The sequence below is a fragment of the Massilia arenae genome (genome assembly GCF_008014745.1).
Classification (GTDB): domain Bacteria; phylum Pseudomonadota; class Gammaproteobacteria; order Burkholderiales; family Burkholderiaceae_D; genus Telluria; species Telluria arenae.
On record NZ_VPFD01000010.1, the window covers coordinates 57042 to 113574 of the forward strand.

At 65.7% G+C, this 56533-nt stretch carries 52 protein-coding genes, 6 tRNA genes and 1 pseudogene (2 of these 59 only partly in view); 41 read left to right on the forward strand and 18 right to left on the reverse strand.

Annotated elements, in window-relative coordinates; all coding sequences use genetic code 11:
* Window positions 1-983: the 3' portion of an aminotransferase-like domain-containing protein gene (locus tag FVD38_RS10790; RefSeq protein ID WP_147934829.1), read on the forward strand. The gene continues 427 nt to the left of window position 1, outside the view; the window shows 983 of its 1410 coding nt (coding positions 428-1410); its start codon lies beyond the left edge, outside the window; it ends in the stop codon at window positions 981-983.
* Window positions 984-996: 13 nt separating this feature from the next.
* Here the strand turns inward: FVD38_RS10790 and FVD38_RS10795 are convergent, their stop codons facing one another.
* Window positions 997-1494, reverse strand: coding sequence for a VOC family protein (locus tag FVD38_RS10795; protein WP_147934830.1), 498 nt, complete (start codon window positions 1492-1494; stop codon window positions 997-999).
* 204 nt (window positions 1495-1698) lie between these two features.
* Here FVD38_RS10795 and htpG point away from each other — a divergent pair, with 204 nt between their 5' ends.
* A complete protein-coding gene (gene htpG, locus FVD38_RS10800; RefSeq protein WP_147934831.1) occupies window positions 1699-3618 on the forward strand; it encodes a molecular chaperone HtpG in 1920 nt (639 codons plus the stop codon).
* Window positions 3619-3750: 132 nt separating this feature from the next.
* On the opposite strand, the gene FVD38_RS10805 is transcribed toward htpG, so the two are convergent.
* From FVD38_RS10805 to kynU, 8 genes and pseudogenes are all read right to left on the reverse strand, one after another.
* Window positions 3751-4125, reverse strand: coding sequence for a DUF3325 family protein (locus FVD38_RS10805; RefSeq protein WP_147934832.1), 375 nt, complete (start codon window positions 4123-4125; stop codon window positions 3751-3753).
* Window positions 4126-4233: 108 nt separating this feature from the next.
* Window positions 4234-5130: an aromatic amino acid DMT transporter YddG gene (gene yddG / locus FVD38_RS10810; protein WP_147934833.1), complete on the reverse strand. Its 897-nt coding sequence runs from the start codon at window positions 5128-5130 to the stop codon at window positions 4234-4236.
* Between the two features lie 67 nt (window positions 5131-5197).
* A pseudogene (locus FVD38_RS27195) lies at window positions 5198-5296 on the reverse strand (GFA family protein); the annotation flags it as partial.
* Window positions 5293-5820 (reverse strand): GNAT family N-acetyltransferase, encoded by a 528-nt coding sequence (locus FVD38_RS10815; RefSeq protein ID WP_147934834.1) that lies wholly within the window; start codon window positions 5818-5820, stop codon window positions 5293-5295. The gene FVD38_RS10815 and the pseudogene FVD38_RS27195, both read right to left, overlap by 4 nt.
* Window positions 5817-6365, reverse strand: a complete 549-nt coding sequence (locus FVD38_RS10820; RefSeq protein WP_147934835.1) for an RBBP9/YdeN family alpha/beta hydrolase — start codon at window positions 6363-6365, stop codon at window positions 5817-5819. Before FVD38_RS10820 ends, FVD38_RS10815 begins: the two co-directional genes overlap by 4 nt.
* Window positions 6355-7515 carry an acyltransferase family protein gene (locus FVD38_RS10825; RefSeq protein ID WP_147934836.1) on the reverse strand — a complete coding sequence of 387 codons (1161 nt, stop codon included), beginning with the start codon at window positions 7513-7515 and terminating at the stop codon, window positions 6355-6357. Before FVD38_RS10825 ends, FVD38_RS10820 begins: the two co-directional genes overlap by 11 nt.
* A gap of 69 nt (window positions 7516-7584) precedes the next feature.
* On the reverse strand, window positions 7585-8433 hold the full coding sequence (kynA, locus tag FVD38_RS10830; RefSeq protein WP_147934837.1) for a tryptophan 2,3-dioxygenase: 849 nt from the start codon (window positions 8431-8433) through the stop codon (window positions 7585-7587).
* Window positions 8434-8445: 12 nt separating this feature from the next.
* Window positions 8446-9705: a kynureninase gene (kynU, locus tag FVD38_RS10835; RefSeq protein WP_147934838.1), complete on the reverse strand. Its 1260-nt coding sequence runs from the start codon at window positions 9703-9705 to the stop codon at window positions 8446-8448.
* 596 nt (window positions 9706-10301) lie between these two features.
* Between kynU and flhD the strand changes: the two genes are divergently transcribed.
* The 26 genes from flhD (at window position 10302) to FVD38_RS10965 (ending at window position 32834) form a co-directional block, all read left to right on the forward strand.
* The gene (gene flhD / locus FVD38_RS10840) at window positions 10302-10619 is read left to right on the forward strand and encodes a flagellar transcriptional regulator FlhD (protein WP_005666655.1); all 318 of its coding nucleotides are present in this window, start codon (window positions 10302-10304) and stop codon (window positions 10617-10619) included.
* A gap of 52 nt (window positions 10620-10671) precedes the next feature.
* Window positions 10672-11268 (forward strand): flagellar transcriptional regulator FlhC, encoded by a 597-nt coding sequence (gene flhC, locus FVD38_RS10845; RefSeq protein WP_123068180.1) that lies wholly within the window; start codon window positions 10672-10674, stop codon window positions 11266-11268.
* Complete coding sequence (locus FVD38_RS10850) at window positions 11228-12031, forward strand: class I SAM-dependent methyltransferase (RefSeq protein WP_147934890.1); 804 nt, start codon at window positions 11228-11230, stop codon at window positions 12029-12031. Before flhC ends, FVD38_RS10850 begins: the two co-directional genes overlap by 41 nt.
* 146 nt (window positions 12032-12177) lie before the next feature.
* A complete protein-coding gene (motA, locus tag FVD38_RS10855; RefSeq protein ID WP_123068178.1) occupies window positions 12178-13032 on the forward strand; it encodes a flagellar motor stator protein MotA in 855 nt (284 codons plus the stop codon).
* 52 nt (window positions 13033-13084) lie between these two features.
* Window positions 13085-14017 carry a flagellar motor protein MotB gene (gene motB / locus FVD38_RS10860; RefSeq protein WP_147934839.1) on the forward strand — a complete coding sequence of 311 codons (933 nt, stop codon included), beginning with the start codon at window positions 13085-13087 and terminating at the stop codon, window positions 14015-14017.
* 38 nt (window positions 14018-14055) lie between these two features.
* The gene (locus FVD38_RS10865; RefSeq protein WP_123068176.1) at window positions 14056-14604 is read left to right on the forward strand and encodes a chemotaxis protein; all 549 of its coding nucleotides are present in this window, start codon (window positions 14056-14058) and stop codon (window positions 14602-14604) included.
* A 74-nt stretch (window positions 14605-14678) separates the two neighbouring features.
* Complete coding sequence (locus tag FVD38_RS10870) at window positions 14679-15044, forward strand: response regulator (RefSeq protein WP_005666664.1); 366 nt, start codon at window positions 14679-14681, stop codon at window positions 15042-15044.
* Window positions 15045-15092: 48 nt separating this feature from the next.
* Window positions 15093-17270 carry a chemotaxis protein CheA gene (cheA, locus tag FVD38_RS10875; protein ID WP_147934840.1) on the forward strand — a complete coding sequence of 726 codons (2178 nt, stop codon included), beginning with the start codon at window positions 15093-15095 and terminating at the stop codon, window positions 17268-17270.
* Between the two features lie 12 nt (window positions 17271-17282).
* Window positions 17283-17786: a chemotaxis protein CheW gene (locus FVD38_RS10880; RefSeq protein ID WP_071362121.1), complete on the forward strand. Its 504-nt coding sequence runs from the start codon at window positions 17283-17285 to the stop codon at window positions 17784-17786.
* Between the two features lie 78 nt (window positions 17787-17864).
* Window positions 17865-18719, forward strand: a complete 855-nt coding sequence (locus tag FVD38_RS10885) for a CheR family methyltransferase (protein WP_147934841.1) — start codon at window positions 17865-17867, stop codon at window positions 18717-18719.
* 15 nt (window positions 18720-18734) lie between these two features.
* Window positions 18735-19334 (forward strand): chemoreceptor glutamine deamidase CheD, encoded by a 600-nt coding sequence (gene cheD / locus FVD38_RS10890; protein WP_147934842.1) that lies wholly within the window; start codon window positions 18735-18737, stop codon window positions 19332-19334.
* Between the two features lie 26 nt (window positions 19335-19360).
* Complete coding sequence (locus tag FVD38_RS10895; protein WP_123068172.1) at window positions 19361-20425, forward strand: protein-glutamate methylesterase/protein-glutamine glutaminase; 1065 nt, start codon at window positions 19361-19363, stop codon at window positions 20423-20425.
* Between the two features lie 141 nt (window positions 20426-20566).
* Window positions 20567-20965 (forward strand): chemotaxis response regulator CheY, encoded by a 399-nt coding sequence (gene cheY, locus FVD38_RS10900; protein ID WP_005666673.1) that lies wholly within the window; start codon window positions 20567-20569, stop codon window positions 20963-20965.
* A 1-nt stretch (window position 20966) separates the two neighbouring features.
* A complete protein-coding gene (cheZ, locus tag FVD38_RS10905) occupies window positions 20967-21611 on the forward strand; it encodes a protein phosphatase CheZ (RefSeq protein ID WP_123068171.1) in 645 nt (214 codons plus the stop codon).
* A gap of 32 nt (window positions 21612-21643) precedes the next feature.
* Entirely contained in the window at window positions 21644-22858 is a 1215-nt protein-coding gene (locus FVD38_RS10910) for an EAL and HDOD domain-containing protein (protein ID WP_147934843.1), read from the forward strand.
* A gap of 120 nt (window positions 22859-22978) precedes the next feature.
* On the forward strand, window positions 22979-25348 hold the full coding sequence (locus tag FVD38_RS10915; protein ID WP_147934844.1) for a DUF3141 domain-containing protein: 2370 nt from the start codon (window positions 22979-22981) through the stop codon (window positions 25346-25348).
* Between the two features lie 11 nt (window positions 25349-25359).
* Complete coding sequence (locus FVD38_RS10920) at window positions 25360-26298, forward strand: phosphate acetyltransferase (protein WP_147934845.1); 939 nt, start codon at window positions 25360-25362, stop codon at window positions 26296-26298.
* A gap of 4 nt (window positions 26299-26302) precedes the next feature.
* Window positions 26303-27490 (forward strand): acetate/propionate family kinase, encoded by a 1188-nt coding sequence (locus FVD38_RS10925; protein WP_147934846.1) that lies wholly within the window; start codon window positions 26303-26305, stop codon window positions 27488-27490.
* Window positions 27487-28134 carry a CoA transferase subunit A gene (locus tag FVD38_RS10930; RefSeq protein WP_147934847.1) on the forward strand — a complete coding sequence of 216 codons (648 nt, stop codon included), beginning with the start codon at window positions 27487-27489 and terminating at the stop codon, window positions 28132-28134. The genes FVD38_RS10925 and FVD38_RS10930 overlap by 4 nt, the downstream gene beginning before the upstream one ends.
* Before the next feature lie 20 nt (window positions 28135-28154).
* Window positions 28155-28838 (forward strand): 3-oxoacid CoA-transferase subunit B, encoded by a 684-nt coding sequence (locus FVD38_RS10935; RefSeq protein WP_147934848.1) that lies wholly within the window; start codon window positions 28155-28157, stop codon window positions 28836-28838.
* Window positions 28835-29617, forward strand: coding sequence for an enoyl-ACP reductase FabI (fabI, locus tag FVD38_RS10940; protein WP_147934849.1), 783 nt, complete (start codon window positions 28835-28837; stop codon window positions 29615-29617). Before FVD38_RS10935 ends, fabI begins: the two co-directional genes overlap by 4 nt.
* A 12-nt stretch (window positions 29618-29629) precedes the next feature.
* The gene (locus tag FVD38_RS10945; protein WP_147934850.1) at window positions 29630-29884 is read left to right on the forward strand and encodes an RNA-binding protein; all 255 of its coding nucleotides are present in this window, start codon (window positions 29630-29632) and stop codon (window positions 29882-29884) included.
* A gap of 15 nt (window positions 29885-29899) precedes the next feature.
* Window positions 29900-30943 (forward strand): hypothetical protein, encoded by a 1044-nt coding sequence (locus tag FVD38_RS10950; RefSeq protein WP_229493587.1) that lies wholly within the window; start codon window positions 29900-29902, stop codon window positions 30941-30943.
* A 28-nt stretch (window positions 30944-30971) separates the two neighbouring features.
* Window positions 30972-31841 carry a F0F1 ATP synthase subunit gamma gene (gene atpG, locus FVD38_RS10955; protein ID WP_147934851.1) on the forward strand — a complete coding sequence of 290 codons (870 nt, stop codon included), beginning with the start codon at window positions 30972-30974 and terminating at the stop codon, window positions 31839-31841.
* Between the two features lie 11 nt (window positions 31842-31852).
* On the forward strand, window positions 31853-32278 hold the full coding sequence (locus tag FVD38_RS10960; protein ID WP_147934852.1) for a F0F1 ATP synthase subunit epsilon: 426 nt from the start codon (window positions 31853-31855) through the stop codon (window positions 32276-32278).
* Between the two features lies 1 nt (window position 32279).
* Window positions 32280-32834, forward strand: a complete 555-nt coding sequence (locus FVD38_RS10965; protein ID WP_147934853.1) for a GNAT family N-acetyltransferase — start codon at window positions 32280-32282, stop codon at window positions 32832-32834.
* On the opposite strand, the gene FVD38_RS10970 is transcribed toward FVD38_RS10965, so the two are convergent.
* The 6 genes from FVD38_RS10970 to metG form a co-directional block, all read right to left on the reverse strand.
* Window positions 32831-33604 carry a flagellar brake protein gene (locus tag FVD38_RS10970; protein ID WP_147934854.1) on the reverse strand — a complete coding sequence of 258 codons (774 nt, stop codon included), beginning with the start codon at window positions 33602-33604 and terminating at the stop codon, window positions 32831-32833. The genes FVD38_RS10965 and FVD38_RS10970 overlap by 4 nt on opposite strands.
* A 103-nt stretch (window positions 33605-33707) precedes the next feature.
* Entirely contained in the window at window positions 33708-34547 is an 840-nt protein-coding gene (gene panC, locus FVD38_RS10975; RefSeq protein ID WP_147934855.1) for a pantoate--beta-alanine ligase, read from the reverse strand.
* Between the two features lie 27 nt (window positions 34548-34574).
* A complete protein-coding gene (locus tag FVD38_RS10980) occupies window positions 34575-35441 on the reverse strand; it encodes a segregation and condensation protein A (protein WP_147934856.1) in 867 nt (288 codons plus the stop codon).
* Between the two features lie 16 nt (window positions 35442-35457).
* A complete protein-coding gene (locus FVD38_RS10985) occupies window positions 35458-35667 on the reverse strand; it encodes a DUF3460 family protein (protein WP_147934857.1) in 210 nt (69 codons plus the stop codon).
* 76 nt (window positions 35668-35743) lie between these two features.
* Window positions 35744-37060 carry an enoyl ACP reductase FabMG family protein gene (locus FVD38_RS10990; RefSeq protein WP_147934858.1) on the reverse strand — a complete coding sequence of 439 codons (1317 nt, stop codon included), beginning with the start codon at window positions 37058-37060 and terminating at the stop codon, window positions 35744-35746.
* A gap of 163 nt (window positions 37061-37223) precedes the next feature.
* Window positions 37224-39371, reverse strand: coding sequence for a methionine--tRNA ligase (gene metG / locus FVD38_RS10995; protein WP_147934859.1), 2148 nt, complete (start codon window positions 39369-39371; stop codon window positions 37224-37226).
* A gap of 151 nt (window positions 39372-39522) precedes the next feature.
* On the opposite strand from metG, the gene apbC reads away from it, so the two are divergent.
* The 11 genes from apbC (at window position 39523) to FVD38_RS11050 (ending at window position 50982) form a co-directional block, all read left to right on the forward strand.
* Window positions 39523-40611 carry an iron-sulfur cluster carrier protein ApbC gene (gene apbC, locus FVD38_RS11000; protein ID WP_123068152.1) on the forward strand — a complete coding sequence of 363 codons (1089 nt, stop codon included), beginning with the start codon at window positions 39523-39525 and terminating at the stop codon, window positions 40609-40611.
* Between the two features lie 222 nt (window positions 40612-40833).
* Window positions 40834-43440: a diguanylate cyclase gene (locus FVD38_RS11005; RefSeq protein WP_147934860.1), complete on the forward strand. Its 2607-nt coding sequence runs from the start codon at window positions 40834-40836 to the stop codon at window positions 43438-43440.
* Window positions 43430-44803: an aminotransferase class I/II-fold pyridoxal phosphate-dependent enzyme gene (locus FVD38_RS11010; RefSeq protein ID WP_147934861.1), complete on the forward strand. Its 1374-nt coding sequence runs from the start codon at window positions 43430-43432 to the stop codon at window positions 44801-44803. Before FVD38_RS11005 ends, FVD38_RS11010 begins: the two co-directional genes overlap by 11 nt.
* Window positions 44796-48452, forward strand: coding sequence for an AMP-binding protein (locus FVD38_RS11015; RefSeq protein WP_229493589.1), 3657 nt, complete (start codon window positions 44796-44798; stop codon window positions 48450-48452). Before FVD38_RS11010 ends, FVD38_RS11015 begins: the two co-directional genes overlap by 8 nt.
* Window positions 48453-48515: 63 nt before the next feature.
* A complete protein-coding gene (gene gltX, locus FVD38_RS11020) occupies window positions 48516-49907 on the forward strand; it encodes a glutamate--tRNA ligase (protein WP_147934862.1) in 1392 nt (463 codons plus the stop codon).
* A gap of 241 nt (window positions 49908-50148) precedes the next feature.
* A tRNA-Ala gene (locus FVD38_RS11025) sits at window positions 50149-50224 on the forward strand.
* A 56-nt stretch (window positions 50225-50280) separates the two neighbouring features.
* A tRNA-Glu gene (locus tag FVD38_RS11030) sits at window positions 50281-50356 on the forward strand.
* Between the two features lie 87 nt (window positions 50357-50443).
* A tRNA-Ala gene (locus tag FVD38_RS11035) sits at window positions 50444-50519 on the forward strand.
* A 39-nt stretch (window positions 50520-50558) separates the two neighbouring features.
* Window positions 50559-50634: transfer RNA gene (locus tag FVD38_RS11040), tRNA-Glu, on the forward strand.
* 75 nt (window positions 50635-50709) lie between these two features.
* A tRNA-Glu gene (locus FVD38_RS11045) sits at window positions 50710-50785 on the forward strand.
* Window positions 50786-50906: 121 nt separating this feature from the next.
* Window positions 50907-50982: transfer RNA gene (locus FVD38_RS11050), tRNA-Glu, on the forward strand.
* Window positions 50983-51107: 125 nt separating this feature from the next.
* Here the strand turns inward: FVD38_RS11050 and FVD38_RS11055 are convergent.
* The 3 genes from FVD38_RS11055 to FVD38_RS11065 form a co-directional block, all read right to left on the reverse strand.
* Window positions 51108-53012 carry a S8 family serine peptidase gene (locus FVD38_RS11055; RefSeq protein WP_147934863.1) on the reverse strand — a complete coding sequence of 635 codons (1905 nt, stop codon included), beginning with the start codon at window positions 53010-53012 and terminating at the stop codon, window positions 51108-51110.
* Between the two features lie 24 nt (window positions 53013-53036).
* Window positions 53037-53291, reverse strand: a complete 255-nt coding sequence (locus FVD38_RS11060; RefSeq protein ID WP_147934864.1) for a hypothetical protein — start codon at window positions 53289-53291, stop codon at window positions 53037-53039.
* 153 nt (window positions 53292-53444) lie between these two features.
* Complete coding sequence (locus FVD38_RS11065; protein ID WP_147934865.1) at window positions 53445-54374, reverse strand: hypothetical protein; 930 nt, start codon at window positions 54372-54374, stop codon at window positions 53445-53447.
* Window positions 54375-54733: 359 nt separating this feature from the next.
* Here FVD38_RS11065 and earP point away from each other — a divergent pair, with 359 nt between their 5' ends.
* Entirely contained in the window at window positions 54734-55909 is a 1176-nt protein-coding gene (gene earP / locus FVD38_RS11070) for an elongation factor P maturation arginine rhamnosyltransferase EarP (protein ID WP_147934866.1), read from the forward strand.
* Between the two features lie 107 nt (window positions 55910-56016).
* Window positions 56017-56533 carry the 5' portion of an elongation factor P gene (locus FVD38_RS11075; RefSeq protein WP_123072262.1) on the forward strand. Its footprint extends 59 nt past the window's final position, so the window shows 517 of its 576 coding nt (coding positions 1-517); the start codon lies at window positions 56017-56019; its stop codon lies beyond the right edge, outside the window.

A 56533-nucleotide genomic window follows, 5' to 3' on the forward strand; every position in this document is an offset into this window, starting at 1 on the left:
TCAGCCGCCAGAACTGCGACGGCCTGCTCAGCTATGGCTCTCCGCACGGCTTCCTGCCGCTGCGCCAGCAGCTGCAATTGACCCTGGCCGAACTCGAGATCGACGCGGGGCCCGAGCAGCTGGTGACCACGCTCGGCGTGACCCAGGCGCTGGACCTGGTGGCGCGCGCGTTCTGCCAGTCCGGCGACACGGTGCTGGTCGACGATCCGGCCTGGTTCCTGATGTTCGGTTCGTTCGCGGCGATGGGCCTGAAGGTGGTGGGCGTGCCGCGCCTGGCCGACGGTCCCGACCTGGCGCGGCTCGAAGAACTCGCCGCCCTGCATCGGCCGCGCCTGTTCGTCATCAACTCGGTGCTGCACAATCCCAGTTCGACCTCGGTGTCGGCGGCCAAGGCCTTCCAGATGCTGCGCCTGGCCGAGCAGCACGACTTCCTGGTGGTCGAGGACGACATCTATTGCGGCCTGCACCCGGGCGGCGCCACCCGCCTGGCCGCGCTGGACGGCCTGCGGCGCGTGATCTACCTGGGCGGCTTCTCGAAATCGATGGCGGCCAACCTGCGGGTCGGCTTCATCGCCACCTCGCGCGAACGGGCCGCGCTGCTGGCCGACCGCAAGATGCTGGCCACGCTCAGCACCAGCGATATCGGCGAGCGCGTGGTCTATAAAATCCTGGCCGAAGGCCACCACCGCAAGCACCTCGACCGCGTGCGCGGCCGCCTGGATGCGGCGCGGCCGGGCGCGCTGCGCCGGCTCGAGGCGCTCGGGATGCGGGTCGACCCGGCGCCGGCGGCCGGCATGTTCCTGTGGGTCGATGCCGGCACGGACACCAATGCGCTGGCGGCGCGCGCCATGCAGCACGACTTGCTGCTGGCGCCGGGCAGCCTGTTTTCGCCCAGCCAGCAGCCGTCGACCCGGATGCGGCTGAACCTGGCGGCGCTGCAGGATCCGGGCGTGTGGCGTTTTTTGGAGGGGCGCGGCGACTAAGTTAGCCGGATTGCTAGCTGGCTTGCTCGCCCGGGCAGCCGCCACCGGCCGCCATCATCTTATTGAAGCCTTCCATGATCTGCTCCGGCGTCAGGTCCTGCTTGTGGGTAGCGATCGACCAGCGGTGGCCGAACGGATCGGCCACCTGGCCATAGCGATCGCCCCAGAACATGTCGGACAGCGGCATCGTCGGCTTGGCGCCGGCCTCGAGCGCCTGTGCCCACGCGGCGTCGGCGTCATTCACGTACAGGTGGATGACCACCGGCGTGCCTTTCAGGGCCAGCGGTCCGCGGCTGCCATAGTCGGGAAAGTCGTCAGCCAGCATGATGGGCGAGTCGCCGATTCGGATCTCGGCATGCATGATCTTGCCGCCCGGCCCCGGCATGCGGGCAATCTCGACGGCGCCAAAGGCTTTCTGGTAGAACGCGATCGCGTCCGCCGCGCCTTCGCACACCAGGTGCGGGGTGACGGTACGGTAGCCTTCGGGGATGGGGCGCACGGGCTGGTTCATGGTGTTCTCCTGGATCGAGTTGGATGGGGTGCTGCTTTCCTGACGACGAATGAGGATGGCAGGATTCGACACGGTGGCGCAAAAAAAGTGCGCTTTTCATCATGGCGGCATCTTTCTTGTCAAAAATACTCTTGAAATCCTCCCTAGCATCCTTATATGCCTCCGAGTCTGACCAACCCCCCTAAGTTTTTAACGAGGAACAAGATGGCGAACGCCGAAAAAGAAACCCTTGGCTTCCAGGCAGAAGTAAAACAGCTGCTGCAGCTGATGATCCACTCCCTGTATTCGAACAAGGAGATCTTCCTGCGCGAACTGATCTCGAACGCGTCCGACGCGGCCGACAAGCTGCGCTTCGAGGCGATCAACGACGACGCCCTGTACGGCAACGACCATGAACTCAAGATCAAGGTCTCGTTCGACAAGGATGCGAAAACCATCACGATCTCGGACAACGGCATCGGCATGAGCCGCGACGAGGTGATCTCGCACCTGGGCACCATCGCCAAATCGGGCACCAAGGAATTCTTCAGCAAGCTGTCGGGCGACCAGCAGCAGGATGCGGCCCTGATCGGCCAGTTCGGCGTGGGCTTCTACTCGGGCTTCATCGTGGCCGAGAAAATCGTCGTCAATACCCGCCGCGCCGGCGCCTTCGCCGAACAGGGCGTGCGCTGGGAATCGCGCGGCGAGGGCGACTACTCGATCGAGCAGATCGAGAAGACGGGCCGCGGCACCGACGTGATCCTGCACCTGCGCGAAGGTGAAGAAGAACTGCTGTCGTCGTGGAAGCTCAAGTCGATCATCCGCAAGTACTCCGACCACATCTCGCTGCCGATCGTGATGCAGAAGGAAGAGTGGGACGAAGAGCAGAAGGCGACCGTCGTCAAGGACGAACTCGAGACCGTGAACCAGGCCAGCGCGCTGTGGGCGCGCAGCAAATCGGACATCACCGAAGAGCAGTACAACGAGTTCTACAAGCACGTTTCGCACGACTTCCAGGAGCCGCTGACCTACACCCACAACCGCGTCGAAGGCCGCAGCGAGTACACCCAGCTGCTGTACGTGCCGGCCCACGCCCCGTTCGACCTGTGGGACCGCAACAAGCGCGGCGGCATCAAGCTGTACGTCAAGCGCGTGTTCATCATGGACGATGCCGAGCAGCTGATGCCGACCTACCTGCGCTTCATCAAGGGTGTGATCGACTCGGCCGACCTGCCGCTGAACGTCTCGCGCGAGATCCTGCAAGAGTCGCGCGACGTGCGCGTGATCCGCGAAGGCTCGACCAAGCGCGTACTGGGCATGCTCGAGGAAATGGCGAACTCCGAAGAGCAGGACGGCAAGGACAAGTACGCGACCTTCTGGAAGGAATTCGGCCAGGTGCTCAAGGAAGGCGTCGGCGAAGACACCACCAACAAGGACCGTATCGCCAAGCTGCTGCGCTTCGCCTCGACCGGCACTGACTCGACCGAGCAGACCGTGTCGTTCGCCGACTATGTCGGCCGCATGAAGGAAGGCCAGGACAAGATCTATTACGTCACCGCCGACAACTACCAGGCAGCGAAGAACAGCCCGCACCTCGAGATCTTCCGCAAGAAGGGCGTCGAGGTGATCCTGATGACCGACCGCGTCGACGAATGGATGCTGTCGTTCTTCACCGAGTTCGAAGGCAAGGAACTGGTGTCGGTCGCCAAGGGCGGCCTGGACCTGGGCGCGCTGGAAGACGAGGCCGAGAAGAAGGAACACGCCGAGACCGAAGCCGGCTATAAAGAGCTGGTCGAGAGCATGAAGGGCGCGCTGGGTGAGAAGGCCAAGGACGTGCGCGTGACCTTCCGCCTGACCGACTCGCCGGCCTGCCTGGTGGCGGACGAAAACGAGTTGTCCGGCAATCTGCTGCGCATGCTGAAGGCCGCCGGCCAGGAAGCCCCGGAGTCGAAGCCTATCCTCGAGATCAACCCGGACCACCCGCTGGTGCAGCGCCTGAAGTACGAGGACGCAAGCGGCGCCCGCTTCGTCGACTGGTCGCACATCCTGTTCGACCAGGCGATGCTGGCCGAAGGCGGCAGCCTGGCCGACCCGGCCTCGTTCGTGAAGCGCCTGAACGAGATGCTGCTGGCGGGCGGCAAATAAGTCCGCGGCGCTTTTCTTCAGCTAGCCCATGAACGTCGTCCCCGCGAAGGCGGGGACCCAAGTACTGCCCGCGTTGTCGTAATGCGTGCAAACTTGGGTCCCCGCCTGCGCGGGGACGACGTTTTTGCGTAGTTAGCCGAACCGCAGTGCCAGCGCCGCCATGCAGCTCGCCGCCGCCAGCATGCCGACCAGGCGCGCCACGCGCGCCGCGTTCAGTCTCGTCTGCGACAACAAGCCGATCGCGATCCATACCGCCGCCGTCAGGAAGGCGATCCAGGGCACGAAACCGTACCCATTCCTGCGCAGCGCCGCGCAGCATAACAAGGATGCAATCAAGGCCAGCGCGCCGAGCGCCTGTATGCACCTGCGCAGGCCTGGCCTGCGGCTGACCTTGCCAGTCTCTTGCCAGTGACGTTCGGTCGTCAGGCCAAGCGCCAGGAAGCCGCCGACCGCCGCGGCAAAGGCGGCCATGCCCAACAGCGCAGCGGCCAGCACTTGCGCCGTCATGCGCTGCTTTCTTCAGATAGGCGAGTAGTAGACAAGGAATTGGCAAATGAAAATGAGAATTATTCTCATTGTCGTGCATTTGACCGAATGGTGCAATATGTTGCGCCGTCAGGACCTACGCCTCGTTGCGATCCAGCACAGGACAGATCCCGCACATACCATCGCCGCACCTTGCCAGAACGAGAACGATAGCGGGGTATCGAGCACCAGCGCCGCCAGCGCGGCCGAGAGCACGGGAATGAAGTAAGAGGCCCCGGCCAGCACCGTGACGTTGCCATGCAAGATGCCGACGTTCCATGCCGCGTAGCCGAAGCCCATGGCGGCGGCAGCGAGCAGCAGGTGGACGACTGCCTGGGTGTCGACCCGCATCGGCTCGCCGCCAATGACCAGGTACTCGATCCACAGCGCGATGGCAGTAAGCATGAAGAACAGCGTCACGCCATTGCTGCCGTTGGCGATGCGCGCGGTGACGGTGCAGTAGCTGGCCCAGATCAGGGTGCCGGCGAAGGCCAGGCCGTAGCTGAGCGGGTTGTCGCGCACGTTGGCCGCCATCGCGGCCGGATCGAGGCCGGCATCGCCGCCCAGCACCCAGCACACGCCGGCGATCGCCAGCGCCACGCCGGGCACGATCGGCCAGCGCGTCTTCTGGCCGTTGAACAGGATGGCGAACACCATGGTGAAGGCCGGCCACAGGTAGTTCACCATGCCGACCTCGATGGCCTGGCGGTTGGTATTGGCGTAGCCGATCGACAGCGCCAGGCACATTTCGTAGGCGACGAACAGGAGGCTGCCCCAGGCCAGGTAGGCGCGCGGAAAGGCGCGCACCTTGCTCGGGCCGACCGTGAGCAGCAGCAGGATCGAGGCGACCGTATAGATCAGCGCCGCGCCGCCGGTCGCCCCGAAGCTTGCGCTCACGCTGCGGATCAGGCCGACGATCGAACTCCATAAAAGGATGGCGAGCAGGCCGATCAGGGTGGCCCGCGTGGTCTTGCTGATACTGTGCATGCTTACGTCATCAATGGCGGATTTCCGCCGTTGGCGTGTTCCAGTTGTCGTTGCGTCCGTCGATATGGCAGATCGAGCAGTTGCACTTGATCGTGCCGAGGGCCAGGTCGATGTCGGCCTCGTAGCGCACCGCGCCGCAGTGGCAGCTGCCGTGGTAGGTCTTCATGCCTGGCGCGCGCGCCACGCATCGCGGCCGATCTCATACACCAGCGTCGTGCGGCCATGCCAGACTTCCTCGCCGCGATACGTCATGCCGAGTTTTTCCATGATGCGCGCCGAGCGCAGGTTGCCAGGGTCGCAGATCGCGCACAGCAGCGGCGCCTGCAGCTCCTCGAAGGCATAGCGCGCCATGCGTTCGGCCGCTTCGATGGCGTAGCCGCGTCCCCAGCGGTCGGGGCGCAGGCGCCAGCCGATTTCGTGCGGGTTGGCAGGGTCTTGCGCCAGGTGCTGGATGCAGCCGGCGCCGACCAGTTCACCCGTGTCCTGCTCGATGAAATTCCACCACGAGTAGCCGATCGTCTCCCAGCGCGCCTTGACCCGGGCGATGACGGCGCGGGTTTCCTCGGGCGTCTCGGCCTGGCCGGTAATGTAGCGCATGACCTCGGGGTCGCCGTTCAGCCGGCGCATCCCCTCGTAGTGTTCGTCGGACACCGGCTCGAAGCGCAGCCGCGCGCTGTGCAGGACCGTCATGTGCTCGAGACCTCGTCGCAGAACTGCTCCAGCAGGCGCAGGCCTTCGGGCCAGTCGCCATGGCCGGAATCGGAATTGAGGTGGCCGGCGTCCCCGATCTCGACCAGGCGGCTGCCCCAGGCGCCGGCGAAGGCGCCGGTGCGCGCGGGACTGGCGAAGGGATCGTTGGCGCTGCCCACCACCACGCTGGGGAAGGGCAGTTGCTGCAGCGGGATCGGCGCCCAGCAATTGAGGTCGGCCGGATAGGACGCCGCTTCGACGTCGCTCGGCGCCACCAGGAAGGCGCCCGCGACCTTGAGCGGGGGGCCGGACAGCGCCCAGTGCGCGACCAGCATGCAGCCCAGGCTGTGCGCCACCAGGATCGGCGCGCCCTGGCAGTCTGCGATGGCGGCGTCCAGCTCGGCCACCCATTCGTCGCAATGGGGATTGGTCCAGTCGCGGTGCGCGGCGCGGCGCCAGTGTGGATTACGTTCATGCCACAGCGATTGCCAGTGGCGCGGGCCGGAATTCCACAGGCCGGGCAGGATCAGGACATCACACTTCATCTTGCTTCTCCTTGATGGGGGCAGCGGTGGTGGCGCAGGCGGGAGCCAGGCGGGCAGGGCGCCACACCGCAGCCGCCAGGCGCGCGAGCAGGCGCCGGAACACGTCCTTGCGCTGTTCGGTCAGCATGCCGAGGACGGCGGTGGCGGCGGCGACGGCCAGGCCGAGGGCCAGCAGGTCCGCCATGCTGCCGGGGTCGTGCGGATACAGCGCCGGCCAGGCGATCAGGACCAGCGCGTGCGACAGGTAGAGGGTCAGCGTATACGAGGCCAGCAACCGGATCGGCGGCGCGACGCGCAGCAGGGCGTCGAAGCGGGCGAAGCGCGCGCAGGCGAAATTCAGGCAGACGATCAGGCCGAACACATAGTCGGACAGGAAGCGGTCGGCGTTGCCCAGTACGAAGGCTTGCCCGAGCCAGGATGCACGGCCGGCCGCGCGCAGGGTTTCCTCGATCCCGCTGGCCTCGTAGAGTACCAGCAGGACCAGGCTGGCGATCCAGCCGAGGCGCGCCAGGGCGCACGGCAGCGTGTGGCGCGCCTGCCAGTGGTAGAGCGCGACCCCGGCCAGCCAGACCGGCAGCAGCAGCCACAATTTGACGCCCATGACGGCCAGCACCAGGCCCAGGGCCGGCAGCCGCCACGGCCCGCGCACGTAGCAGGCGACGCCGAACAGCACGTAGTACCAGACCTCGTAGTTGAGCGACCACCAGGGACCGAGCCAGGGCGGCACTTCGGCCAGCGACCACAGGTCGCCCAGGAACAGCAGGTGGAAGGGGATGTAGAACCAGGGCTTGGCCAGCTGGTAGTGCATGCCCATGCCGGTCATCAGGTGGCCATGCACCAGGCTGGCGCAGGCGAAGGCCAGCAGCAGCACCGGCAGCGCCACCGAGTAGATGCGGGCGGCGCGCGCCAGCGCGTAGTCGCGCGCGCTCGGGCGGCGTTGTTCGGTGGTATAGGCGATCACGAAGCCCGACAGCACGAAGAAGGCCATCACGGCCTCGCGCCCGAACATGGTCAGAAGGTCGGCTCCGGGGGCTTCCACCAGCCCGAACTGGCGCACGTGCATCGCCACGACCGCCAGCGCCGCCATGAAGCGGACCAGGTCGAGGTAGACCGAGAACGGCTGGTCGAGTGGGGAGGGGGCGGCGCGCATGGCGTTTATATTAATGCAAAACGGGCCGATGGCGACGCCAGCCGGGCCGCCGCCGGCCGCCGCACCCGCTTAGAGCTCGGTGCGCAGCGCGAACAGTTCCGGGAACAGCACCACGTCCAGCATCTTGCGCAGGTAGCTCACGCCGGCGGTGCCGCCGGTGCCGGTCTTGAAGCCGATGATGCGCTCGACCGTGCTCACATGGCGGAAGCGCCAGAAGCGGAACGCCGTCTCCAGGTCGACCAGCTTCTCGGCCAGCTCGTACAGCGCCCAGTGGCGCTCGGTGTCGCCATACACCTGCAGCCAGGCCGCCTTGACCGAGTCGTCGGCGCGGGTCGGCCCGGTCCAGTCGGCGTCGATCCGCGCCGGGTCGATATCAAAGCCGCTGCGCGCCAGCAGCATCACCGCCTCGTCGTAGATCGAGGGCAGGGCCAGTTCGCGCGCCAGCAGGGCGTGGGCGTCGGGCGACTTCTCGTGCACCGCCAGCAGCGCCGCGTTCTTGTTCCCGAGGATGAATTCCAGTTCGCGGTACTGGAACGACTGGAAGCCCGACGAGGCGCCCAGGTAGGGGCGGATCGCCGTGTATTCGGGCGGGGTCATGGTGGCCAGCACGTCCCAGGCGTGCACCAGTTGGTCCATGATGCGCGCCACCCGCGCCAGCATCTTGAAGGCGGGCGGCAGGCTGCCTTCGCGGATGTGGCGCCGCACCGCCTGCAGCTCGTGCAGCATCAGCTTGATCCACAGCTCACTGGTCTGGTGCTGGACGATGAACAGCAGCTCGTTGTGGTTGGGCGAGCGCGGGTGCTGGGCGTTCAGGATCTGGTCCAGGCCCAGGTAGTCGCCGTAGCTCATGGCTTCCTTGAAGTCCATCCTGGCGCCGTGCCATTCGGCCGGCTGGCCATCGTTCTGTTCTTTCTTCATGTCGGTGCCCAATCAGGTAACGAGGCCGCGGGCGGCGCTGACGTCGTAGTCGTTGCGGTCGAGGATGTCCTTCAGGATCTCGACCGCATCCCAGACGTCGGCGAAGCTGGTGTACAGCGGCGTGAAGCCGAAGCGCATGATCTCGGGCTCGCGGTAGTCGCCGATCACGCCGCGCGCGATCAGGGCCGTCATCACCGCATAGCCGTGCGGATGGGTGAAGCTGACCTGGCTGCCGCGGCGCGCGTGTTCGCGCGGCGTCACCAGGCCCAGCGGATGGCTGGCACAGCGACGCTCGACCAGGTCGATGAACAGGTCGGTCAAGGCCAATGACTTGGCGCGCACCGCCGTCATGTCGGTCGCCTCGAAGATCTCCAGGCCGCACTCGACCAGCGCCAGCGAGACGATGGGTTGGGTGCCGCACAGGGCGCGGCCGATGCCGGCTACCGGGGCGAAGGCGGGCGCCATCGCGAACGGGCTGGCGTGGCCCCACCACCCCGAGAGGGGATGGTCGAAACGTGCCTGGTGTTTTTGCGGCACCCAGATGAAGGCCGGGGCGCCCGGCCCGCCGTTCAGGTATTTATAGGTGCAGCCGACGGCGAAGTCGGCGTCGGCCGCCTGCAGGTCGACCGGCACCGCGCCGGCCGAATGGGCCAGGTCCCAGACCGCCAGCGCGCCGGCTTCGTGCGCCAGGCGGGTCAGGGCGGCCATATCGTGCTGGTAGCCGGTGCGGTAGTTGACGTGGGTGAGCATCAGCACTGCGCAGTCGGCATCGAGTGCGGCCGGGATCTCGTCCACGCTGTCGACCAGGCGTACCCGGTAGCCGCGTTCCAGCCAGCGGCTCAGGCCTTCGGCCATATAGATATCGGTCGGAAAGTTGCTGCGCTCGGTCACGATGACGCGCCGACTCGCGCTGGCGCCTTCGGACTGGAGGCGCAGCGCGGCGGCCAGCGCCTTGAACAGATTGAGCGAGGTGGTGTCGGTAACGGCCACTTCGCCGGGGCCGGCGCCGACCAGCGGGGCCAGGCGGTCGCCCAGGCGCTTCGGCATGTCGAACCAGCCAGCCGTGTTCCAGCTCTTGATCAGGTCGCTTCCCCATTCGCGCGCCACCACGTCCTGGGCGCGGACCAGGGCCGCGCTTGGGCGGGCGCCGAGTGAGTTGCCGTCCAGGTAAATGACGCCCTCGGGCAGGTCGAATCGGGTGCGCAGCGCGGCCAGCGGGTCGAGCGCATCGAGCGCCAGGCAGTCGGCGCGGGTGGTGGTTGGTGCGGTCATGCCGGTCCCATAAATAGATAGTTGATGCTTGAAGAATGCAGGTCGGCAGTGTAGCAAGTTCCATCGGCATCGGCAGCTGAATGTTGCCGTTACAGCATCAAATGGGTTGAAGAAAAAATTTTCAAATTATTTTGCGTCCAACCCTAAAGTTCCTGATGAGCTGTCCGATAACGAGTCAGAAGGGCAGAAAGGCGTCGAAAAATATTGAAAAATATTTTCAAAAAACCCTAAAGTCCGGCTGAAGGCTGCCGTTAATGGATGAGTGGAGTGCATAAAAGCAACACATGCACAGGCGGCGAAACGGAAATTTCCGAGTTTCCGACAGTAAATTCAGTAAAACCTGTAGTGAATCTGCGACAGCTGCCGGCTGACGTAGACCCAAATCAAGGTGCTTCCCGGCGCCGTTTCAGCCCTCTTTTCTAGTGGGTTTTCATAGGGAGTCAGAGGCGTTTGTCAGACAAACTCCTACGACTCTCCCTCGTCGTTCGCCTACCTTAAATACAGGTTTTGTCCAATTCCTGAAAAGTTTCCTCACAGTCAGAATCTATCTCGTCGGCAACACAAAACAACGCCGAAACAACCAACGGAGAGAGAAGATGACGATGAACGACATGATGGCTGAGATTCGCGACGCAAACCTGAGCTACCTGATGCTGGCCCAGCAGATGATTCGTGCCGACAAAGTCACCGCCATCTTCCGCCTGGGTGTGTCGGCCGAGATCGCCGATCTGATCGAAGGCATGAGCAATGCCCAGATCCTGAAGCTCGCCGGCGGCAACATGATGCTGGCCCGCTTCCGCTTCGACGACACCGCGATCCTGGGCATGCTGACCAGCCACACCAAGGAACGCAGCCTGGCGCAATCGCACGCTGCCATCCTGATGGCGGGCCAGCCGGTCGAAGAGATCGTATAATCCCTGCCAGCGGCCACTTTACGGCCGCCTTGGAACAGGCCGGGAGCAGTAGATGAGCAAAAAAAGCGTCGTAACCGAAGCGCAGGAAATCCAGCTCGCGATCGAACTGATCAACCTGGGCGCACGCCTGCAGCTGCTGGAGACCGAGGTCTCGCTGTCGCGTGAACGCTTGCTCAAACTGTACAAGGAGCTCAAGGGTGTCTCTCCACCCAAGGGCATGCTCCCGTTCTCCACCGACTGGTTCCTGACCTGGCAACCGAACATCCACTCTTCGCTGTTCATGAATATCCACCAGTTCCTGGTGGAGCATGCCGGTGCCTCCGGCATCCAGGCCGTCATGAAGGCCTATAAACTCTACCTCGAACAGATGCCGCCGGCGCCGGGCGAAGAACCGCTGCTGTCGCTCACGCGCGCCTGGACCCTGGTGCGTTTCTTCCAGAGCGGCATGCTGCTGCTGGCCCCGTGCAGCCGCTGCCAGGGCAAGTTCATCGTCAACGCCCTCGACCTGAATGCCGACTACCTGTGCGGCCTGTGCCACATGCCTTCGCGCGCCGGCAAGACCCGCAAGGCCAAGGATGCCCGTGAAGCGGCCGAGCGCGCCGTTGCCGATGCGGCCGACGCTGCCGACGACGCTGCCACCGGCGCCTGACTTGGCGCCACGCCTGTTCCGCTTTCCCGCAGTCCGGGCGCTCCTGATCCAGGTCGCCGCCTTTCCACTCACGCCCGCCATCGTCTACCTGCTCGCCAGCAGCGGCCTGGTCTTGTCGTATTGGCACGTCGCCCTGGTGCAGGGCGTGCTGGCCGCGTTGCTGTCCTGGTGGCGTGGCCTGGCCAGCTGGTGGCGTGCGATCCAATTCGGTTTTCCGCTGGCGTTGCTGGGCGCCAGCCAGCTGGCGATTCCGCCAGCCGCCTTTCTCGCCGTCTTCCTGTTCCTGTTATTACTGTACTGGTCGACCTACCGCACCCAGGTGCCTTACTACCCGTCCGGGCGCAAGGTGTGGGAGGCGGTGGCGGCCGCGCTGCCGCAAGAGCGGCCGCTGCGCGTGATCGACATCGGCAGCGGCATCGGCGGCCTGGTGCTCGAGCTGCAGCGGCGCAGGCCGGAGTCACGCATCGAAGGGATCGAGCTGGCGCCGTTGCCGTGGCTGGCCAGCCATGTGCGGACGCTGGCCACCCGTAGCCGCGCGCGTTTTATCCGCGGCGACTACGAAAAACTCGACCTCGGCGACTACGACGCCGTGTTCGCCTACCTGTCTCCCGCCGCGATGAGCGCGCTATGGCGCAAGGCCGCGCGCGAGATGCGGCCCGGTTCGACGCTTTTTAGTTACGAATTCGTCATCGAAGAGCGCCCGCCGAGCCGTATTATCCATCCGGCCATCGGCGGCCCGGCGCTGTATATGTGGGACTTTTAGGCGACAAATGGTGAGTATTCCGGGAGTTTTTCTTGCCCGTGGGCCATTCTCCAGCTAGAGTAGTTCCCTGAATAAACTTTTTCTGAAATTACCGGTTTCGGGTCCTCAGGACGAGGTCGAAACGGGCTTTTCTGGAGCTAAATCCCTTGTTAGTGATTGTTGGTTACATCATCGTTTGCGCCTGCGTGTTCGGCGGGTTTGCGCTCGCCGGCGGCCACCTGGCGTCGTTGTGGCAGCCGATCGAGCTGTTGATGATCGGCGGCGCCGCCTTTGGCGCCTTCTTTGTCGGTAACAACGGCAAGGCGATCAAGGCCACGCTGAAGGCCTTCCCGAGCATCTTCAAGGGTTCCAAGTATACGAAGGACATGTATATGGAACTGATGGCCCTGCAATTCGACGTGCTGTCGAAGGTGCGCAAGGAAGGCCTGATGTCGATCGAGGGCGATATCGAAGCGCCGGATTCGTCGCCGCTGTTCTCCAAATACCCGGCGGTGGTGGCCGACCACCACATCATCGAATTCATGACCGATTACCTGCGCCTGATGGTGTCGGGGAATATGGACGCGATGCAGATCGAAAACCTGATGGACAACGAGATCGAGACCCACCACCACGAAGGCGCGATTCCGGCCCACGTGATCGCCAAGATCGGCGACGGCCTGCCGGCCTTCGGTATCGTGGCGGCGGTGATGGGCGTGGTCCACACCATGGAATCGGTCGGCCTGCCGCCGGCCGAGCTGGGGATCCTGATCGCCAAGGCGCTGGTCGGCACCTTCCTGGGCATCCTGCTGGCCTACGCCTTCGTCTCGCCGCTGGCCACCGTGCTGGAACAGAAGCTCGAAGAATCGACCAAGATGTTCCAGTGCGTGAAGGTCACGCTGCTGGCGAGCCTGAACGGCTATGCGCCGGCGCTGGCCGTCGAATTCGGCCGCAAGGTGCTGTACTCGACCGAGCGCCCGAGCTTTGCCGAGCTCGAAGAGCACATCAAGAAGAAGAAGTAAGCCGCGATGACCGCATTCGACTTCACCCCCGGCTGCATGAAGGGAGGCGCGCATGGCTGACGACAACGCGCGGCCCATCGTCGTCAAGCGCATCAAGAAGGTGGCCGGCGGCCACCACGGCGGCGCCTGGAAGATCGCCTACGCCGACTTCGTGACCGCGATGATGGCGTTCTTCCTGCTCATGTGGCTGCTGGGCTCGACCGCCAAGGGCGACCTGGTCGGCATTTCGGAATACTTCAAGACGCCGCTGAAGGTGGCGATGGCGGGCGGCTCCGGTTCGGGCGACTCGTCGTCGGTGATCAAGGGCGGCGGCGAAGACCTGACCCGTACCGCGGGCCAGGTCAAGCGCGGCGATTCGCCGCCCGAGAAGAAGACCTACGACCTGCAGGCGGCCAAGGCCGCGCTGGCGCGCGAAGAAGGACAGCGACTGCAAATGCTCAAGTCGCGCCTCGAGGCGGCCATCGAGGTCAACCCGATGCTCAAGAAGTACCAGAACCAGCTGCTGCTCGACATCACCAGCGAAGGCCTGCGCATCCAGATCGTGGACGAGAAGAACCGCCCGATGTTCGCGCTGGCCAAGGCCGAGTTGCAGCCATATACAAAAGAGATCCTGCACATCATCGGCATGGTGCTCAACGAGGTGCCGAACAAGCTCGGCATCTCGGGCCATACCGATTCGACGCCGTACTATAGCGATGCCGGCTACAGCAACTGGGAATTGTCGGCCGACCGCGCCAACGCCTCGCGCCGCGAGATGGTGCTGGGCGGCCTGCAGGACGACAAGGTGCTGCGCGTGGTGGGCCTGGCCTCGGCCGCCCACCTCGATGCGAAGGACCCGTTCAACCCGGTCAACCGCCGCATCAGCATCATCGTCATGAACAAGCGCACCGAAGACGCGGTGCGGCGCGACGCAGCGACCTTGGACGTGCCGGCGGAGGACGCCGAGGCGGCGGCCACCGCCACGCTGGACGCGGTAAAAAGGTAACAGTGAAAAGCAGGCCCGGCAGGACTGGAGAGAGTGAAATGACAAGAAAAAAAATATTGGGATCGCATGTGAAGCGCCTGCTGTCGGGCGTGTCCATGCACGGGCGGCGCCACCTGACCGAAGTCGAGACCGATCTGCTGCAGACCGAACTGCTGCTGGAAGAGGCGATCGACAAGCTCACCGCCAGTTTCATGGCGGTGCACACGGCCGTCGGGGCGCGCCAGGAAGCGATCGAGCGGCTGCTGGAGGGCGGCGCACCGACGCCGGAAGACCGGATTCTGCTGTCGTCGATGTCGGGCGAGGTGGGCACGCACGTGAACACGGCGATCACCAGCATGCAGTTCCAGGACATGACGGCGCAACTGATTGAACGTACACTGCGACGCGTGGCAGGCTTGCGCGACTTTCTGGGCACGCTCAGCGAGCATGGCGCCGATATCGCGCCCGAGACCGACAGCGACGAGATCGTCGAGCGGCTCGGCAAGGTCAGCATGGCGCTGGCGATCCAGTCGCTCGAACTGCGCAGCATGCTGCGCCGCTCGGTCGAGCAGAAACACCTGGAAAGCGGCGACGTCGAGCTGTTCTGAGCTTTGCTCCGGGCGCATCAACCGAACAATTCAACCGGCGCGAAGCCGGATACAAAATAGCAGGAGCAAAAAGAATGGCAAAAACGATTCTCGCGGTCGACGATTCCAGTTCGCTGCGCCAGATGGTGGCGTTCAGCCTGAAGGCGGCTGGCTACAACGTAGTGGAGGCCGTGGACGGCCAGGACGGCCTGGACAAGGCGAAGCTGCAGAATGTCGACCTGGTGCTGACCGACCAGAACATGCCGAAAATGGACGGCCTGCAGCTGATCAAGACCCTGCGCACGCTGCCGGGCTACGCCAAGACCCCGATCCTGATGCTCACCACCGAGTCGTCGGACGAGATGAAGAACAAAGGCCGCGCCGCCGGCGCCAACGGCTGGCTGGTCAAGCCCTTCGATCCGCAGCGCCTGATCGAGGTGGTCAAAAAAGTGATCGGCTGACGCCATGCGCCACGCCCTGACCCTGCTTTCATTCGAGCGGACAGCCTCATGACCATCGACATCAGCCAGTTCTACCAGGTCTTTTTCGACGAAGCAGAGGAACTGCTCGCCGAAATGGAACGCCTGCTGCTGGGCGTCGACGTCGCCGCGCCCGATGCCGAAGACCTGAACGCGATCTTCCGCACCGCCCACTCGGTCAAGGGCGGCGCATCGACCTTCGGCCTGACCGATATGTGCGACGTGACCCACGTGCTGGAGTCGCTGCTGGACCGCATCCGCAAGGGCGAGATGGCGCTGACCTCGAACCACGTGGACGCCTTCCTGGCGGCCAAGGACGGGCTCAAGATGCAGCTCGACGGCCACCGCCATGGCGCGACCGTGGACAATGAAGCGATCGCCAACGTGCGCATGGCCCTGCATGACCTGGCCGAAGGCCTGGTGCCGGCCGCGCCGGTGGTGGCGCCGTCCTACCTGACGGCACAGGCGCGCACCGAACACTCTACCGAAGGCGCGCACCGCTACAAGATCGAGCTGCCCGAAGTCGCCCAGCGCGACATCAACGCCCTGGTCGACGAACTGGGGCTGATGGGCCGCGTCTCGGTGGCGCCGCTCGAGGGCGGGCGCACGGCGCTGGTCATCACCACCCACGAGAGCCTGGACGACATCATCGCGATCTGCTCCTTCGTGCTCGACCCGGACGACCTGAGGATATTCGAGGCGCCGGCGCTCACGCCCGAGCAGCGCGCGATCGAGGCGGCCGAGCGCAAGCGCATCGAGGATGCGCAGGGCTACGGTTTCTTCGGCCCCGACGACGACGACGCACCTGCCGGCGGCGAGCTGTCGGACGACGATCTCGGTTACGGTTTCTTCCAGCCGATCGAGCAGATCCGCGCCGCGGCCGGCATCGTGGCCGCCCCGCCGGAACCCGTGGCCGCCAGCATCTCGGCGCAGGCACAAAACATGGTCGAGCACCTGGCCGAACTGAGCGCGGAAAAGAAAGCCGCCAAGAAGGACGACAAGAATGAGTCGTCGTCGATCCGGGTCTCGGTCGAGAAGGTCGACCAGCTGATCAACCTGATCGGCGAACTGGTGATCACCAATGCCATGCTCGAGCAGCGCAGCACTGTGCTCGACCCGATCCTGCACGAACGCCTGCTGTCGTCGGTGAGCCAGCTGGGCCGCAACACGCGCGAGCTGCAAGAGGCCGTGATGTCGATCCGCATGATGCCGATGGACTTCGTGTTCTCGCGCTTCCCGCGCATGGTGCGCGACCTGGCCGGCAAACTCGGCAAGAAGGTCGACTTCATCACCCACGGCGCCGCCACCGAACTCGATAAAGGCCTGATCGAGCGCATCGTCGATCCGCTGACGCACCTGGTGCGCAATTCGATCGACCACGGCGTCGAGATGCCGGCCGCGCGCGTCGCGGCGGGCAAGTCGGAAGCAGGGCGCCTGTTCCTGTCGGCTGGCCACCAGGGCGGCCACATCGTGATCGAAGTGGCGGACGATGGCGGCGGCCTGAATCGCGAGAAGATCCTGGCCAAGGCGGCCTCCAATGGCCTGGCGGTCTCTGACACCATGAGCGATGCGGAAGTCTGGCAGCTGATCTTCGCGCCGGGCTTCTCGACCGCCGAAGTGGTCACCGACGTCTCCGGCCGCGGGGTCGGCATGGACGTCGTCAAGCGTAACATCACCGCCATGGGCGGCACCGTCGACATCCGTTCGGCGGCCGGCTTCGGCACCACGATCTCGATCTCGCTGCCCCTGACCCTGGCGATCCTGGACGGCATGTCGATCAGGAGCGGCGAAGAAGTCTATATCCTGCCGCTGTCCTTCGTGGTCGAGTCGCTGCAGCCGGCGCCCGAGGACGTACGCGATATCGCCGGACGCGGGCGCGTGCTGAAGGTGCGCGGCGAATACCTGCCCCTGATCCCGCTGCACCAGATGTTCGACATCGAGCCGCGCCACCGCGAGCCGAGCGAGGGCATCGTCGTCATCCTCGAGACCGAGGGCAAGAAGGCGGCGCTGTTCGTGGACGAGCTGGTGGGCCAGCAGCAGGTGGTGGTCAAGAACCTGGAAGCGAATTACCGCAAAGTGGCCGGGATCTCCGGCGCAACCATCATGGGCGACGGCGGCGTCGCCCTGATCCTCGACGTGGCGGCGCTGGTGCGCTCGTCGCGTCAGTTGGCCGACGATCCCGTCGTTCCATCAATTTTTACTCAATAAGAAGGAAATCCCATGTCCAACCTGGCAAACACCACCTCGGCTGACGGGACCGCGAACGACGGCGCCGGCAACGAATTCCTGGCCTTTACCCTCGGCTCGGAAGAATACGGCATCGACATCCTGAAAGTGCAGGAAATCCGCGGCTACGAAGCGGTGACCCGCATCGCCAACGCACCCGAATTCATCAAGGGTGTGATCAACCTGCGTGGCATCATCATCCCGGTGGTCGACATGCGCATCAAGTTCAACCTGGGCACCCCGGTGTACGACCAGTTCACCGTCGTGATCATCCTGAACATCGGTGGCCGCATCATGGGCATGGTGGTCGACAGCGTGTCCGACGTCACCACCCTGACGCCGGACCAGATCAAGCCGGCGCCAGAGATGGGTACCGCCTTCAATTCCGACTACATGATCGGCCTGGGCACGGTCGACGAGCGCATGCTGATCCTGGTCGACATCGACAAGCTGATGTCCTCGGGCGAGATGGGCCTGATCGACAAACTGGCCGCATAATAAGCAGCGGCACGCAGCATCCACATCGGACCGCGCCAATCGTGGCGCGGACCAACCAGCATTCAGAAGGCAAGACACGTGCCGCAGCAGAAAACAGAGACGGTCAAGGAATTCGATTTCACGCGCCGTGACTTCGAACGGGTACGCGCGCTGATCCACCAGCGCGCCGGCATTTCGCTGGCCGACAGCAAGCAGGAAATGGTCTACAGCCGCCTGGCGCGGCGCCTGCGCGCGACCGGCATCCAGTCGTTCGCCACCTACCTGGACGACCTGGAAGCGGGACGCATGGACCGCGAGTGGGAGTCGTTCACCAATGCGCTGACGACCAACCTGACCTCGTTCTTCCGCGAGGCGCATCACTTCCCGCTGCTGCTCGAGCATCTGACCGCGGTACGCAAGAAGGACACCCGTCCGCTCACGATCTGGTGCTCGGCGGCGTCGACCGGCGAAGAGCCATATTCCATCGCGATGACGGCCTGCGAGGCTTTCAATACGCTCACGCCGCCGGTGCAGATCGTCGCCACCGACATCGACACCAATGTGCTGACCACGGCCTCGAATGGCGTGTACCCGATGGAGCGGCTCGACAAGACGTCGCCGGAGCGCCTGCGCCGCTTCTTCCTGAAAGGGAAGGGCGCCCACGAAGGCATGGCGCGGGTGCGCCCCGAGCTGCGCAATCTCGTCACCTTCAAGCAACTGAACCTGCTGGCCGACGGCTGGCCGCTGGAAGGGCAGTTCGACGCCATCTTTTGCCGCAACGTGATGATTTATTTCGACAAGCCGACCCAGCGCAAGATCCTGAGCCGCTTCGTGCCGCTGATGAAGCCGCACGCGCTGCTGTTCGCCGGCCACTCCGAGAACTTCCTGTACGTGTCGGATGCGCTGCGCCTGCGCGGCAAGACGGTGTACGAACTCGATGGACGCAGTGCCTAAGGGCGTGAGACGACCATGAACAACCAGTTCGCCACCAACCTCTATCACGACCGCACCTTCAATGTCGACGCGGCCAAGATCCTGCCGGGCGAGTACTTCTATACCAATAAGGACATGCTGATCGCGACCGTGCTCGGCTCGTGCGTCTCAGCCTGCATCCGCGACCGCCTTACCGGCCTGGGCGGCATGAACCACTTCATGCTGCCCGATGGCGGGGCGGACGCCGGCAGCAATCCGGTCTCGGCCTCGATGCGCTACGGCTCGTTTGCGATGGAGATCCTGATCAATGACCTGCTCAAGGCCGGGGCCCGCCGCGAACACCTGGAAGCGAAAGTGTTCGGCGGCGGCGCCGTGCTGCGCGGCTTTACCGCGATGAACGTCGGCGAGCGTAACGCCGCCTTCGTGATGCAGTTCCTTAAGACCGAACGCATCCCGGTGCTGGCCGAAGACCTGAACGACATCTATCCGCGCAAGGTGTTTTTCTTCCCGCGCACGGGCAAGGTGCTGGTCAAGAAACTGATGCAAACCCAGAACGATACGCTGGCGAAGCGCGAGCTCGACTACGCCAAGCGACTCAAGGTCGAACCCGTCGGTGGCGCCATCGACCTGTTCTGACCTGATGCGAACTGAAAGGGATACACATGAAGACCAAGGTGCTGATCGTCGACGACTCCGCGCTGATCCGCAGCGTGATGAGCGAGATCGTCAATTCCCAGCCCGACCTCGAAGTGGTCGCCACCGCGCCCGATCCGCTGGTCGCGCGCGAGCTGATTAAAAAGCATAATCCCGATGTCTTGACCCTGGACGTCGAGATGCCCAAGATGGACGGCCTCGATTTCCTGGAAAAGCTGATGCGCCTGCGCCCGATGCCGGTGCTGATGGTGTCGTCGCTGACCGAGCGCGGCTCGGAAATCACGATGCGCGCGCTCGAACTGGGTGCGGTAGACTTCGTGACCAAGCCGAAGATCTCGATCCAGACCGGCATGCGCGAGTATGCCGACATGATCGCCGACAAGATCCGCGCCGCCGCGCGCGCCCGCATTGCGCCGCGTTCGCGCACGCCGCAGGCCGCCAGCGCGCCGCTGTCGGCCTTGAGGAGCCCCCTGATTTCTTCTGAAAAACTGATCATCATCGGGGCCTCGACCGGCGGCACCGAAGCGATCCGCGAATTCCTGATGCAGATGCCGTCCGACTGCCCGGGCATCCTGATCGCCCAGCACATGCCGGAGGGGTTTACGAGTTCCTTCGCCAAGCGCCTGGATTCGCTGTGCAAGATCAGCGTGGTCGAGTCCGCCGGCAACGAGCGGGTGCTGCCAGGCCACGCCTATATCGCGCCGGGCCACTCGCACCTGCTGCTGACGCGCTCGGGGGCCAACTACATGACCCGTATCGAGCAGAGTCCTCCGGTCAACCGCCACCGTCCCTCGGTCGACGTGCTGTTCCGCTCCGCCGCGCAGGCGGCCGGTAAAAACGCCGTTGGTGTTATCCTGACCGGCATGGGCAAGGACGGCGCGGCCGGCATGCTCGAGATGCGCCAGGCCGGCGCCCACAACTTCGCGCAGGACGAAGCCAGCTGCGTCGTGTTCGGCATGCCGCGCGAAGCGATCGCGCTGGGCGCCGCCCACGACGTCGGCCCCTTGCAGGCATTGCCGCGCATGGTGCTCGAACATCTGGCGGCGCAGGGCGGCCGGGCGTTGCGTGTTTGATCCGAATTAGAGCTGGAGACATGCTTTAGGGGCTATTTTATCGCCGTAAGGCAACAAAAATGCTATTCTTGAGCCTGTTATCTCGCCCACCAGGGCAGCTCACCCAACAAACCACAGTATAAGATTCAAACGGAGTTATTCATGGCTGATCCAAAGATGCGTTTCCTGGTTGTTGACGATTTCTCGACGATGCGCCGCATCGTGCGAAATCTGTTGAAAGAACTGGGTTATGCCAACGTCGACGAGGCAGAAGACGGCGTGATGGCGCTGGCCAAGCTGCGCAGCGAATCGTTCGACTTCGTGGTGTCGGACTGGAACATGCCGAATATGGACGGCCTGACCATGCTGCAAAACATCCGTGCCGATCCCGCGCTGGCCAAGCTGCCGGTGCTGATGGTGACCGCGGAAGCGAAGAAAGAAAACATCATCGCCGCCGCCCAGGCCGGCGCCAGCGGCTACGTGGTCAAGCCGTTCACGGCCGCGACCCTCGACGAGAAGCTGAACAAGATCTTCGAGAAACTGGATAAAGCCGGAGCCTGAAATGGGTGAGATGAACTCGGCGCACGAAGCCGGCGCCGCCTCCTCGCATGAGGAGGTGCTCAAGCGGGTCGGCCTGATGACCCGTGCGCTGCACGAAAACCTGCGCGGGTTGGGGCTCGACAAGCTGATCGAAAAGGCGGCGAGCGATATCCCCGATGCCCGCGATCGCCTCGATTACGTGGCGCGCCTGTCGGAACAGGCTGCCAAGAAGGTGCTGGATGCGACCGATGCGGCCAGCCCTCTGCAGGATGCGATCGAAACCCGCTCGGCCGAGCTCACCAAAGGCTGGCAGGCGCTGCTGGACAAGGGCGCGACCGAGGCCGAGTGGCGCGAGATGGCGCAGCGCACGATTTCCAGCATGAACGAGTCGGCGGCAGGGGCAGTCGCCACCCGCAGCGAGCTGATGAACATCATGATGGCCCAGGACTTCCAGGACCTGACCGGCCAGGTGATCGGCCGCATCACGGGCATCGCGCAGAACCTCGAGAAACAGCTGGTGCAGGTGCTGATCGATTTCGCCCCGAGCGAGATCAAGCGCGAGCTGGACAACGGCCTCTTGAACGGCCCGCAAATCAAGCCAACCGGCACCGAAGTCGTGGCCAACCAGGGCCAGGTCGACGATCTGCTCGACAGTCTCGGTTTCTAAGCCAGCGCCGGGCAACAACCAACGGCGCCACCATGCATCGCACCAACTTCATCGTCCGCGAACCGCTGCTTGATCCAAAGCAGCGCGTTCTCGGCTATGAGCTGTCGTGGCAGCAGCACGACGGACGCATTCCCACCGACCAGGACCTGGAAGGGCTGGTCGGTTTCGTCGCCGAGCACGTCAACCATGACGAACATGGCTGGCTGCTGCGCGACAAGATCCTGTTCCTCGACGCGGTGCCTGGCATGCTGTCGCTCGATGCCCTGCACGCGCTGCCGCCGGAACGCACCGTGCTCACCTTCGACATCCGCCAGCTGACCGACCTCGACGTGCGCTCGGCCGTGCAGGCCGTGCGCGCGGGCGGCGTCGGCGTGGCGATCCGCGGCTGCGACATCAATCTGCTGGGGCGCAACCTGTCGCCGTATGCCTCCTACCTCGAGGTGCGCTTCACCGGCGCCAATGTGGCCGACCAGGCCCGCAGCTATGCCGCCGCCAAGCATTCGGCGCTGCGCATGGTGGGGCGGCCGGTGGGCACCTGGGCCGACTTCGACGCCTGCGCCGCGCTCGGGCTCGATGCCTTCGTCGGCAAGCTGCACCTGACGCCGCGGCCGGGCAATCCGGTCAAGGGCATGAACCCGACCCAGAGCATCATCCTGCAACTGATGCAGCTGGTGCAGAACAACGAGGACGTGCCAAAGCTCGAAAGCGTGCTGAAACGCGACCCGGCCCTGACCTATAAGCTGCTGCGCTACATCAATACCGCAGGCTTCGGCGCCGGGCGCGAAGTGCAGTCGCTGCGCCAGGCGATTTCGCTGCTGGGTTATGCGCCGCTCTACCGCTGGCTGGTGCTGCTGCTGGCCACGGCCAGCGCGAGCGGCTATTCGCCGGTGCTGATGGAGACCGCCGTGGTGCGCGGCCGCTTGGCCGAGCTGCTGGGGCAAAAATACCTGGGTAAGAGCGAGGCCGAGAACCTGTTCGTCGCCGGCATGTTCTCGCTGCTCGACCGGCTGCTGGGGCTGAGCATGGAGCAAGTGCTCGAGACCATACAACTGCCCGATCAGGTGGTGCAGGCGCTGACGCGGCGCGAAGGGCCGTATGGGCCCTACCTGGCGCTGGCCGAAGCCTGCGAACTCAATTCGAACCTGGTGGCCTCGCTGGCCGATGCGCTCGCGATCACGCCATCCGAAGTCAACCAGGCTCACCTGTCGGCGCTCGCCTGGGCGCAGAGCGTGGCGGTCGAGGCCTGAAGTGGGACCATGGTCTGATTGTGACTTGATCAGATAAGCCGAGAATGGAAGCTGCAGCAAATTAAGCGGCACGCATATTCCTTTCCCGAGCAACGGATTTCCTCCTTTTGAGGTTCGTTCATGGACACCAAGCACCTTGCACGGAGCCATGAGATCGGCACCAAGATCGGTCTCATCCATCAAAAGCGCTTCAAGACCGCGCTGGCGCAGTTCAGCCAGCGCGCCGGCGCGGCGGTGAGCGGGGCGGTGGGCGACAAGGTCCCGGACGCCAGGGTTCTGGAAAAACCTGCAGCCTGGGTGAGCGGGCGCTATCCCTGGTCGTACCAGCACTATGCGGTCGACGCCTTCCAGCGTTCCATCCTGTTCTGGGACACCCTGCGCCAGCGCGGCGACAACTTCCTCGAGCGCGCGGCGAAGGGATCGGCGCCGGTCCTGCATTTCGACTACGAAACGATCCTCGACGGCCGCGGCTTCGCGCGGCCCGTGAACTATGCGCTGCTGCGCATCGTTCCCCCGGCCGGCGTCACGACCGACCCCGCCAAGCGCCCCTATCTGATCATCGATCCGCGCGCCGGCCATGGCCCCGGCATCGGCGGCTTCAAGGACGATTCGCAGGCCGGCGTGGCGATGCGCGCCGGCCATCCGGTGTACTTCGTCAGCTTCTTCCGCGACCCCGAACCCGGGCAGACGATGCTGGACGTGTGCAGCGCCGAGGGGCAATTCGTAAAGCACGTGCGCGCGCTCCACCCGGCCAGCGAGAAACCGGCCATCATCGGCAACTGCCAGGGCGGCTGGGCGGCGATGATGCTGGCCGCCTCCAGCCCCGACGATACCGGACCCTTGCTCATCAACGGGGCGCCGATGTCGTATGTGAGCGGCGCCTGGAACGAGGGCGAGGGCGATAATCCGATGCGCTATGCCGGCGGGATGCTGGGCGGCACCTGGCTGTCCTCCTTCGTCGCCGACCTCGGCAACGGCATCTTCGACGGCGCCCACCTGGTACAGAATTTCGAGAACCTGAACCCGGCCAATTCGCTATGGGACAAGTATTACAAGGTCTACCAGAATGCCGACACCGAACCGGCGCGCTACCTGGACTTCGAGCGCTGGTGGGGCACGTATTACCTGCTGAACCGCGAAGAGATCGAATTCATCACCCGCAACCTATTCGTCGGCAACAAGCTGTGGTCCGGCGACGTCAAGGGCAATACCGGCCAGGCCTTCGACCTGCGCGCCATCGAGATGCCGATCATCCTGTTCGCGTCGATGGGCGACAACATCACGCCGCCCGAGCAGGCCTTCAACTGGGTGGCCGACATCTATGGCAGCACCGAGGAAATCAAGGCGCGCGGCCAGGTGATCGTGGGCCTGCTGCACCAGAATATCGGCCATCTCGGCATCTTCGTGTCCGGCAAGGTGGCGAAGAAGGAATACACGCAGCTGGTGTCGGTGCTCAATGAAGTCGAGATTCTGCCGCCGGGCCTGTATGGCATGCAGATCAACGACGTCAAGGACGGGAACAGCGACGGCAAGCCGCGCTACGAGGTCACCTTCCACGAACGCCGGCTCGAGGACGTCAGCACCCAGTTCAACCGCTTCAACCGCGTCGACGAGCAGCCGTTCGAGGCGGTGGCGGCGTTGTCCGACTTCAACCAGCGTGGTTATGAGTTGTTCGTGCAGCCCTTCGTGAAAGCCATGTCCAACGACCTGAGTGCGCGGATGCTGCGCGTGTTCCACCCCTTGCGCGTCCAGAACTGGGCGCTGTCGAGCCGCAATCCCTGGATGGCGTGGCTCGAACCGGCGGCGCAGGCGGTCAAGGAGCAGCGCCAGCCGCTGGATGAGCACGACCCGTGGCGGCGCCTGGAAAGCGCGGGCGCCGAGCTGGTCAGTGCCTCGCTGGACCTGTATCGGGGCTTGCGCGACGCGGCCACCGAAGCGGGCTTCTTCGGGATCTACGCGAATATGTATTCGCTCTACCTGGCGGACAGAAAACCGGTGCAAGCAGCGGCGGAGACGCTCGATGCGCGCGCGCTGCCCTTCGTCCAGGAAGCGCTGGACTCGATCGCCGAGGGCGGCTACGCCGAGGCCTTCGCCCGCCTGGCCAGCCTGCGCGCCCAGCAGGGAGAACTGCTGCCGCTGTCGCGCCTGGTCAAGCGCAAGGAGCTGGCGCAGGCCTACGCCGATTACTTGCCCGACGTGCCGCTCGACCAGTGGCGCCGCCTGCGCGGCGAGCAGGAAATCATTGCCCGGTATGAACCCGAGAAAGCCGTCGCCACCTTGCCGATTCTGCTGCGCGATCGCGGCGACCGCGAGCGGCTGCTGCACCTGGTCGATGAGCTGATGGCGGACGAGCGTGTGCAGGCGACGCCGGCAACGAGCGCCCAGCTGGCCATGGTGGAGCGGCTGCACGCGCTGCTCAGTGACGAACCGGGCCAGCGGCCCGGCTTCCCGCCAGTCCCCGATGCGCCGGCCTCCGCGCGCCTCCATTGAAAGGACCCGACATGGAACCGAAACACGAGAAATACCAGCGCCTGATCGACTATTGCCGGGACCTGCCGCCGCTGCCGACCGCCGTTGCCCATCCCTGCGACACCAGCTCGCTCTCCGGCGCGCTGGAAGCCGCGCGGATCGGCCTGATCGCGCCGATCCTGGTCGGGCCGCGCGCGCGGATCGAGGCGGTGGCGCAAGAGAATTCCTTGCGCCTCGGCGACGTGACGATCGTCGAGGCGGCCCACAGCCATGCCGCGGCGGCAGCCGCCGTCGAGCTGGTCCGCGAGGGCAAGGCCGAAGCCTTGATGAAGGGCAGCCTGCATACCGATGAGCTGATGGGGGCGGTGGTCAAGCGCGAAACGGGTCTGCGCACCGCGCGCCGGGTCAGCCACTGCTTCGTCATGGACGTGCCCGGATATCCCGATGCCCTGGTCATCAGCGACGCCGCCGTGAACATCGCGCCGACCCTGGAAGAAAAGATGGACATCCTGCAGAACGCCATCGATCTCGCGCACGCACTGCAGTTCAGGGAAGTGCGGGTGGCGGTGCTGTCGGCGATGGAAACGGTCAACCCGAAAGTGCCTTCCACGGTCGAGGCCGCTGCACTGTGCAAGATGGTCGACCGCCACCAGATCAGCGGCGCCCTGGTCGACGGCCCGCTGGCGCTGGACAATGCGATCGACCCGGATGCGGCGAAGATCAAGAAGATCGATTCGCCCGTCGCCGGGCGCGCCAACGTGCTGCTGGTGCCCGATCTGGAGGCCGGCAATATGCTGGCCAAGAGCCTGTCCTTCCTGGCCGGCGCCGATGCGGCCGGCATTGTTCTCGGCGCGCGGGTGCCGATCATCCTCACCAGCCGCGCCGATTCGATGGTGACCCGGCTGGCCTCGTGCGCGGTGGCCACGCTGGTGGCCAAGGCGCGCCGCGAGAGCGGCAAGCCGGTGAGGTGATGCCATGGCCGACCTCATTCTGGTACTTAACGCGGGCTCGTCGAGCATCAAGTTCCGCGCCTTCGACGCCGGCCCGGCCGAGCCCGAACTGGTTCTCCATGGCCAGGTCGAGGGGCTCTACAACGCGGCGAAATTCAGCGCCAAGGATGCCGGGGGCGCGCTGATCGGCGAGCGGCGCTGGGAGCCCGACGTCGCGCTCGGCCACCAGGAGGCGACCGACTATATCGGCGACTTCCTGCGCAGCCACCGCGCGGACCACCGGCTGGTGGCCGTCGGCCACCGCGTCGTGCATGGCGGCGTGCAGTTCACCGAAGCGGCGCGCGTCACCCCGACCGTGATCGCGGCGCTCGACCGGCTCACGCCGCTCGCGCCCCTGCACCAGCCGCACAACCTGGCGCCGATCCGCACCCTGGCCGAGGCGAGACCAGACCTGCCGCAAGTCGCCTGTTTCGACACCGCCTTCCACCGCGCCCAGCCCGAGGTGGCGCAGGCCTACGCGCTGCCGGACAGCATTACCAGGCTGGGAGTGCGGCGCTACGGCTTCCATGGCCTCTCCTACGAATACATCGCGTCGGTGCTGCCGGCCTATCCCGAGCTGGGCGCAGCCCGCGCCACCCTGGCGGCGCACCTGGGCAATGGGTCGAGCCTGTGCGCGCTGGCGGGAGGCAGGAGCGTGGCCAGCACCATGGGATTCACCGCCGTTGACGGCTTGCCGATGGGGACCCGCTGCGGCAACCTGGATCCGGGCGTGGTGCTGTTCCTGATGGACCACCTCAAGATGGACGCGCGCGCCATCGAGCGCCTGATCTACAAGGAGTCGGGCCTGCTCGGCGTGTCGGGCATCTCGAGCGATATGCGGACCCTGCTGGACAGCGACGATGCGCGGGCGCGCTTTGCGGTCGACCTGTTCGTCTACCGCATCGGCCGCGAACTCGGCTCGCTGGCGGCCGCCACCGAGGGCGCCGACGCCCTGGTATTCACGGCCGGCATCGGCGAGCATTCGGCGCTGATCCGCGAACGGGTCTGCCGTGCGGCGCGCTGGCTCGGCGTCGAACTCGAGCCGGCCGCCAATGCGGCGGGTGGGCCGCGCATCAGCACGGCGCGCAGCAAGGTCTCGGCCTGGGTGCTTCCGACGAATGAAGAACTGATGATTGCGCGGCACACGAGGGCAGTCGTGAGGACGGCCGCATGAAAACGGTCAGCCTGGAGGACTCGGTCGCCATGATCCCGGACGGGGCCAGCATCATGATCGGCGGTTTCATGGGTGTCGGCACGCCGGAACGGGTGGTCGACGAACTGGCGCGCCAGGGCAAGCGCGGGCTGACCGTGATCGCGAACGACACCGCGACCCCGGGCCGCGGCATCGGCAAGCTGGTTACGGCCGGGGCCGTGCGCAAGGCGATCGTCAGCCATATCGGGCTCAACCCGGAAACCCAGCAAAAGATGATCGCTGGGGACATCGAGGTCGAACTGGTGCCGCAGGGCACCCTGATCGAGCGGCTGCGCGCCGCCGGCTACGGGCTGGGCGGCGTCCTGACGCCGACCGGCGTCGGCACCGCGGTCGAGGAGGGCAAGCGCAAGATCGAGGTCGACGGCGCGCCCTATCTGCTGGAGACCGCGCTGGGCGCTGACTTTGCCCTGGTCGAATCCTTTCTTGCCGATTACGAGGGCAACCTGGTCTACGCCCTGACCGCCCGCAATTTCAATCCCGTGATCGCGATGGCGGCCAGGACCGTGATCGTGGATGCCGCCAATATCGTTCCGGTAGGGATGATCTCGCCTGACCACGTGGTGACGCCGGCGGTGCTGGTCGATTACCTCGTGGCCCACAGGTGAATGACGAGGAAGGCCGCACCATGGACGCTCCCACCCTGATCGCCAGACGCATAGCCCAGGAACTCCGTCCGGGGATGCTGGCCAACCTCGGCGTCGGCATTCCGACCCTGGTCGCCAACTACGTCCCACCCGGGATGCACATCTACTTCCAGTCCGAGAACGGCCTGGTCGGTACGGGGCCGATTCCGCAGGACGGCCTGGCGCAGGCCTATCTGACCGATGCCGCCGGCCAGCCGGTCACGGCCTTGCCTGGCGCGGCGACCTTCGACAGCGCGGTCTCGTTCGGCCTGATCCGGGGCGGCCACCTGGACCTGACGGTGCTGGGTGGATTGCAGGTCGACCAGCAAGGCTTGCTGGCGAACTGGATGATCCCCGGGAAGATGGTGCCCGGCATGGGCGGCGCGATGGACCTGGTGACCGGCGCCAAACGCGTCATCGTCGCCATGCAGCATACCGCCAAGGGCAAGCCGAAGATCGTGCGGCAATGCTCGCTGCCGCTGACGTCATTGCGCACGATCGACCTCCTGGTGACGGAACTGGCGGTGATCGGCTTCGACGGTGGACGCGCGACCCTGCTCGAAACGGCGCCCGGTGTCGGAGTGGAGCAAGTGCTCGCGGCGACCGAGGCCGAGCTCGTGGTGCCGGGCCAGGTGCCGCAGATGCGGATCGAGCCCATGAACCCAATCGAAGGAGTTTCGTCATGACGAATGAACGCCACCGCCCGCTATTGGAGGGCAAGAAGGCCCTGGTTTCGGGAATCGCCAACGAGCATTCGATCGCGTATGGATGCGCCAAGGCATTCCGCGAACTCGGCGCCGAGCTCGCCATCACCTATACCGGCGAGAAGACCAGGACCTACGTCGAGCCGCTGGTGCGCGAATTGGGCGCACCGATCTTCATGCCGCTCGACGTCACCAGGCCAGAGGATATCCGGGCCGTGTTCAACGAGATCGAACGGCAATGGGGGCAGCTCGACCTGTTCGTGCATTCGATCGCCTGGGCGCCGAAGGAAGACCCGCAGGGCGGCCTGCTCGACAGCAGCCCCGAGGGCTTCGGCCAGGCGATGGACATTTCTTGCCACTCCTTCGTGCGCATGGCGCGCCAGGCGGCCCGCCTGATGAAGGACGGCGGCAGCATGTTCACGATGAGCTACTACGGCGCCAACAAGGTGGTCGCCAACTACAACCTGATGGGGCCGGTCAAGGCGGCGCTGGAAGCGTGCGCGCGCTATCTTGCCTATGAACTCGGACCCCGGCATATCCGGGTGCACGCCCTGTCGCCGGGGCCACTCAAGACACGCGCGGGTTCCGGCCTGAAGGACTTCGACCTGCTGCTGGCGGACGCGGCCGAGCGCGCGCCGCTCGGCGAGCTGGTCGACATCATGGACGTCGGTTTCACCTGCGCCTTCCTGGCCACGCCGTATGCCAGGCGGCTGTCGGGCGAAACCATGTACATCGATGGCGGCGTGCACATCATGGCCTGAAGGAGGATTGCCATGGCTGATTTAGTGATGGGAAACGTGGAGGCGGGCACCAGCGACGAGGACATCAAGGCCTTCCTGGTCAAGTATGGATTTCCGCCATTCGATGAGATCGAGCACCTGCCCGGCAACGGTTCGCGGCCGGCGGTACTGCTGACATTCAGGGATGCGCCGCCGGAAGCGCTGAGCAGCCTGCTGCCGCGCGTCCAGGACATGTTCTGGAAGAACAGGAAGATCCATGTGCATATCGTCAACGAACGCTATAGCTAGCGCGAAGGACTGGCGATGGGCTTGCTCGACAGGATGAGGGTTAGGGAGACACAGGCCGCGGCCCAGGACAGGGAAGGCGTCGAGGCGGCGATCGAGCGCTTGCTGGCGCTGCACCCGCAGCTGCACCTGGCGCGCCACGGGCGCAAGCGGCTCGCACCCGCGGTGGCGACCTCGTTCGCCCATGTGCGCGCGCTGGTCGATGCCGTGCCGCCAGCGCGCGAGGCCAGCGCTGCCGCCTGGGATGGCGACCCGTACATCCACGCCTGGTTCGGCGCGCCCGACGACGTCGCATCGCGGATAAGCCGCTCGGCCGAGCTGCGGGCCTTTTTTGCCGCCAACGGCGACGTGCCGGAAGCGTATGCGGTGCTGGGGATGGAATTGACCGAACGCCACGTCCTGGGCGCCAGGATGGAAGGTGAAACGATGCGCCGCGATGTGCCGCAGACCACCGTGAGTTTCAGCGACCATCAGGTCAGGATGTGCGGACCTGGCGATGCCGAACTCCGGGATGAGATCGTGCGGCGCCTGCTGGACGAGCTCGCGCTGGCGGGATTGGCGCGTGGCGCTGCGGACAAATCGCGGCGCGCCGTGCTCGAGCGCGAGCGTGCGCTGCTCAAGACGCGGCTGCAATTGCTGGAACGGCAGGGCCAGGGCATCCGCTCCGTGATCGGCGGCGATGTCGCGAGCGACCCTGGCGAGCTGGCGCGGCTGCAGGCGCAGGTCGAGAAGAACGCGCGCGACCTGGCCGGCCTGGGGCTGCGTGAAGATGCACTGGAGCGCGAACTCGAGCACGTGCGTGCGGTGTTCGCCCAGCCCGAGCGGCATCTCACGGTGTCGACCAGGTGCTTGAGCCTGGACCGGATGAATGTCGTGATCGAGCCGGGTACGTCGACGGGCACGCCGATGAGCGAGCTCGAATTCCGGATTGTCCGCCTGCCGACCCTGCCGCCGCGGGTGCGCGCATTCTCGCTGGTGCGCTTCGCACGGACCAGCCTGCTGCCGGAAACAAGCGTGTTCGAGGAAGCCGAGCAATTGCTGTCGTCGGGACTCTGGTCCTGATGCTGAGTCAATTTATAAGGAGCACGTCATGGCTGGAGGCAAGGAAATCCGCGACAAGATCAAGAGCGTGGAAAGCACGCGCAAGATCACCAAGGCGATGGAAATGGTCGCCACCTCCAAGATGCGCAAGGCGCAGGAGCGAATGCGCACCGCGCGTCCCTATGTGCGCAAGATTCGCAACATCACCGGACACCTGGCCGAAGCCAGCCCCGAATACAGCCATCCCTTCCTCATCAAGCACGACGAGGCAAGGCGGGTCGGCTTCATCGTGGTCACGACCGACAAGGGTTTGTGCGGCGCCATGAACACCAATATCCTGCGCGCCGTGACGCACGCCATGCATGAACACCAGGAACGTGGCATCGGCAGCGACCTGGTCGTCATCGGCAACCGTGGCCTGTCCTTCATGACCCGCATCGGCGCCAGGGTGGTTGCGCATGCCGTACAACTGGGCGACACGCCGCACCTCGACAGGCTGCTGGGCCCGGCCAAAGTGTTGCTCGACGCCTACCAGAACGCGCAGATCGACGCCATCCACCTGTGCTACACCAAGTTCATCAATTCGATGAGCCAGCAAGCCGTCATCGAGCAGCTGGTGCCTTTGGCCCCGGAGAACGTGCGGGCCGAACGGGGCACGCATGCCTGGTACTACCTGTACGAGCCGGACCCGGCCCAGGTGATCGACGAACTGCTGGTTCGCTATGTCGAGGCGCTGATCTACCAGGCGGTCGCCGAAAGCTTCGCGTCCGAGAATTCGGCGCGCAGGATGGCGATGAAGGCGGCCAGCGACAACGCGGCCAGCATCATCGATGACCTCAAGCTGGTCTACAACAAGACGCGCCAGGCGGCGATCACGAAGGAACTTTCCGAGATCGTCTCCGGCGCGGCGGCGGTCTGAGCGAGGACATCATGGCAACGCCTACGATCCATGTCAGCGTCGTCTCGGCCGAGGAAGGGGTGTTCGAGGGCGATGCGGAGTTCGTCGCACTGCCTGGCGAAAGCGGCGAGCTCGGCATCTATCCCACGCACACGCCCTTGATGACGCGGATCCGGCCGGGCGCGGTGCGCATCAAGGTGCCGGGGCAGGAGGACGAAGAACTGGTGTTCGTCGCCGGCGGCATCCTGGAAGTCCAGCCGGACGAAGTGACGGTGCTGGCGGACACCGCCATCCGCGGACGCGACCTGGACGAGGCCAGCGCGAACGAGGCGCGCAAGCAGGCCGAGGAGGCGCTGCGCAACCGGGACACGAAGATCGATTACGCCAAGGCGCAGTCGGAACTGGCGATCGCCATCGCGCAGATCCAGGCCTTGTCGCGGCAAAAGAAACGGCGTTGACATGCAAGACGACAGATCGGGGCTGCCGGCCCTGGCCCGGCTGCGCGACGGGCGTACGGTGCTGCTCCGCGAGATCCGGGCCCAGGACGAAGACGAGCTGCGCGAGGCCTTTCACCGGCTGTCGGCGGATTCCCGTTATGCGCGTTTCATGATCCCGCTGCGCGAACCGTCGCCCGCCATGCTGGCGGCGGCGACCCGCCCCGACCCGGAGCGTGACCTGGCGCTGGTCGCCATTAGCGGGGAGGGCGGCCCGGACCAGGACATCGTCGCGGGCGCGCGCTATGTGGGCGCGGCGGGAAGCGAGACCTGCGAGTTCGCCGTTACTGTCGTCGACGACTGGCACGGACTCGGCCTGGCGCGGCGCCTGATGGAAGTACTCATTGCGCATGCCACGGCGCGCGGCTTGCGCCGCATGGAAGGGTATGTGCTTGCCGCTAACACGCCGATGCGGCGGCTGGCCGGGCGCCTGGGCTTCGTCGACCGGCAGTGCGAAGACGATGCCACGCTAAGAGTGGTCAGCCTCGACTTGACGGCCGACGCTGGTGGCGTCGCTTAGACCGTCGCGGCGCGGCGCTCGGTGCGCCCGTTGGTCAGGAAGCGCTCCAGCGATTGCTGGAACTGCATCGAAATATTCACGAAGCTGCAGCCGATCTGCACCTGTTCGCCCAGCAGGAAGGTGCGGAAGGGGCGCATCAGGCGCACTTCGAGGTCGGCTGTGACGACCAGCGCCGGCCCCAGTTCAAGCCGTACGCCGATCAGTTTCTTGCCGACGTGTAGCCCGAAACACTGCTCGGGCGAAGCGCGCATGCCGACGCCGCCCTGGGAAAAATCGTAGAGAGGCAATTCGTACTGGCGGCCCGACAGCCCGAAGCTGGCGCTGTAGTTGGCGCCGACCGGCGTCTCGACCCGGCGCGCGGAGCGCCGGTTCAGCACCAGGCAGTGTTCGGGGAAGGACGCCTGCACCAGGTGCGGCTGGCCGGGCAAGGTTTGCCAGTCGCTCTCCAGCTCGAATTGCAGCTTGGCGTTGCCGCCGATCGCGCTGACGAAGGTGGCGTGGTGGGTAACCGGCATGTCGCTGCCCGTAAAATCCAGCACGAAGTGCGGTAATTCCGGATCGACCGACTCGATTCGCACCAGGATCGGGTCCTGGATGCCGGAATAGACGGTGACGGGATCGCCGCTGAGCGACAGGGCGGTCAAGGCTTCGCCGATGTCGAACGGATCCGACATCTGGTGCGGCGCGGCATTGCCGGGAATGCGGCTCAATTGGTCGGATGGCTTGGGCGGGCCCTTGCGGGCGATGGCGACGGCATCGGAGACGTTCACGGCGGGGTCCTGGACGTGATTGTAAAATGCTGCTGCACGGAAGTATAACGCCCATTGCAACCTTGTTGCAAACAGGAAATCAATCGTGCAGCATTAGCATGAATCAAATTTCCAGGTTATCGATCAGGCGGGTCGCGCCCAGCTTGGCCGCTGCCAGCACCACCAGCGGCTCGCCGCGTTCGAGATCGGCGCCATTCGGCGCCTGCAGGTCAATGCGCTTGCGCACCGAGACATAGTCCGGTTTCCAGCCGCGTTCGGCCAGGGCCGCCATCGCCCGCGCCTCGACGGCGCCAACGTCGCGCTCGCCGCTGCGGACGGTGTCGGCCACCGCGTTCAGCTCCCGGTACAGCACCGGCGCTTCGGCACGCTCGTCAGCCGACAAGTAACCGTTGCGTGAGGACAGGGCCAGGCCGTCGTCGGCGCGGAAGGTCTCGGCGCCGATGATCTCGGTCGGCAGGGCGAACTGGCGCGCCATATTCCGCACGATCATTAGCTGCTGGTAATCCTTCTTGCCGAACACGGCCACGCGCGGCTGCACGCACGAGAACAGCTTGGTCACGACGGTGCACACGCCCTCGAAGAAGCCGGGGCGGAATTCCCCTTCCAGCGTATTGCCCAGGTCGTCCGGCGGACGCACGCGGTATTCCTGCGGCTCGGGATACAAATCCTTCTCGGTCGGCGCGAACAGCACGTAGACGCCTTCCTTTTCCAGCTTGGCCACGTCTTCATGGAAGGTGCGCGGGTATTTGTCGAAATCCTCGTTGGGGCCGAACTGCAGGCGGTTGACGAAGATCGAGGCGACCACCGGGTCGCCGTGACGGCGCGCCAGGCGCATCAGCGACAGGTGGCCTTCATGCAGATTGCCCATTGTCGGCACGAAGGCAGTGCGCAGCTGGCCGCGCAACTGGTCGCGCAATTCGTCAATGGAAGAAATGATTTTCATGGGTGAACAAATGAGAATAAAACGGCATCAAGCCGGCGAATAGGCCAGGCGCACATAGATCGGCGCAAAAGGCTCGGCCTGGGTAATTTCGATCAGTGTTTCTTTCGCCAGTTCGAGCATGGCGACAAAGTGTACGACGACGATCGGCACCGTGTGCTGGCCCGCGAACAGGTCGCCGAACTCGACGAAGCGCTGCGATTGCAGGGTGCGCAGGATGGCCGACATATGCTCGCGCACCGACAGTTCCTGGCGCCCGATCCGGTGGTGCTGGGTCAGCTTGGCGCGGCGCAGCACGTCGAGCCAGGCGCGCTGCAAGTCCCAGGGATCGACGTCGGGCAGGGCCGTATTGATGCCCTGTTCCACGAACAGCTGCGGGCGCACGAAGTCCCGGCCTTCCTGGGGCACATTGCCCAGCGCGACGGCGGCAGATTTGATCTGTTCATAGTCCAGCAGGCGTCGCACCAGTTCGGCGCGCGGGTCGCCGACGTCCTCGACCAGGTCGTCCTGGCGCTTGGGCAGCAGCATGCGGGATTTGATCTCGATCAGCATCGCAGCCATCAACAGGTATTCCGCCGCCAACTCGAGGTTGCTCTTGCGGATTTGTTCCACGTACACCAGGTATTGCAGGGTTACCTGCGCCATCGGGATGTCGAGGATGTTGAAGTTCTGCTTGCGGATCAGGTAAAGCAGCAGGTCGAGCGGACCTTCGAAGGCGTCGAGGAAGATCTCGAGCGCGTCGGGCGGGATGTACAGGTCGTTCGGCAGGCGCGTCAGCGGTTCGCCATACAGGCGCGCGATCGCGGCGTCTTCCGGTGCGGATGGCGCGGCATGCTGGTCGTCCACGGCGGCTTGCAGAGGAATATCCTCTCCCTCGGCCGCCCCTTGGGGCATCATGCGCGCGCCTCCGTCCTCAGACCTTGCTCTGGTACGGATAGGCCTGCTGGCGCAGGCGCGATTCCTCGACGCGGGCCTGCTCGTCGAGCGAAACCGGTTCCTTGTCCCACAGCAGGGCGCGGCCGGCGACCTGGCCTGCGTCCAGGTGCGGATTCTGCTTCTTGAGCTCCGAGATGAACTTGGTGTGCTCGGATTCGTACATCACGTGTTTTTTCGAGAAGATCATGATTCGCTTAAGATAAATGACGGCTATGTGCCGGCGACGGGCAGATTCTTCTGCCACGCGCCGCCGGCGTCAAGTTTTACTTGTGCAAGGCGTTCAGCTGGCGGGCGATGATGTCGTGGTTGAGCCACAGTACCGGCGCGATTTTTTCCGACGCACCATGGAACATCAACGGGCCAGCGCCTTCCAGCACCAGGCTCGACAGGTGATCGGTGATCAGCGCTTTCTTGTCCTTGTGCAGGGCGGTGATGGCTTCCGAGGTGCCGATCATGACATCGGCCAGCGCCGGGGTATTGTCCATCGGCCAGGCTTCGAAATTGCGGAAGGTGGCGCTGGTCGCATCGTTATTGTACCTCTCGATGGTGTCGAGCAACTGTTGCAGCGAGGTATCGTCGCCCAGCAGCTCTTCACAGATGCGCCACTGCTCGTCGGCCCAGGCGCCGCCGCCTTCTTTTTTCAGCGCGCGCAGCAGCGGGAACAGCGACAGCTCGACGCCGACGAAGATATCGGACGAGTTGGTGCGGATTTCCGGGCAGTTGAACACGGTCGCGAAGGTGCCATTCTTCCAGGCTGCTTCGGCGATCGATTCCAGGCGCATCTTGGCGTAGCCCTGGGTGTAGTTGGTGTAGGTCTGCCACTGGTACTCGTCCCCGATCAGGATCTCGGTGCCGTGGTAGCCGTAGGCGGTGTAGCGCACTTCGCCGCCGGCCTGGGTCACGCGCTCGCGGATGGTGGCGGACGCATCGATCAGGTACTTGAGCGTGTTGGCCGAGACTTCGTCGAAGTTCATCAGGATCAGCTTGCCCAAGTCGCTGTCGAGCAGGGCGCGCGAGGACATGAAGCGCTCGCCGCGGCCTTTATAAATGCGGTTGGCAATGGCCAGGAAGGCCTTGATCTTCGGGATGCCGCCGGCCATCGTGTGGGCGAAGAAGACGTTGGCGCCCTGCGGCACCAGTTTGTCGATCTCGGCCATCACGGTCGCGGCCGAGCCGGTGAAGCGGGCCACGCCTGCTGCGCGGCAGCGCTCGATGCGTTCCCAGTCCAGCTTTTCTTCTTGCCAGTTCTTCAGGGTGATCCCGGACAGCATTTCGGTCGGGTTCTGTTCGCCTTCCGGAGCGTCCATGTCGAAGCCGGCCATCAGCGGCACGTTGATGATGCGGCCACCCAGTTTCTCTTCCGCTTCGGCCAGTTCTTCGTCGTTCAGCTGGCGCAGGGCGCCGCTGTCGTCGCGGCGGCCGACGGTGACGCCGACGATGGTCATGCCGGCGGCGCGCGCCTGGTCGATCAGGCCGTTGACATAGCCGCGGCCGAACAGTTCGCCGAACAGGACGAAGACGTCGCCCTTACGGAACACATTGGCTTCAGGGATATGGCGGAGAGGATTCAAATCGGTCATATTATTAGCTACCTATCAAAAGAGTTTGTGGCGGCGTTTTGTCATATTTAAAACATGGCATTGTACACACACGCCACACCCTCGGGAATGCTTCCCGAGGCTTGCATGAGGCCCCTCTACGACCGGCGTTGCCGGTGTCAGGATAGCCTCTTGCCTTGCGGATTTAACGGATGCGCATGCCTGGCGTCGCGCCCGGCATCGGGTCCAGCAGGTACAGGCCCGGGTTCGTTTTCTCGTCGGCTGCCGAGGCGCACAGTACCATGCCTTCGGACACGCCGAATTTCATCTTGCGCGGCGCCAGGTTGGCGACCAGCACGGTCAGCTTGCCGATCAGGTCTTCCGGCTGGTAGGCCGACTTGATGCCCGAGAACACATTGCGGTGACGGCCTTCGCCCACGTCCAGCGTCAGGCGCAGCAGCTTGCTCGAGCCTTCGACGTGTTCGCAGTTGACGATCTTCGCCACGCGCAGGTCGATCTTGGTGAAGTCGTCGATCGAGATTTCCGGGGCCAGGGCTTCGATGTCGCTGTCGCCGGCGGCTGCCGGGGCTTGCGCGGCCTCAACCTTTGCTGCCGGAGCGGGAACGGCGGCCACGGCCGGCTTGTCGAACAGGTTCTCGACCATCTTGGCATCGACGCGCTGCATCAGGTGGGCATAGGTGCCGATGGTGCGGCCGAGCATGGTTTCGTAAACGGCGGCGCCATGGGTGTCGGCCCAGCTCAGTTCTGCATCGCCCAGGAATTCGGCCACGCGCGTGGCCACGTTCGGCAGCACCGGCGCCAGCATGATGGTCAGCTGGCGGAACAGGATGAGGGCCGTGGTGCACACGTCGTGCAGTTCCGCGGTCTTGGTTTCGTCCTTGGCCAGCAGCCATGGCTTGTATTCGTCGACGTACTGGTTGATGACGTCGGCGATTTCCATGATCTCGCGCAGGGCGCGGCCGTATTCGCGCGCCTCGAAGGCGGCGGCGATGCTGGTCTGGCGCTCGGCGCCGTCCGCCATCAAGGCCTTGCAGATGGTGTCGCGGGCGGTCTGCGACAGGCTGTCGGCCAGCTTGCCGTCGAAGCGCTTGGCGATGAAACCGGCGCAGCGGCTGGCGATATTGACGTATTTGCCGATCAGGTCGCTATTCACGCGGGCCACGAAGTCGTCGCCATTGAAGTCCAGGTCTTCGACCCGGGCGTTGAGCTTGAAGGCCAGGTAGTAGCGCAGCCATTCCGGGTTCATGCCCAGTTCCAGGTAGCGCAGCGGGGAAATGCCGGTGCCGCGCGACTTGGACATCTTTTCGTTGTTCACGGTCAGGTGGCCGTGCACTGCGACCTTCAGCTTGTCGATAATCGGGTGGCCCGAGAAATTGAGCATGGCCGGCCAGAACAGCAGGTGGAAGGAGACGATATCCTTGCCGATGAAGTGCAGCTGCTCGGCGTCCGGGTCATTCAGGAAGGTGTCGAAATCCTGGCCCTGCTTGGCGAAGTAGTTTTTCAGGCTGGCCAGGTAGCCGACCGGCGCGTCCAGCCACACATAGAAGAATTTGCCCGGCGCATCTGGAATCGGGATGCCGAAGTAGGGCGCGTCGCGCGAGATGTCCCAGTCGGCCAGTTTCTCGCCTTCTTCTCCCAGCCATTCCGAGACCTTGTTGACCATCTCGGGCTGCAGGCGGCCCGGGGTGTTCAGCCATTCCTTCAGGAAGGTGAAGCAGCGCGGGTCGGACAGCTTGAAGAAATACTGCTCCGACGGTTTCAGCACCGGGGTCGAGCCGGTGAACACCGAGAACGGGTTGATCAGTTCGGTCGGCTGGTAGGCGGCGCCGCACACTTCGCAGTTGTCGCCATACTGGTCCTTGGCGTGACAGACCGGGCATTCGCCCTTGATGTTGCGGTCGGCCAGGAACATGCCCTTGGCGGTGTCGTAGAAGCGGTCGACGGTCTTGGTGACGATCAGGCCGGCATCGCGCAGCTTGCGGTAGATGCCCTGCGAGAGCTCGACGTTTTCCGGCGAATCGGTCGAATACCAGTTGTCGAAGGCGATGTGGAAGCCGTCCAGGTATTGCGGGCGGCCGGCGGCGATCTTGGCCACGAATTCCTGCGGCGTGATGCCTTCCTTCTCGGCCGCGATCATGATCGGCGTGCCGTGGGTATCGTCGGCGCAGACGAAATGCACCTCGCGCTGAGCACCGCTGTGCACGTTGCCTTCGCGCTGCATTCGCTGGAAGCGCACCCAGATGTCGGCCTGGATGTATTCCATCATGTGGCCGATATGGAAGGCAGCATTGGCGTAGGGCAGTGCGGTGGTGACGAACAGCTTGCGGGTCATGGTGTCGAAACGCTCGGGTTATATGAAAAGAAGCATTTTACCAGTGGATGGCCCTGCGCGCTCAGGGGGTATTGGCCGACTTTCGGCCCTTCGGACCAGCTTGCAGGCCGTTTTGCGCTACACTTCGCCCCAATATCATCCGGAGAGCACCATGAGCATCACTGAGAACGACGTCAAGACGGCTTTGTCGGAAGTCATCGATCCTAACACCCAAAAAGATTTCGTCACGACCAAGTCGGTCAAGAACATCAAGATCGAAGGCGGCCAGGTCAGCTTCGAGCTGGAACTGGGCTACCCGGCCGCCAGCCAGGTCGAAATGCTGCGCGGCATGGCCGCTGCCGCCGTGCTGGAACTGCCCGGCGTCGAAGGCGTCGCCATCCGCGCCTACAGCAAGATCGTGTCGCACACCGTTCAGCGCGGCATGAAGGTCATGCCTAACGTCAAGAACATCATCGCCGTCGCCTCGGGCAAGGGCGGTGTTGGTAAATCGACCACGGCCGTCAACCTGGCCCTGGCGCTGTCCGCCGAGGGCGCCAGCGTCGGCATCCTGGACGCCGACATCTACGGCCCGTCGCAGCCGATGATGCTGGGTGTCTCCGGCCGTCCGGTCAGCCACGACAACAAGAGCATGGAACCGTTGGAAAACCACGGCATCCAGGTGTCGTCGGTCGGCTTCATGATCGATCCGGACGAGCCGATGGTGTGGCGCGGCCCGATGGCCAGCGGCGCGCTGCAGCAGTTGCTGGAACAGACCAACTGGCGCGACCTTGATTACCTGATCGTCGACATGCCGCCAGGCACCGGCGACATCCAGCTGACGCTGTCGCAGAAAGTGCCGGTCACCGGCGCCGTGATCGTCACCACCCCGCAAGACATCGCCCTGCTCGACGCGCGCAAGGGCCTCAAGATGTTCGAGAAGGTCGGCATCCCGATCCTGGGCGTGGTCGAGAACATGAGCACCCATACCTGCACCAATTGCGGCCACACCGAAGCGATCTTCGGCCATGGCGGCGGCGAGAAGATGTGCGCCGACTTCGGCATCGACTTCCTGGGCGCGCTGCCGCTGACGATGGCGATCCGCGAACAGGCCGACGCCGGCCGTCCAACCGTGGTCGCCGATCCGGACGGCGCGGTGGCTGCCGTCTACAAGCAGATCGCGCGTAAAGTGGCGATCAAGATCGCCGAAAAGGCGAAGGACATGAGCAGCAAGTTCCCGAGCATCGTCGTCAAGAACGACTGATGTAAGCCGGGGCGTGAGCCCCGCGCTAATGCCTGCACCGACGCGCGCCCACACCTTGTTGTTGGCGCGCGTCATTCATTTCGCATCCCGAAACTGCGCTGTTCCGTCAGCATTTTCCTGCTGTCTATCTGTTTGAAAATAAAGTCATTAGGAAATTCCCTACCTACACTCTGACCTTGAGCGACCACCGCACAAGTGTGCAGAACAGGTATTGGGAATCACATGGACGACGACAGCACACAGCGGTGGAGCGGGCGCTACCTGGGCGTCGCGCAGCGCTTCATCCCCGCCGCGCTGCAGCAGGATGCGGCCCAGGCGGCGCGCGCCGCCAATGTGGTGAACGCGGCGGTGATGGCCGGCACCGCCGGGCCGCTGTATGCGCTCGCCTACTGGCTGCTGGGCCTGGAGACGGCGGCGGTCGAGATCCTGCTGTGCTGCGCGGTGATGCTGTCGGCCCCGCCCGTGCTGCGCCTGACCGGCAGCGTGGTCGCGGCGCGCGAAGTCTTCCTGTGCGCGCTGTTCTTCAACTTCAGTTGGCTCAGTTGGCACCTGGGCGGCATCGTCTCGCCCACCGTCAGCTGGCTGATCACGGGACCGGTGGTGGCGATGTTCCTGGGCGGGAAGCGCTGCGCCGGCGTGTGGCTGGCCATGAGCTGCGCCAGCGCCACCCTGATCTACCTGCTGGAGGCGAACGGCCTGGCCCAGCCGCTGGCGCCTGCTACCCACATGCCGCTGCTGCACCTGGTGTGCGACCTTGGCCTGTACGTCGTGGTGCTGGTGTTCGTGCTGCTGTTCGAGCTGACCAAGAACGACGGCTTCTCGCGCCTGCGCCAGGCGCTGGCCACGATCAACGAGCTGGCGATCCGCGACGAGCTGACCGGCATCCATAACCGCCGCTTCCTGCTCGACCTGGTGGAAAAAGAGAAGGAGCGCGCCGACCGCAATGGCAGCGAATTCTGCCTGTGCCTGTTCGACATCGATTTCTTCAAGCGCATCAACGACACCTATGGCCACGCGGCCGGCGACACCGTGCTGCGCGCCTTCGCCCGCACGGTGCAGGACCAGTTGCGCGCGCTCGACGCCTTCGGGCGCTATGGCGGCGAAGAGTTCCTCCTGATGTTGCCCGAGACGCCGGCGGCGAGCGCGATCGCGCTGGCCGAGCGGGTGCGCGGCGCGGTCGAGGGCCTGCGCTGCAGCGACGGCGAACGCACGATCACCTTGACGGTGTCGGCCGGCGTGGCCGAATACCGGCTGGGCGAAAAGGTGGCGCAAACCATCGTGCGCGCCGACCAGGCCCTGTACCTGGCCAAGTCGGGCGGCCGCAACCGGGTGCTATGCCATGGCGACGATGGCCCGGCCGAAGTCGCAAGAAGCCTGGCCGCGCCGGTCACTGACGCCCGTGCGCCGCTGGACGGCGCCGACGGCTTCCAGCGCGACCAGCTGACGGGCCTCCTGAACCGGCGCCTGCTGCGCGACCGCCTGCGCCATGCGATGGACCGCGCACGCCGCAACGGCCGCGTGGTGGCGCTGCTGCTGCTGAACATCAACCGCTTCAAGGAAGTCAACGACGCCCTCGGCTACGAGGCCGGCGACATCCTGCTGCACCAGGCCGGCGGCGCGATCCGGCGCTGCCTGCGCGACTGCGACACGGTGGCGCGCTGGGGCGGCGACGAATTCGTGGCCTTGCTGGAAGACCTGGGCGGCCAGCCCGACGCCCTGCTGGTGGCCGACAAGATCCTCGACCGCTTCACGGCGCCGTTGTCGGTCGCCGGCCGCGATTGCTACGTGACGCTGGCGGTAGGGATCGCGCTCTATCCGGCGCCGGACTGCGACCTCGACGCGCTGCTCAAGCGCGCCGACATCGCAATGCGCAGCGCCAAGGGCTGGGGCCAGAACATCGTGCGCGTGTATGCCGGCAGCGGCGCCGGCCCGGGCGCGGGCGACGGCGTCGCCAGCGTACTGCCCCCGCCGCAGAGCGAACGGCTGGCCCTGAAGAACGACTTGCGCGACGCCCTGGCCCAGGGCCAGCTGTTTATTGAATACCAGCCGCAGGTCGAGCTGCGCGAGCGGCGCGTGATCGGGGTCGAGGCGCTGCTGCGCTGGCAGCATCCGGTGTACGGCCGGATCGACCCGGGCCGCTTCATCCCCCTGGCCGAGGAGACGGGCATGATCGTCCCGATCGGCGAGTGGGTGCTGCGCTGCGCCTGCCTGCAGAACCGCGCCTGGCGCGCCGCCGGCCTGCCGGAGATAAAAACCGCGGTCAACCTGTCGGCGCGCCAGCTGCGCGAACCGGGCCTGGCCGCGCGCATGCTGGCCATCGTGGCCGAGACCGGGATGCCGCCCGCCTGCCTCGACCTCGAGATCACCGAAGGCATCCTGATCGAGGACCTGGCCGCCAACTGCGCCGTGATCAGCCAGTTGCGGCAGGCCGGCGTGCTGGTCTCGATCGACGATTTCGGCACCGGCTACTCGAGCCTGAACTACCTGTGCGAGCTGCCGGTGGATATCCTCAAGATGGATGGCCTGTTCGTGCGCCGCCTGGGCGCCGCCAGCGGCCGCGCGCGCGCCTATGCCGTCGCCGACAGCATCGTGGCGATGGCGCACCGGCTCGGTCTCTCGGTGATCGCCGAAGCGGTCGAGACGCCGGAACAGCTGGGCGACCTGTGCGCGATGGGTGTCGATGCCGCCCAGGGTTACCTGTTCGACCGGCCGCTGTCGCCCGAGCTGGTGGCGGCCTTGCTGGCGCGCCAGGCGCGCGAGTGCGCCGATGCCATGCTCCCGCCAACCCGTATTCTTGAATCCGTAGCCGGAGGACGCCGTGCAGAATGAATCGATTCCCTTCGACCCCGTGCGCGACCCGGCGGCCCTTGGCGCTTCCGGTGCCCTGGACGGTAACGTCGCCCAGTTCGCCCAGCCGCGCGGGCCCGACCTGCTGCGCCGCGGCGGCGCGCTCGACGCCTGGGTGGCGCTGCGTGCCCGCCACGGCGTCTGGCCCTACGGCCGGGTGCTGGTCGGTGCGCCCGGTCCGCTGGCGAGCGTGACCGAAGATGGCGCGCCGCCCGCGCGCGGCATCAATTTCGCGTCCCAGGATTACCTGTCGCTGGCCGCCCATCCAGCGGTGCACGAGGCAGCCCGGCGCGCGCTGCACGACGCCGGGCCGCACAGCGCCGGCTCGGCCGTCTTGCTGGGCAATACCCACCATTCGCAGGCGCTGGAAACCGCCCTCGGCGAGCTGCTGGGCCTGGACCAGCTGGTGCTGTTCCCGACCGGCTGGGCGGCGGCCTTCGGCGCGATCACGGCCCTGGTGCACGGCGCCGACCACGTGGTGATCGACGCCCTGGCCCACGCCTCGCTGCGCCAGGGCGCGGCCTGCGCCACCCGCAACGTGCTGGTGCACCGCCACCTCGACTGCGACCACGTGCGCGAGCTGCTGGCGCGGATCCGCGCGATGGATGCCGTCAACGGCATCCTGGTGGTGACCGAGGGCCTGTTCAGCATGGACGCGGACAGTCCCGACCTGCCGCTGCTGCAGCACCTGTGCCGCGAATACGGCGCGACCCTGCTGGTCGACGTGGCGCACGACCTGGGCGCGCTGGGGCCGGGTGGCGGCGGGGTGGTGGCCAGCCAGCGCATGCTGGGACGGATCGACATCGTGATGGGCAGCTTTTCCAAGACCTTCGCCACCAACGGCGGCTTCGTCGCCTGCGCCCACCAGGCGGCGCGGCGCCAGCTGCAGCTGTACGCCGGCCCGCACATGTTCTCGAACGCGCTGTCGCCGATGCAGGCGGCGGTGGCATTGGAAAGCCTGCGCATCGCCGCATCGGGCGAGGGCGACGGCCTGCGCGCCGACCTGCTGCGCAATGCGGTCGAGCTGCGCGCGCTGCTGGGCTGTTCGGGCCTGCATTGCCTGGGCGGCCCGTCGCCGATCGTGCCGGTGTGGACCGGCCAGGAAAGCGCGGCGCGGGTGGCCGGCATGCTGCTGGCGCGCGATGCGGTGTTCGTCAACCCGGTCGAGTTTCCCGGCGTGCCGCTCGGCGCGGCGCGGCTGCGGCTGCAGCTGATGGCCCAGCACACGCCGGCCCAGCTGCGGCGCGGGGCCAGCCTGGTCGCCAACGCCTGCGGCCGCGCCGGCGCCGGCGTGTTTGCCGGCAAGTCGCCGCGCCAGGCCTGCCAGGGGCGCTATCGTGGCTGAGAGCGAGCCGCTGCAGGCGGCGTTCGTCCTGCGCCAGCTGGAGCGCCACGCGCGCACCGCGCCCGAACGCACCGCCTTCACCTTCCTGCGCGAGGACGGGCGCGAGGAATCCCTCAGCAATGGCGAGCTGGCCGCGCGCGTCGATGTGCTGGCCGGTCAGCTGGCGCGCGAGGCCGCGCCGGGCGAGCGGGCATTGCTCCTGTATCCGCCCGGCCTGGCCTTCGTGATCGCGTTCTTCGCCTGCCTGCGCGCCGGCCTGGTGGCGGTGCCGGCCCCGCTGCCGCGCCGCAACGAAGGCGAGCGGCACCTGCGCGCGCTGCTGGTCGACGCCGATCCGGCGCTGGCGCTGGCCCTGCGCGAGGCGGCGGCCGGCCTGGCCTTCGTGATGGATGGAGGACGTACACGCCTGCTGTGCACCGACGGGCTGCAAGGAGTGCCGGCGCCACTACCGATGGTTGCGCCGGATGCGCTGGCCTTCATCCAGTACACCTCCGGCTCCACCACGGCGCCGCGCGGCGTCGAAGTCGGCCATGCCAGCCTGGCGGCCAACGTCGCCATGATCCGCGCCGCCTTCGGCTTCGATGCCGACAGCGTGATGGTGAGCTGGCTGCCGCCGTTCCACGACATGGGCCTGGTGGGCAGTATCGTCACGCCGGTCAGCGTGGGCTTTCGCTCGGTGCTGATGGCGCCGGCGACCTTCCTGCGCCAGCCGCAGCGCTGGCTGGAGGCGATCCACACCTACCGCGCCACCTGCGCCGGCGCCCCCGACTTCGCCTGGGACCTGTGCGCGCGCCGCGCCACGCCGGAGGACAAGGCCCGGCTCGACCTGTCCTGCCTGACCGTGGCCTACAACGGCGCCGAGCCGGTGCGCGCGGCCACCGTGCGCCGCCTGTTCGCGGCCTTCGCCGAGTGCGGGCTGCGTCCCGGCGCGATCTTTCCCTGCTACGGCCTGGCCGAGCACACCCTGCTGGCGGCGGGCGGTCCGCGCGGGCAGGCGCCGCGCATCTTCGAGCTCAGCCAGTCTCGGCTCGAGGCGGGCCAGGTGCGTGAGGCCGATCGCAGCGACCCCGATGCGCGCGAGCTGGTGAGCTGCGGCCCGCCGGCGCCGGGCGTGGAGCTGCTGGCGGTCGATCCGCACAGCTGCCGTCCGGCGGGCCCGGGCCGGGTCGGCGAGATCTGGCTGGCCGGCGCGGCGGTGGCGCGCGGCTACCGCAACGCGCCCTTCGTGGCGCAAGCCGCGTTCGAGGCGAGGCTGGCGGACGGCGCCGGGCCCTGGCTGCGCACCGGCGACCTGGGCTTCGTGCGCGACGGCGAGCTGTATATCACCGGGCGACTGAAAGACCTGGTGATCGTCAATGGCCGCAACATCTACCCGCAAGACGTCGAGATGCTGGTGGAAGAGGTGGCCGGCTTCCTGGAGCCGAACCGCTGCGCGGTGTTCGGCGTCGACGACGGCGGCCAGGAGCGGCTGGCGATCGTGCTGGAAGCCGATCGCCGCCTGGTGCGCATCGCCCGCCGCGGGCGCAGCGACGCCGCCAGCCTGGCCCAGCTCGACGCGCTGGTCGGGCGCATCCGCAGCGCCGTGGCCAGCCGCTTCGGCACCACGGTCGAACTGCTGGTGCTGGTGCGGCCCGGGTCCTTTCCGCGTACCAGCAGCGGCAAGGTGCAGCGCGCGCTGTGCCGCGCGCTGGCCGCGCGCGAGGAACTGGACGTGGTGTACGCGGCCCGTGAACTACATCCGCGCCGCCGCAGCAGCGACGCGCGCGACCTGGGCGCGGCCGAGCAAAGCCGGCGCACGGCGGGAGAAATGCGCGACTGGCTGCGGCGCTGGGCGCCGCGCCGGCTCGACTCGCGCCTGATGGACGAGCGCCGCACGATGCCGCCGCACGTCCTGCTCGACCTGGGCAATCACGGTTTTCTCGGCATGCAGGCGCCGGTCGCCCTGGGCGGCAAGGCACTGGCGACCGGCGACCTGCTGCGCCTGATGGAGCAGCTGGCCGCGATCGACCTGACCCTGGCGACGGCGGTCGGGGTGCACAACGGCCTGGGTTTGCGGCCGGTGCTGCGCTTCGCGCCCGAGCGCCTGCGCGCGGCGGTGGCCCCGCACCTGGCCGGTGGGCGCCAGCTGGCCGCGTTCGCGCTGACCGAGCCGGCGGCGGGCGCCAATCCGCTGGCGATGCGCACCCGCGCCCAGCGCTGTGCCGGCGGCTGGCGCCTGAACGGCGACAAGCACCTGATCGGCCTGGCCAACTGGGCCGGCTGGATCACGGTGGTGGCGCGCGCGCTCGACGAAGAGGGGATGGCGCTGGGGACGGTAGCGCTGTTGCTGCCGGACGACGCGCCGGGCCTCTGCCAGGAAGCCGAGGCGCTGACCATGGGCATGCGTGCCATGGTCCAGAACGCGCTGCGCTTCGACGACGTGTTCGTGCCCGATACCCACGTGCTGGGTCAGCCGGGCGCCGGGATGGAGGTGGCGCGCGACGCGATGGCCTTCGCCCGGCTCGGGATCGGCGCGCTGTGCGTGGGCGGCATGAAGCGCTGCGCCCAGCTGATGCTGCGCTATGCCAGCCGGCGCGAGGTGGCGGGCGGGCGCCTGCTCGAGCATCCGGTGACGCTGGCGCGCCTGGACGAGCTGACCGGCGCGATCGGCGCGCTCGAGGCGCTGGTGCGCGCGCTCGGCGCCCATGACGAACAAGGGGGAGTCCGTGGCGGCCAGGGCGGGCTGCCGCAGGAAGCCTGCATGGCCTGCAAGTGCGTGGCCTCGGAGCTGCTGTGGGAGGCGGCCGACATGCTGATGCAGCTGCTGGGCGGGCGCGGCTACCTGGAGCCGAACCTGGCGCCGCTGCTGATGCGCGATGCGCGCGTGATGCGCATCCTGGAGGGGCCGACCGAGGCGCTGTACGTGCACCTGGGCGCCGGCGCGCTGGACGGCGCTTGCCTGGCGTTCGCCGCGGACGTGCTGGACGCGCCCGACGTAGCGCAGCAGGCGCGCGCGGCGCTGCAGGCAGCCGGCGCGGCCTGCCCAAGCTATTTGGCCGGCGAACTGTGCGCCTGGACCCTACTGGTGGCCGCCTGCGGCGACGGCCAGGCCGCCCCCTGGGCGCGGCGCCGCTGGTCGGCGCTGCTGGCGCAACTGAAACAGGGCGGCGCGCCGTCGGCGCCCGCGACCCTGGCGGCGCGCATCGCCGCCTATGCCGAGGCGATCGGCACGCCGGAACAGGAGGCGGCCGATGAGGACCGCAGGCGCGATCCCTTGCTGGCGCCGGAGTGGATGCCCACGGCGGAGCCGGCGCCGGTACTGCCGCAGGCTCAGGCGAAGGGAGAGACGGAGGCGGAGGCGGACGATACTCGCGCGCTGGTGCGGCGCTGCCTGCTGTACGGCCTGGATGGCGGCGTCGAGACGCTGGGCGACGACCAGCCTTTCGCCGAGGTGGGACTGGATTCGCTGTCGGCGATGCCGGTGGCTTTGGCCCTCGAGCGCCAGACCGGGATGGCGATCAATGCCGAGATTTTGTATGAATACCAGACCGTGGCCCAGCTGGCCGCCTATCTCGATGCGCGCAGGGCGGCCGGGGCGGCGCAGGAAAGGGTGGCTCAGGAACGGGCGGCTCAGGAACGGGTGGCTCAGGGAGGGGCTGCGGGCGGCTGACCGATGCAGCCGGGGGCAGGGCAACGGGGTAGAATACGCTCTTTTACCTGATTGCTTTCTGCCATGACCGTCCGCACCCGATTCGCTCCCAGCCCGACCGGCTACCTCCACCTGGGCGGCGCCCGCACCGCGCTGTATTCCTGGGCCTATGCCCGCCACTTCGGCGGTACCTTCATCCTGCGCATCGAAGACACCGACCTCGAACGTTCGACGCCGGAAGCGGTGCAGGCGATCCTGGACGGCATGAAGTGGCTGGGCCTGGACCACGACGAAGGCCCGTTCTACCAGATGCAGCGCATGGACCGCTACCGCGAGGTGGTCAAGGGCATGCTGGACGCCGGCACCGCCTATCTGTGCTACTGCTCGCCGGACGAAGTCGAAGCGATGCGCGAGCGCATGCGCGCGGCCGGCGACAAGCCGCGCTACGACGGCACCTGGCGGCCGGAAGCCGGCAAGACCCTGCCGGCGGTGCCGGAAGGCGTCAAGCCGGTGGTGCGCTTCAAGAATCCGCTGGACGGCGAAGTGACCTGGACCGACGTGGTCAAGGGCCCGATCACGATCGGCAACAAGGAACTGGACGACCTGGTCATCGCGCGCCCGGACGGCACCCCGACCTATAACTTCTGCGTCGCGGTCGACGACTGGGACATGAAGATCACCCACGTGCTGCGCGGCGACGACCACGTGAACAACACCCCGCGCCAGATCAACATCCTGCGCGCGCTCGGCGCCGAGCTGCCGCAGTATGGCCACCTGCCGATGATCCTGGGCGCCGACGGCCAGAAGCTGTCCAAGCGCCACGGCGCGGTGAGCGTGATGGAATACCCGGAGCAGGGCTATCTGCCGGAAGCGATGCTGAACTACCTGGCGCGCCTGGGCTGGAGCCACGGCGACGATGAGATCTTCTCGATGGAGCAGTTCACCGAGTGGTTCAACCTGGAACACCTGACCGCATCGGCGGCCCAGTTCAACCCCGAAAAGCTGGGCTGGCTGAACAACCACTATATCAAGCAGACCGACAACGAGCGCCTTGCGCAGCTGGCGCAGCCGAAGCTGGAACGCGACGGCGCGCGCTTCGACGGCGCCCCGGCGCTGCCGACCGTGCTGGGCCTGATGAAGGAACGCGTCAACACGATCAACGAGCTGGCCGATGCGGCGATGCTGTTCTACCGCGATCCGCAGCCTGATCCGGAATTGCTGGCCCTGCACCTGACCGACGCCGTACGCGCCGCGCTGACCACCTTCGCCGAGCGCTCTGCCACCGTGGAGTGGAACAAGGCGGCGCTGGCGGCCATGCTGAAGGAAGTGCTGGCCGCGCACAGCCTCAAGATGCCGCAACTGGCCATGCCGCTGCGCCTGCTGTTGACGGGCCAGCTGCAGACGCCGGCGATCGATGCGGTGCTGGAGCTGTTCGGCCGTGATGTCGTGCTGGCGCGGGTACAGAAGGGCCTGTAACAAGGGCTGCAAGAAGGCGTAGGGTCGGCCTCGGCGGCCCCGCGCTCCGCCGCCGACGCGGTGATGGTTGGCAGCCAGATCATCCGGCACGATAGCGACGCCGATAACGATCGCCGCGTCGGCGGGAAGACCCGCCGACCCGACGCAAGAAAGAACGTTGAATGGCGCTGACCACAAACGCTAAAAACGGACTTTGCGAAATGCAAGGTCGTCCTATATAATGCTCGCACTTCAGCACTGCGGGGGTATAGCTCAGCTGGGAGAGCGCTTGCATGGCATGCAAGAGGTCAGCGGTTCGATCCCGCTTACCTCCACCAACTCTGAAGTGGCAGTAAGGTAGTAGAGTAGTAAAAGCAGTAATCGGTTGTTCCCGGTCCCCATCGTCTAGAGGCCTAGGACATCACCCTTTCACGGTGAGTACCGGGGTTCGAATCCCCGTGGGGACGCCAGGTAACTGGCAAGAATGACCGGATGAAGGCAGCGCAAGCGGCACTAGTCGAAGCAGTAGCAGTGTAGTAAAATGTTGTTTTCTCGTAGGGGGTATAGCTCAGCTGGGAGAGCGCTTGCATGGCATGCAAGAGGTCAGCGGTTCGATCCCGCTTACCTCCACCACGATGGAAAACAGCAGCAAGTAGTATCGGAGTTACTAGGGTCCCTATCGTCTAGAGGCCTAGGACATCACCCTTTCACGGTGAGTACCGGGGTTCGAATCCCCGTGGGGACGCCAAGAATATGGCAATGCGCCGCGCCAGCGGCGGCGCATGGTAAGGTAGTCGGTAGTTTAAGTTTTGTGCAGTTTTAGGTCCCCATCGTCTAGAGGCCTAGGACATCACCCTTTCACGGTGAGTACCGGGGTTCGAATCCCCGTGGGGACGCCAGCTTAAAACCGGAGTAGACCAACGCGAATACGCGGAGAGGTGCTCCGGTTTTTCTATTGTGCCGGCAGAAGTGTGTCCATTCGGGCAAAGTAGTAGTAGAGTAGTCGCAATACAGTTTTAGGTCCCCATCGTCTAGAGGCCTAGGACATCACCCTTTCACGGTGAGTACCGGGGTTCGAATCCCCGTGGGGACGCCATACAGATAGCCGGAGCCGGCCGCGAGAGCGGGGCTCCGGTTTTTCTTTGTGCGCTGCGTTCGTAGCACTGTGGACGCAATCCATGCCGGGCCGCATTCCCGGCCGCTGTCATCTTCTGAGCGGCATCACCACCCCGACGGTCGCAAGCCTCCGAATGGATATTGCATCGTTCCAGGCTGGCCGGCGCCACCGGTGCCTGGCGGTCCCATGCCCAGGCGGGCTCCGTCACCTGGTAGCCCAGCGAACATCCCAGCAGGAATGCCGAAACCGGCGGCCGCAGCTTGCCACGCCATGCCGGGCTGCGCCACGGGCAGGCCCAGCGCCACCAGGGCGTCCGGCAAGCCATAGCCGATCCGGTTCGGATCGCTCAGCGTGACGGGGCGTGCGCTCATCCGCAACACCTGGAACAGGCGCTCGACCCGTTCCGGCGAGCGCGGCAGCGACATCGACTGGAACTCGGGGCGGTGGGCCAGCACCAGGGCGGCAAGGCCGGTGACGTGGGGCGCCGCCATCGAGGTGCCGTCCCAGGCCGCGAAGTTGTTCGGGGGAACGGACGACACCACGGCCACGCCCGGAGCGCAGACGTCGACCTGCGGCCCGAAGCAGCTGAATTTCGCCGTAAAGAAACCCTGCATATCGCTGTCCGGGCTGAGGGTTTCTGCATGGTAGCTATCTGGCGGGAACTCGCCGATCTTGCCGATCGCCGCCACCGCCAGCACATGCGGCGACGAAGCCGGGTACTGGACGGCCGAGGACGAGTTGCCGGCCGCGGCGATGCAGGCGACGCCGGCCTGCTTGGCGCGCACGATCTGCCGTTCCAGCGCTTCGGACGGCGATCCGCCGCCCAGGCTCAGGTTGACGACGTCGATCCCCTGTTCGATGCAGTACTCGAGCGCATCGATCAACTGGCTGACCTGGCCGCCGGGGAACAGCTTGCAGACGTGGATCTCGGCCTCGGGCGCGAAGCCGCGTATGCCCCAGGCCGGATCGGCGGCGGCGATGACGCCGGCGCAGTGCGAGCCGTGCCCAAGCGTATCGACGTTCCAGGTGGAGCGGTCGACTTGTTTGTTGACGACGTCGAAGCCGGCATGGATCTGGCTGAGGTTGCCATGCGTGGTGGCGCCGCCGGAATCGATGACGGCGATCTTGACCCCGCGCCCCCTGAATTGCTGGGGTACCTGGTCGAGGCGCATGGCGCGCGCGCCCCAGCCCATGGCGCTCTGCTGCGGCATGCCCCGCAGCGCCGGCCAATCGGCCAGCGGGTGCAGCATGACGACATTGGCTTCGTCCAGGCTCAGGTCGGGGTCGCGCTGGTAGTGGCTCCAGTAATCGGTGCGCGGCTTGACGTACAGGCCGCTGATCGTGTGCGCGTCTTCGCCATACAGGCGCAGGTGGGCGACCCCGTCGGGGCCGGTAACCGCGGAGCTCGGCAGCGCACCGCCGAATAGCGAGACCTCGACGTCGGGTAGCGGCACGCCGTCCTTGCCGACCACGGCCAGCAGCAGCTCGGCCTGCGGTCCGCTGTAGGGCGTCAGCGAACTGACGAGGTCGGGGCGGCGCAGCATGGGGTCGAGCAATTCCAGATGCTGGTCGCGCTCGACCAGCAACTGGCCCTGCCCCCGCTGCAGCAGTTCGCCCGCCTTCTGGTCGGTCATGCGCGCCACCACCACGCCGTCCGCCGGTTCGCCCATGGCGGCCGGGCTGAATCCGGCCGGCGCCATGCCGCCGCGGGTGGCGATGGTGTCGACCACGTCGATGTCGGGCAGGGCGTGCAGGGCTTGCTGGACTGCCGACAGGCCCAGCGGCGCGACCCAGCTGCTGGTGCCGAAGGCGCCGGTGACCGCCGCGCGTGGCGCGACCAGGTATTTTTTCTTGCGCTCGGCGACCGGACGGCCGCGTGCGATGGTCGTGGCGCCATTGATGGCGCCTGCAGTGGCGGCGGACGCGCTGCGCTTGGCTCCTGCGCCGTCAGGAGTCGGGTTGGTCGTCTCCTGGGCTTCGCCGGCGGAGCCTTTCGTATGTTTTGGCATGGGATGTCCTTTGCCCGGGACCGCTCAGTCGGAGAGAGAGAGCGGCTGGTCCGGTTCGATCGTTAACTGGTGAAGAGTCTGTTGCCGCAGCCGTTCGGCGGTCGGCGCGTCGGTTTCGACGACGGCCGTGTGCGGCGGCCCGGAAGAGGGCCCGATAATGTCGACCAATTGCACGCTTGGTTCGGTGCCCAGAGTCGCGAGAAACTTGGCAAGTGCGTTGTCATCGTTGGCGGCGCGCACGATATAGCGGCCGAGCGTGGGAGGCAGGGATGCCGGCATGGCGGGGCTCCTGAATGCCAGCCTGCCGCTGGCTGGTGCCCGCGGCAGGCTGGCGCAATGTCGTTAGACAATAAGCGTTAGGCAATCAGCGTCAGACCGTCAGCGTCAGGCAATCAGCGTCAAGCCTTGCGCATCGAGCAGTCGGCAGCTGGTTCAATGCACGGTTTGCTGGCCGCCGTAAGGCAGCTGCTGGCCACCGTACGGCATTTGCTGGCCGCCGAACTGCTGCCCCAGTTGCTGCTGGCCGAACTGCTGCTGGCTGTAGGGATCGGCGCCGAGCGGCACGTAGCGGCCCAACTGGCTGGCGACATTGCCGATCGCCGCGCCCAGGCCCTGGTTGCCGAGCTGTTCGCCGATGAAGCCGCCGACCGGGCGAGCGTATTGGGTGATGGCATTGCTGAGCCAGCCTTGCGGGGCGATCTGGCCACCTTGCTGGCCGCCCTGCTGGGCGACTTGCTGCTGCAGCACGGCTTGGTGCTGCTGGATTTGCTGCAGCGCTTGATGCAACTGCTGTTGCAGCACTTGCAGTTGCTGCAGCTGGACCAGCGGCGACGATGCTTGCTGGCCTTGTTGCTGGCCCTGCGGCTCGGCCCCGAACGGCACGTAACGCCCGTAGCTGGAGCCTTCGCTGATGATATTGCCCAGGGTGCGGTTGCCGGTCAGATTGCCGATCAGGTTGCCGGCCGGCTTGCCGATCGTGCTGATCAGGTTGCCGAAGAAGCCGCCTTGCGGGGTCAGCTGGCCTTGCTGTTGCGGTTGCTGTTGCTGTTGCTGTTGCATCTGCTGAATCTGCTGCAATTGCTGGAGCTGCTGTAGTTGCTGCAGCTCTTGCAGCTGTTGCGGGTCCAGTTGTTGCCCGCCGAGGCCGCCCGACGGATCGGCCGACAACGGCGAAAAACGACCCAGGAAGCCGCCGGCCGTTTCGCCGATGCGGCCGCCCAGGCCGGAATTGTTGAACAGGCCGCCGATGCCGCGGCCGATCAGGCCACCCAATGGCGCGCCGAACATGCTGCCCAGCGATTGCGGTGCAAACTGTTGTGGTCCGAATTGTTGTGGGTAGCCTGCTTGTTGATACTCGTTCATGGTAACTCCTCCAGGTAGTCGGCCATATCGCGGCAGGCAGGAAGCGGGTTGGCGCCTGCCATGATCGGCCGTGTTCACATTGTTCGCGCCGCAAGGGAATGGCGCGAGGCGAAGGGCAGGAAGGGCCGCCATCGAGGCCGCCTTCCCTGCAGGTAGGCTGTTCGACCGGGCGTCGATGGCGAAGTTTTTGGCTCCTGGTGGTCGATGCGCACTTCCGTTTTGGTCATTGCGATAACGCAGACGCGCGCTAGAAACGCCCAAGTTTCTTCGCGGATTGCACTGTGCTCAGGGATATTTTGTCGGATGGCGTTAGAATGGCGACCCCTGCCACCGCTGCCTCACGGGCCCACTGTTTACCCATGTTCCAGAACGCTTCCGCGCCGTCGCTGGCCATCTTTTGCAAGGTCGTCGACAACTACGGCGACATCGGCATCTGCTGGCGCCTGGCGCGCCAGTTGCGCCACGAGCATGGGGTCGCGGTCACGCTGTGGGTGGACGACCTGGCGAGCTTTCGCCGCATCTGTCCGCAAGTCGATCCGGGTGCGGCGATGCAGGCGGTGCAGGGCGTCGCCGTACGGCACTGGGGCGGCCAGGACGGCGTCTATGGCGTGGAGGACATCCCCGACGTCGTCATCGAGTTCTTCGGCTGCGAGCTGCCGCCGTCGTGGGTCGAGGCGATGGCGGCGCGCACGCCGCGTCCGGCATGGATCAATTACGAAGGCTTGACCGCCGAAGAGTGGGTTGAAGGCTGCCACCGGCTGCCGTCGATGCATCCGCGGCTGAAGCTGACCAAGCATTTCTTCTTCCCTGGCTTTAACGAGCGCACCGGCGGCCTGCTGTGCGAATCAGGCCTCGGCGCACGCCGCCGCGCCTTCCAGCAGGATCCGGCCCAGGCCGCGGCGTTCCTCTCCCGCTTTGGGGTGGCGCCGGAAGAGGCGGCCTGGCGCAAGGTGTCGCTGTTCTGCTATCCCGAGGCGCCGGTCGATGCCTTGTTCGGGACCTGGCGCGAGGCGGCGCAGCCGACCCTGTGCCTGGTGCCCGAGAATGTGGCGCGCGCCCAGGTCGAAGCCTTCCTCGGGAGCGCAGCGGTGGCCGGCGCCAGCGCCACCCGCGGCGCCCTGACACTGAGGGTGCTGCCCTTCGTGCCGCAGGAAGACTACGACCTGCTGCTGTGGTCCTGCGACCTGAACTTCGTGCGCGGCGAGGATTCCTGGGTGCGCGCACAATGGGCGGGGCGCCCCTTCGTCTGGCACATCTATCCGCAGGATGAGCAACTGCACCACAAGAAGCTGCGCGCCTTCCTGCAGGCCTATGCGCAAGACTTGCCGGCGCTGGTTGCCTTCATGCTCGGCTGGAACGGGGCGCGCGAGGTCGGCGACTGGACGGCCGCCTGGACGGCGCTGGAAGCCGAGTTGCCGCGTATCGCGGAGCAGGCCGAAGCCTGGGGCGAACAGGTCACCGCGCATGGCGATTTGGCGACGAAGCTGCTCGATTTCGTGCGCGAGCTGGGGCAGGCGCAGGAAAACCGAGTATAATGCCCGGTTAGTTTCTAACGGATTCCGACGATCAAACGCAGGTTCCGAGGCTCTTAGTCACCAGCCCGCGATGATTTAATGCAACTATCTTTTTACGTAAAATACCTATGAAACCCGCAAAAGAAATTCGTGTTGGCAACATCATCATGGTTGATGAAAAGCCATTCATCGTGCTGCGTTCCGACGTCAACGGCTCGAGCCGCACCGGCTTCACCTACAAGTGGAAGATGAAGAATCTTCTGACCAACGCTCCGCTGGAAAACGTGTTCCGCGGCGACGACAAGTTCGACGTGGTCGTGCTGGACAAGAAGCCGGTCACCTACTCGTACTTCGCCGACCCGCTGTACGTGTTCATGGACGCCGACTACGAACAGTTCGAGATCGAAGAAGAGAACCTGGGCGACGCTCTGCACTACCTGAAAGACGGTATGGAATGCGAAGCCGTGTTCTATGACGGCAAGGCCATCTCGGTCGAACTGCCGACCATCATCGCTCGCCAGATCATTTACTCGGAGCCAGCAGTCAAGGGCAACACTTCGGGCAACGTCCTGAAAGAAGCCAAGCTGGAAAACGCGATCGAAGCCCATCAGCACACCATCATGGTGCCGCTGTTCGTGAGCCAGG

What these genes read in the sequence shown, in the direction of transcription:
- FVD38_RS10895 (WP_123068172.1), top strand. Translation starts at nt 19,361, where the DNA reads ATGAAGACCAAGGTGCTGATCGTCGACGACTCCGCGCTGATCCGCAGC.
- FVD38_RS10870 (WP_005666664.1), top strand. Translation starts at nt 14,679, where the DNA reads ATGGCAAAAACGATTCTCGCGGTCGACGATTCCAGTTCGCTGCGCCAG.
- FVD38_RS11065 (WP_147934865.1), bottom strand. Translation starts at nt 54,374, where the DNA reads ATGAACGAGTATCAACAAGCAGGCTACCCACAACAATTCGGACCACAA.
- motB (WP_147934839.1), top strand. Translation starts at nt 13,085, where the DNA reads ATGGCTGACGACAACGCGCGGCCCATCGTCGTCAAGCGCATCAAGAAG.
- cheA (WP_147934840.1), top strand. Translation starts at nt 15,093, where the DNA reads ATGACCATCGACATCAGCCAGTTCTACCAGGTCTTTTTCGACGAAGCA.
- kynA (WP_147934837.1), bottom strand. Translation starts at nt 8,433, where the DNA reads ATGAAGAAAGAACAGAACGATGGCCAGCCGGCCGAATGGCACGGCGCC.
- FVD38_RS10960 (WP_147934852.1), top strand. Translation starts at nt 31,853, where the DNA reads ATGGCAACGCCTACGATCCATGTCAGCGTCGTCTCGGCCGAGGAAGGG.
- panC (WP_147934855.1), bottom strand. Translation starts at nt 34,547, where the DNA reads ATGAAAATCATTTCTTCCATTGACGAATTGCGCGACCAGTTGCGCGGC.
- cheD (WP_147934842.1), top strand. Translation starts at nt 18,735, where the DNA reads ATGAACAACCAGTTCGCCACCAACCTCTATCACGACCGCACCTTCAAT.
- gltX (WP_147934862.1), top strand. Translation starts at nt 48,516, where the DNA reads ATGACCGTCCGCACCCGATTCGCTCCCAGCCCGACCGGCTACCTCCAC.
- FVD38_RS11060 (WP_147934864.1), bottom strand. Translation starts at nt 53,291, where the DNA reads ATGCCGGCATCCCTGCCTCCCACGCTCGGCCGCTATATCGTGCGCGCC.
- FVD38_RS10935 (WP_147934848.1), top strand. Translation starts at nt 28,155, where the DNA reads ATGGACGCTCCCACCCTGATCGCCAGACGCATAGCCCAGGAACTCCGT.
- htpG (WP_147934831.1), top strand. Translation starts at nt 1,699, where the DNA reads ATGGCGAACGCCGAAAAAGAAACCCTTGGCTTCCAGGCAGAAGTAAAA.
- FVD38_RS10915 (WP_147934844.1), top strand. Translation starts at nt 22,979, where the DNA reads ATGGACACCAAGCACCTTGCACGGAGCCATGAGATCGGCACCAAGATC.
- flhD (WP_005666655.1), top strand. Translation starts at nt 10,302, where the DNA reads ATGACGATGAACGACATGATGGCTGAGATTCGCGACGCAAACCTGAGC.
- earP (WP_147934866.1), top strand. Translation starts at nt 54,734, where the DNA reads ATGTTCCAGAACGCTTCCGCGCCGTCGCTGGCCATCTTTTGCAAGGTC.
- cheY (WP_005666673.1), top strand. Translation starts at nt 20,567, where the DNA reads ATGGCTGATCCAAAGATGCGTTTCCTGGTTGTTGACGATTTCTCGACG.
- FVD38_RS10850 (WP_147934890.1), top strand. Translation starts at nt 11,228, where the DNA reads ATGCGGCCGACGCTGCCGACGACGCTGCCACCGGCGCCTGACTTGGCG.
- atpG (WP_147934851.1), top strand. Translation starts at nt 30,972, where the DNA reads ATGGCTGGAGGCAAGGAAATCCGCGACAAGATCAAGAGCGTGGAAAGC.
- FVD38_RS10925 (WP_147934846.1), top strand. Translation starts at nt 26,303, where the DNA reads ATGGCCGACCTCATTCTGGTACTTAACGCGGGCTCGTCGAGCATCAAG.
- yddG (WP_147934833.1), bottom strand. Translation starts at nt 5,130, where the DNA reads ATGCACAGTATCAGCAAGACCACGCGGGCCACCCTGATCGGCCTGCTC.
- FVD38_RS10990 (WP_147934858.1), bottom strand. Translation starts at nt 37,060, where the DNA reads ATGACCGATTTGAATCCTCTCCGCCATATCCCTGAAGCCAATGTGTTC.
- FVD38_RS11005 (WP_147934860.1), top strand. Translation starts at nt 40,834, where the DNA reads ATGGACGACGACAGCACACAGCGGTGGAGCGGGCGCTACCTGGGCGTC.
- FVD38_RS10985 (WP_147934857.1), bottom strand. Translation starts at nt 35,667, where the DNA reads ATGATCTTCTCGAAAAAACACGTGATGTACGAATCCGAGCACACCAAG.
- apbC (WP_123068152.1), top strand. Translation starts at nt 39,523, where the DNA reads ATGAGCATCACTGAGAACGACGTCAAGACGGCTTTGTCGGAAGTCATC.
- cheZ (WP_123068171.1), top strand. Translation starts at nt 20,967, where the DNA reads ATGGGTGAGATGAACTCGGCGCACGAAGCCGGCGCCGCCTCCTCGCAT.
- FVD38_RS10805 (WP_147934832.1), bottom strand. Translation starts at nt 4,125, where the DNA reads ATGACGGCGCAAGTGCTGGCCGCTGCGCTGTTGGGCATGGCCGCCTTT.
- FVD38_RS10920 (WP_147934845.1), top strand. Translation starts at nt 25,360, where the DNA reads ATGGAACCGAAACACGAGAAATACCAGCGCCTGATCGACTATTGCCGG.
- FVD38_RS10880 (WP_071362121.1), top strand. Translation starts at nt 17,283, where the DNA reads ATGTCCAACCTGGCAAACACCACCTCGGCTGACGGGACCGCGAACGAC.
- fabI (WP_147934849.1), top strand. Translation starts at nt 28,835, where the DNA reads ATGACGAATGAACGCCACCGCCCGCTATTGGAGGGCAAGAAGGCCCTG.
- FVD38_RS10795 (WP_147934830.1), bottom strand. Translation starts at nt 1,494, where the DNA reads ATGAACCAGCCCGTGCGCCCCATCCCCGAAGGCTACCGTACCGTCACC.
- kynU (WP_147934838.1), bottom strand. Translation starts at nt 9,705, where the DNA reads ATGACCGCACCAACCACCACCCGCGCCGACTGCCTGGCGCTCGATGCG.
- FVD38_RS10910 (WP_147934843.1), top strand. Translation starts at nt 21,644, where the DNA reads ATGCATCGCACCAACTTCATCGTCCGCGAACCGCTGCTTGATCCAAAG.
- FVD38_RS10865 (WP_123068176.1), top strand. Translation starts at nt 14,056, where the DNA reads ATGACAAGAAAAAAAATATTGGGATCGCATGTGAAGCGCCTGCTGTCG.
- FVD38_RS10825 (WP_147934836.1), bottom strand. Translation starts at nt 7,515, where the DNA reads ATGCGCGCCGCCCCCTCCCCACTCGACCAGCCGTTCTCGGTCTACCTC.
- FVD38_RS10950 (WP_229493587.1), top strand. Translation starts at nt 29,900, where the DNA reads ATGGGCTTGCTCGACAGGATGAGGGTTAGGGAGACACAGGCCGCGGCC.
- FVD38_RS10815 (WP_147934834.1), bottom strand. Translation starts at nt 5,820, where the DNA reads ATGACGGTCCTGCACAGCGCGCGGCTGCGCTTCGAGCCGGTGTCCGAC.
- FVD38_RS10945 (WP_147934850.1), top strand. Translation starts at nt 29,630, where the DNA reads ATGGCTGATTTAGTGATGGGAAACGTGGAGGCGGGCACCAGCGACGAG.
- FVD38_RS10980 (WP_147934856.1), bottom strand. Translation starts at nt 35,441, where the DNA reads ATGATGCCCCAAGGGGCGGCCGAGGGAGAGGATATTCCTCTGCAAGCC.
- FVD38_RS10820 (WP_147934835.1), bottom strand. Translation starts at nt 6,365, where the DNA reads ATGAAGTGTGATGTCCTGATCCTGCCCGGCCTGTGGAATTCCGGCCCG.
- FVD38_RS10930 (WP_147934847.1), top strand. Translation starts at nt 27,487, where the DNA reads ATGAAAACGGTCAGCCTGGAGGACTCGGTCGCCATGATCCCGGACGGG.
- FVD38_RS10965 (WP_147934853.1), top strand. Translation starts at nt 32,280, where the DNA reads ATGCAAGACGACAGATCGGGGCTGCCGGCCCTGGCCCGGCTGCGCGAC.
- flhC (WP_123068180.1), top strand. Translation starts at nt 10,672, where the DNA reads ATGAGCAAAAAAAGCGTCGTAACCGAAGCGCAGGAAATCCAGCTCGCG.
- FVD38_RS11055 (WP_147934863.1), bottom strand. Translation starts at nt 53,012, where the DNA reads ATGCCAAAACATACGAAAGGCTCCGCCGGCGAAGCCCAGGAGACGACC.
- metG (WP_147934859.1), bottom strand. Translation starts at nt 39,371, where the DNA reads ATGACCCGCAAGCTGTTCGTCACCACCGCACTGCCCTACGCCAATGCT.